The following is a 50,772-nucleotide window of genomic DNA, read 5'->3' on the forward strand; positions in this document are numbered from 1 at the left end:
AACGCCAGAGGCGTTTTGGTTGAGAGACCAGAGAAGATTTTCAGCTTGATTCATCCGGATAGATTCGTGCGGCCTGAGAGGGCGGTGCGGATAGACAGAATTTGCCTGGCGGCTGTAGCGCGGTGGTCCCACCTGACCCCATGCCGAACTCAGAAGTGAAACGCCGTAGCGCCGATGGTAGTGTGGGGTCTCCCCATGCGAGAGTAGGGAACTGCCAGGCATCAATCAAGTGAAGAAGCCCTGAACGAAAGTTCAGGGCTTTTTTACGTCTGAAAATCGCCCCACAAACCTCTTCCCGGTCACATTTTGTCATTCGGATATTTGCCCGCTTCACCTGACGGGCCAACAAATGCTTTACTCAATGCTTTGGCGTTTATTATCCGCAAGGAAAAGAGGAAAGCATGACAGACTCTCTACAACAAAAAGTGGTACCACACGACACGACGACCATTAGCAAACAACGCATCTGGGCGATTGTTGGTGCTTCATCAGGCAACCTGGTGGAGTGGTTCGATTTCTATGTTTATTCGTTCTTCTCACTCTATTTCGCCCATATCTTTTTCCCATCGGGCGATACCACCACGCAATTACTGCAAACCGCAGGTGTATTTGCCGCAGGATTTTTGATGCGTCCTATTGGTGGCTGGTTATTTGGTTATATTGCCGATCGCCACGGACGAAAAAACTCCATGCTGATCTCAGTTTGTATGATGTGTCTCGGTTCGCTGGTGATTGCCTGTCTGCCCGGATATGGGGCAATTGGCATTGCCGCGCCCACGATTCTGCTGCTGGCGCGCATGTTTCAGGGGCTGTCCGTGGGTGGAGAATATGGCACCAGCGCAACTTATATGAGTGAAGTGGCGCTGGAAGGACGCAAAGGGTTCTACGCTTCATTCCAGTACGTGACCTTAATCGGTGGGCAGTTACTGGCAGTGCTTACCGTGGTGGTGCTGCAACAAATTCTCAGTGATGAACAACTACATAGCTGGGGATGGCGTATCCCATTCTTCCTGGGCGCTATTCTGGCAGTTGTCGCACTCTGGCTGCGTCGCTCGCTCAATGAAACTTCAGAGAAAAAACACCGCGAACATCGTGATGCTGGCAGTATCCTTGGTCTGCTGCGCAATCACTCTCGTGCTTTTCTGATGGTGCTGGGTTTTACTGCCGGTGGTTCACTCAGTTTTTATACCTTTACTACCTATATGCAAAAATACCTGGTCAATACCGCCGGGATGGATGCACGCAGCGCGAGTGCATTAATGACCGGGGCGTTGCTGGTATTTATGTTGATTCAGCCGATTATCGGCGCGTTATCCGATAAAATCGGCCGCCGTGCATCCATGATAATTTTTGGTGCGGGTGCAGCGATTTGTACCGTACCGATTCTGACGCTGCTACAAAATGTGCAGAGTGGCTGGCTGGCATTTCTTCTGGTGATGGTAGCGTTGGTCATCACCAGCTTCTATACCGCTATCAGCGGCATACTTAAAGCAGAGATGTTCCCGCCGGAGGTGCGAGCACTGGGTGTCGGCTTATCTTATGCAGTGGCAAATGCTATTTTTGGCGGTTCTGCCGAGTACGTTGCGTTGCTGCTGAAAAAAGAAGGCGTGGAAACCAGTTTCTTCTGGTATGTGTCAGCAATGGGCGCATTAGCATTTCTGGTGTCACTGATGCTGCATCGCAAAGGGAAGGGGATTAAGTTATAAAATGGCTGGCCGCTCCTCACTGAGCGGCCAGGGTCTCACAGCAGACGGCTGATAAGACGATCGATCCGGATCCGCCGCAGACGACGAATCAACTTGCGCACTTTTGCCGGATAGTCGGCAATGCTCTCCAGCTCACGGAAATGCTGCACCACCGTGGTATGTGTACGGATCAATGCCAGTTCCCGCTCACGTTGTTCAGCCAGCTGATTCATCGGGTCATGGATCAACACCGCATTTTCCAGATCGAGCCGCCAGGCGCGTGGATTGAGGTTATTGCCGGTGATCATCATCCATTCATCGTCCACCCAGATGCCTTTCAGATGGTAGCTATTTTCACCATCTTTCCACAGGCGCACCGTCAGCTGACCATTGTTGACGTAATATTGCAGGCGGCTGAGGAAACGGCGCAGGTTAATCTCGTAGAGATAAGGCAACGCACCGATAATCTTAAAGGGCTGCTCAGGTGGAATATAAAAGTCGTTGGCCGTTTTGTCCCCGATGATGATCTCAACCTCTTTTCCCTGACGCAGTAAATGGATCAGGTTACGCACCAGGATAGCGGGCAGATTGAAATAAGGCGTACACAGGGTGAGTTTACGCTCGGCACAGGGCATTAAATGGAAGATGGTTTTATTCAGCAGGCTACGTTTGCCCAAGCCCACCAATGGTGTGACTGTCAGCGTTTCGTTGCCCGCATTACCGGTAAACTGATAGTTGAAGCCACGCAGATCCTGGCGGAACTGGCGGGTTTCATTTTTGATTTCCGGGCTTGAAGGGCGTTCGGACTGATCAAGACGGTGCACCGCATCTGATTGCTTCAGATTCTCACAGATCCACTGATACATGGTATCGGCCAGCTGCGGGTTGCGGATTAGCTGATAGCGGTCATAACGGTATTTATCATGCTGATGCAGATAGACATCGTTCAGGCTGGCACCGCTATACAACAGCGTGTCATCAATGATAAAGCCTTTCAAATGCAGTACGCCCAGCGCTTCACGGGTGTTCACCGGAATACCATACACCGGAATGGCGATATCCGGATGCTGCGTCGCCATCTCGCAATACCAGTCGGCATTGGTGAAGCCTCGTGCTGCGCCGATGCGGCCACGTTGCGCACGATGCCAGTCCACCAGAATACTGATATCCAGTTCAGGATGTGCCTGACGCGCAGCATACAGTGCCTGCATAATGCCACGTCCACCATCATCATTTTCCAGGTAAAGCGCAGCGATACAGATACGTTTTTCTGCAGCGGCAATTTTCGTCAGCAGGGTTTCGCGAAATTCAGCGGGCGAGTAAAGCGTGGTCACATCCGACACGGATTGTGACAGTTTAGGCAGCTGTGCGAGGTGTTGTTGGTGTTTATTGCGTTTGAATTTAGACAACATCACGGTGCACTTCTTCTCTGTTCATTGCATGGCCTTTTGCCATCAAATCATGATCCTAACGCGCGATAATAACATCAACCGGCGGGCCCGGGGGGATTTTTACCTTTCTCTACAAGGTTAGTCGATGCCATCATTTAAGGGTAAATTGAGGCTGACAATTCCGTCATCCAGTTGAATATTCACACGAAAGTTAAGTTTTCGTGCCAGCGTAATCATGCCGGTATTGTGTGGCATGGTGATACCGTTCAATTGTTGCAGACCGTGATCGCGGGTATAGCGAATCATCTTCTCCAGCAGGCGTCTGCCCATGCCCAGCCCTTTGAGATCTGAACGCACCAGGACAGAAAACTCAGCATCAATGTTATCGGCATCAGAAATGGCACGCGTCACCCCAATAATCTCTTGTTGATTTGCCTGCTGACGCACCGCCACAATCGCCATTTCTCGGTCATAATCGATCTGCGTCATATTGGCCAAATCCTCATGAGTGAATTCGTTGATCTCACTGAAATAGCGGTAGTAGAGATCTTCTTTGGTCACCTGCGCAATAAAGTCACGCAGCAGCGGTTCATCTTCAGGCAGGATGGGACGGAACAGGCAATGCTGACCATCCTTCAACGCGAACTGCTCCTCAAGGTGATGAGGATAGGGGCGAATCGCCAGCCGGGCTTCGTTATCGCCGTGGAAAGGGGCCAGCTGGAGCGTGACATCCAGCAACGTAAATTCCTCCCCGGCGGCCAGTAGTGGGTGAATATCCAGTCGCTGAATCTCCGGGCAATCCACCACCAGGTTAGAAACCTGCACCAGTAGCTGACTAAGCGCCGGAATATTTAACGGCCGCAGGGCGCTGCGGCTACGCACTTTGCCACTCTTCATCGCCTGGATCACCAGATAACGCGCCAGCGTCATATTGAGTGGCGGCAGGGCAACGGCGGCCTGTTTATCTGGCTGCCATTCAACGCCGCCTTCGCCCAGCAAAATAATCGGGCCAAACAGCGGATCCTGTTCGACCACCACGCGCAGCTCCTGTGCACCGGCGCGATTCGCCATGCTCTGTACCAGCAGGCCATCAATACGCGCGTGCGGATGGGTCTGGCGCACGCGGTCAAAAATGGCTTCAGCAGCCTGCTCCACTTCTGCGGCACTGCGCAGATAAAGCATCACCCCCTGCACCTCGGATTTATGCGGGATATCTGGCGAACGAAGTTTGAGTGCCACGGGATAGCCAATCTGCCCGGCAATACTGGCTGCCGCAGCGCTGTCAGCTGCAATCCAGGTCGGCAAAGTTGCCAAACCATAGGCTTCCAGCACGGGCTGCACCTCGTGGGTATCCAGCGTGGTGATGCCTTGATCGAGCGCCTGCTGAATCAGCTGGTGCGCCTGCGCGCTATTCTGCGTTAGCCCTGGTGGTAGCGCGGGCGTTTCACGCAGTTGCTTCTGATTGCGACGATACTCCACCTGATGCATAAACGCGGTGACAGTCCCCTCCGGGGTGCGCCACGTGGGGATGCCCGCCCTGGTGAAGGCACGCCGTGCGTCCTGCGAGGAGAACTCGCCGCACCAGTTAGTCAGCAATGTCACCTGTTTGCCACGCGGATGGCGGGTAATTGCCTCAATGATTTGCGCAGCAGTTTCGCTGGCAGGCGATACCGCGCTCGGCGCGTGGATGATCATCAACGCATCCAACTCGTGGCTATCAAGCAGCTTCTCAATGCAGGCGACATAGCGTTCCGGAGTGGCATCATCTTTCAAGTCAAGAGGATTGCCGCGTCCCACTCCCTCCGGCAGCAGCGCCGCCAGCGCCTGCAAGGTCTCTTCGCTCAGTGTCGCCAGTTTGCCATTGCGCGCGTAGAGCTCATCCAGCGCCAGGGCTGCCGGGGCGGCACCATTGCTGATGATCATCAGACGATCGCCGCGTAGCGGACGCATATGGCTGAGTGATTCGACGGCAGAAAACAGTTCATGGGTATCCTGCACGCGCAGCAGACCAGCACGCTGGATAGCCGCATCCCAGGCGGCATCCAGCCCGCTATGGGTGCCAATCATCGCCTGGGCCTGATGGCTGCGGCCACTTTTGATCACCAAAATGGGTTTATTACGCGAGGCGCTACGTGATGCAGAAACAAAGCGGCGCGCATCGCTGAGATGTTCCAGGTACAGCAGAATGGCGCTGGTTTTGCCGTCGCGCGCGAGAAAATCGAGCAGATCATCAACATCAATATCAAGACTGTCACCGAGGGCAATAAACCAGGAGAACCCAAGGTTACGCTGTTGTGCCCAGTCGAGGATGGTGTTCGACACCGCCGCCGATTGCGAAATAAAGGCGATGCGGCCTTTCGCGATCGGCACCGGGGAAAAGCTGGCATTCAGACCTTGCCAGGGCGCAAGCAATCCAAGGCTGTTGGGGCCGAGCAGGCGGATCTGCCACTGGCTGGCGCAGGCTTTCAGTTCTTCCAGCTGGCTGGCCGGTGCAGAGAGGATAATGCAGGCTTTACAGCCTTTTTCGCCCAGTTGTTGCAGCAGTTCGAGGTTGCGTCGGGCATGGGTGCAGATGACAGCAAGATCCGGGGCGAAGGGCAGGCTGGCAATGTCCGGCCAGGCCAATACACCGCTCACGGCTTTATATTTGGGCGTCACCGGTAATACCGGGCCGCTAAAGCCCCCCGCCAGCAGGTTGCGCATCATAAAGTAACCCGCACGACCGGGTTTCACCGAGGCACCAATTACCGCAATGGATTTAGGTCGTAACAGCGCTTCCAGCCCGCGTTGGCTCATCATGCACTCCTGACATGGGGATTTGCATGATTGTAAACGCTTTTGGTGCCGTTTGCCGATTCACCGATCGCAGTCTGCTACAGGGCTTCGTCCAGCGCGTGTACAGGATGATGCGGCTTTCCGGCCAGATACGCCTGACGGAACTGTTCGAAATGCTGTTGCAAAGCGTTGGCCGCTGCTGCATCACCCGCCTGCTCCAGCAGGGCGGCGGCGACTTCAGCAGTGCAGTGCTGGCCTTCACCATGTGCTTCACGCAGCGTGTAACGCGAAGGCGTGGTGACATTCAGTGACATCACCGGAAATGCATCCAGCCACGGGCTTTTGCGGAACATTTTGCGGGCTTCAGTCCAGGTACCGTCGAGCATAATAAACAGCGGTGGTTTGCCGGTGGTTGGCGGTTCGGTCAATACCGCACGGCCAGGATCGGCATAGGAAGCGGGGAACACCACCAGAGGCTGGTATTCACTCATCTGCACCGCCTGTAATAATGCTGCATCCGGCTCGGTACGCGACCAGCCGAATGCCAGCGTATCTGGCAAGATGTCGGCGATAAGGCGTCCGGTGTTGCTCGGCTTCATTGGTTCGGTATCAAACATCACCAGACAGAAACGGCTACGCGCGGTTTGCGGTTGTAAGCTGGCACAGACGCAATGTTTATGCGGCAAAAGACAGCCCTGACAGCGGATAACACGATTTCCTCGTGCCAGAAAGGGGCGCGTGGCGCGGGCAAGGCGTTGCGAACGCAAACGCAGGACAGCATTTTCAGACATAACACTCAGGCGGGCAGAAAAAACACAATTGTAATGGAATTGCCGCAGAAAGGTAATATGGCCAGCGCAAGGCTGGCCAGGGGCAGGATCACAGCGATTCGTCGAGCCATTCATTAAAGGGTGCTTTGGGCATGGCACCATTGAGCATATCGACCATTTCACCGTTCTTAAACAGCATGATGGTGGGAATGCTGCGAATGCGAAAACGCGAGCTGAGTGCGGGTTCTGCTTCGGTATTAACCTTCACAAAACGCACTTTACCACGACGCTCATCGGCGACATCTTTGAACACCGGTGCGAAGTTGACGCAAGGACCACACCACGGTGCCCAGAAATCGACCACTACCGGCAGATCATCCTGCAAATATTTATCCAGCGTCGCGGCCGTCGCGCTGACCACTTCACCGTTGAACAACTCACCGCCGCAGCGGCCACACTTGGCTCCATCGGCAATGCGTGCATCGGGCACGCGATTGGTTGCCTGACAGGAGGCGCATACCGTATTCATAGTTACCTCAACCGGACCTGTAAAACTTACGATTGCCGAGCATTATGAAAGGGTTGAGTGCTATGCTCAATCTGGATTGCCCAATAGGTTCAATAGTTGATAGCTAAGCGCCTACACATCAGGTAATCTTCGCGCTCTCAATGCTGGAGGAACAGATGAACGACGAATTTAAAGGCAAAAGCGGCAAGGTAAAAGTGATGTATGTACGTGGTGAGGATGAGGGCCAGAAAGGCTCGCGTGCGCCAAACCCCCGTACCGGCAAAGGCGGCCGTACTGCTGCGCGCCAGGAAGATAATCGTCGTTCCGGGCCTCGTAGCGGACGTAATAATGAAGAGGGTGGCCGTAACGCCGGTCCTCGTGGCGGACGTAATAGTGAAGAAGGTGGCCGCAGTGCCGGTCGTCGTAACGACCGCGAATCCTCGCGTGGCTATGAAGATTCACCGTGGCGCACTGTTTCGCGTCCACCGGTTAGTGAAGAAAGCCTGTCTGATGAGGCGGGTAGCAGCAAGCCTGCTATCGATCCGGAGCAGATTCGCCGTCAGCGTCAGGAAGAGACGCGCGTTTACGGTGAAAATGCCTGTCAGGCATTGTTCCAGAGTCGTCCTGAAAGCATCGTACGTGCCTGGTTTGTGCAGAGCGTGACGCCGCGCTTCCGCGAAACCTTGCGCTGGCTGGCGGCCAATCGTAAAGCCTATCACGTGGTTGAAGATGCCGAACTGGCGAAAGCCTCAGGCACTGAACATCATGGCGGCGTTTGCTTCATTATCAAAAAACGCATGGGCATGGCGGTTTCTGAATGGTTAAGCCAGGCCGAAGCCAAAGATTGCGTGCTGGCGCTGGAAGATGTCAGCAACCCGCATAACCTCGGCGGCATCATGCGTAGCTGCGCGCACTTTGGCGTGAAGGGCCTGCTGGTCAATGACGCATCGCTGCTGGAATCAGGTGCAGCGGTACGTACCGCAGAAGGCGGTGCCGAGCATGTCCAGGCGATCAGCGGTGAGAGCTTCTCCGAGGGTCTGGAAGCGTTCCGTAAAGCGGGCTACACCATTGTGACCACTTCAAGCCATGAAGGTACGCCGCTGGCGAAAGCTGAATTACCGGCCAAAATGGTGCTGGTGCTGGGTCAGGAGCGTGAAGGTCTGTCCGACAGCGCATTCCAGCAGGGCGACATGAGCCTGTCGATTGGCGGCACCGGCAACGTGGAAAGCCTTAACGTGTCGGTAGCTACCGGCATCCTGCTCGCCGAATGGTGGCGACAGAACGCATAAAAAAACGGGCCGAATGGCCCGTTTTGCTTTCTGGCTTAGTGTGCACCGCCGCCGCCACCGCCGCCCGCCCCAAAAGGCGGACGCGCGAACCAGATCAACACCAGCAGAATGATAAACACCCCGGCTGAGGCCCAGAAAATCTCGTTGGCTGAGATTATCAGGCCCTGGTTGGTGATCTGCTGCGCGATATACGCAGAGGCCTGCTGGTGGGTCATCCCGAGACTTTCCAGCTGATCGTACATCTGCTGCGAATTGGCGTTGTACGGATTGACCGACTCCGACAAATAGCTGTGATGCATCGATTCGCGATCGGTCCACATGGTGGTGGTGATCGAGGTACCGATGGAACCGGCCAGCGTACGCACGAAGTTGGACAAACTGGACGCTGCCGCCATACGTTCCGGCGGTAAGCCCGACAACGTGATGGTGGTCAGCGGCATAAAGAAACATGCCACTGCGAAGCCCTGAATAAACTGCGGCCACGCTGACGCACCAAAATCCATCCCCGGCTCAAAGGTATACGCGCGCCAGTAGAAACAGACGGCATACATAATAAAGCTGAAGGTCACCAGACGGCGCATATCCAGCTTATGCGCAAAGCGCCCAATAATCGGCGACAGGATCACCGGAATCACCCCGACCGGTGCTGAGGCCAGCCCAGCCCAGGTGGCGGTGTAGCCGTACACCTCCTGCAATAGCTGGGGCAACAACACGATCGAGCCGAAGTAGAGCATGTAAGCGAGGCTGATCGACAAACAACCGATGGTGAAATTACGCGATTTAAATAGCGAAAGATCGACTATCGGATGGTCATCGGTCAGTTCCCACACCAGTAGCACCAAAAGGGAGACCACGGCGACGACCGTCAGCACGATAATCTCCGTCGAGCTAAACCAGTCCAGCTCTTTGCCACGGTCCAGCATCACCTGTAGACAGCCAATACCTACCACCAGCAGCACCAGACCGACCATATCAATCGGCCGGACGGCGGTTGCGGTTTCGCGACCACGCAGGGTTTGCAGCGTCAGTATCACCACCACCACGCCAATCGGCACGTTGATGAAGAAGATCCAACCCCAGTGATAGTTATCGCTAATCCAGCCACCGAGTATCGGTCCACAGATCGGCGCGACGATCACCGTCATTGCCCATAACGACAGCGCCACGCTGCGTTTTGCGGGTGGGTAGTTGTTCAGCAGCAGGCTCTGGGACAGAGGAATTAACGGGCCTGCCACGACCCCCTGGATGATACGGAAGAAAATCAGCATCGACAGACTTTCTGACATACCACACGCCCAGGAGGCGAGGGCGAACAAAATGGTCGCCCAGGTAAACAGCTTCACTTCACCCACGCGTTTCGCCAGCCAGCCGGTGATCGGGATCGAGATGGCGTTTGCCACCCCGAAGGAGGTGATCACCCAGGTGCCCTGTGAGTTCGAGGCACCGAGATTACCGGCGATGGTCGGAATCGCCACGTTGGCGATAGTCGAGTCGAGTACCTGCATGAACGTCGCCAGCGACAGGGCGATGGTCATCAGGACTAACGGCGCGCCTTCAAGCGGTTTTTGTGCCATAACAGCCTCCCGCGTTATCAGCCGGCGTTGGCACGAACGATGTCAGTGATCATCTGGTTAACCGGTGTCAGGTCGATTGCCAGCGCATTACTTTCATAAGCGGCCTGAGCACGTACGCTGCTGGCCAGGGTTGCACCCTCTTTATTCGAAGTATCCACTTTCACCAGGGTGGACAGACCGATACGCAGTGGATGATCCGCCACTTCTTTGGCATCCAGTTCGATACGCACCGGCAGACGCTGAACCACTTTGATCCAGTTACCGGTGGCGTTCTGGGCTGGCAGCAACGAGAAGGCGCTACCGGTGCCCATATCGAGGCCCACCACTTTCCCCTGATACACCACATCATCACCGTAGATATCACTGACCACTGTCGCAGGCTGTCCAATACGAACGTCTGCCAGCTGGGTCTCTTTGAAGTTAGCATCCACCCACAAATTGGTGGCCGGAACCACCGCCAGCAACGGCGTGCTGGTGGAGATTTGCGAACCTACCTGAACGCTACGACGGGAGACATAACCATCCATCGGGCTACGAATATCGGTGCGTTGCAGTGCCAGCCAGGCATCGCGCAGTTCAGCAGATGCTTGTTTGACAGCGGGCTGGTTTTCCAGCGAGGTGTTGAGGATCATCGCCTGATTCGCGTTGAACTGCTGCACCGCCACATCGAGCTGTGCTTTGGCGGTTGCCACAGCATCGCGGGCGTGCTGTAACTCTTCACGGCCAATCAGGTTAGCCGCACCCAGCGGCTCACGGCGTTTCAGGTCCGCCTCCGCCTGTTCCAGCGCAGTTTTCTGCAATGCAATGGTGGCCTGATCCTGCTTGCCGGTGATCATCAACTGATGCGTCTGACGAACGCTGGTGGCCAGCGCCGTCTGGGCTTTCTCGAATGCCTGTTCGGCATCGGTTTTATCGAGCGATACCAGCACATCACCTTTTTTTACGAAGTCGGTATCATCGAACCAGACTTTATTCACGCTACCAGAAACCTGTGCCATCACCTGCACCTGGTTACCGGAGACATAAGCATCATCGGTTTCCTGAAAATGCCGCAGTACCACCCACCAGTAAGCCAGGTATGCCACACCAATTAATACAAACACGATTGCCAGCAGGATCAGCACACCTTTGCGCTTCTTCTTTTTATTTGCTGGCTGTTGCGGGCTTTGGGCTTCCGCTGTCGCACTCATTTGATTCTCCACGTTTTCCATTTTTTCGGGATGTGCTGATCCATCAACACGGGGTCCCGAGTCGAAAAAAGCCAGCGTTTAACACGCTGGCCGGATAAAAGGGGATTAAAATATCGGTTTCGACAGGTGATTGTGTCGCACTTCTTGCTATTAGCGCGACAGAGAGGCGATGAGTTGGTCTTCGTCCATTTTGTCGAGGCGGTTAAGCAGCTTACGGGTAATGGCTTCCAGCTGGCCCTGCTCGTCTGAGGAGAGGGAGGACCAGAGATATTGCAGGCTCTGGTGCTGCGGTGGCAGCAGCTGACGTAAGAATTCGTTACCTTTTTCTGTCAGGTGCAGATGCAGGCAACGGCGATCGTTATCGCTTTCACGACGTTCAATCCAGCCGCGTTTTTCCAGTTCGTCAGCAATACGCGTGGCGTTGGTACGGGAAGAACCCAGTGCGGAACTCAGTTCTGATGGCTGGATGCTCTGGTTTTCCTGCGCGTCCAGGGTGATCAGCGCCATGAATAAGGTTTCGTTAATTCCCTGCGCCTTCAACATTTTGTTGCGATTATCCAGCAGTTTGCCCTGCATATGCATGCACAGACGCGTCAGGATGATTTCCTGCAGTGGAAAATCTTTGTGGCGAGTAGCACGGATGTTTAGCATCTGCTCAATGGGAGTAAACGAACTTTCCATTCTAAAAAAACCTCACTAGTTGCAACTGGTATAGTAATGATGGTGACAGATTAAGCGTAGTCATAATTCCCGCATGTGATTGTTAGCAGGATCACACTGTCAACACCAGGCGATTCGAGGCCGCTCCCTGACCCCGGGCACATGGCCCGATCCGATGGCTACAGATTCGCAGACAAGGGATGCTATCAATTCGCCTCGCGAAATCTTTTTACTGTTGAATAATTTCGCGAGAAAAAATAACCCTGATGAATAACTCTCTGGCTAACCATAACAAACCCAATCATTGATGAACAGTATTGCTCATTGATTTGGTCCGGTCTTTACGTTTTCTAAACACTTTCGAAACGCGCATTACGCCACCAAATCAATAGGTTAATTACGGTGAACAGCACACCAGCCCCACAAACGCCATACCAGCCTGCATGATGAAATGCGTTCGCTGAGATGATGGAACCCAGTGCGCCGCCAATAAAATAACTGGTCATATAACCGGCATTGAGGCGATTACGTGCCTCGGGTTTGTGGCGATAAATGACGCTTTGGTTGGTGATATGCACTGCCTGAACAGCTAAATCGAGCAGCAGGATACCGACAATCAGCGCCAGCAAATGCTGTGCGCCCAGTGCGGTCACCAGCCAGGCCACCAGCATAATCAGCAATCCGGCGCTGGTGGTGAGTTTGGCTTTGCCCTTATCGGCGAGGCCACCCGCCTGACGTGCCGCCAGCGCGCCCGCCGCACCGACCAGCCCCAGCAGGCCAATTTCACCTTCATTAAAGCCATAGGGTTGGGCAGATAGCAGAAACGCCATTGAGGTCCAGAGCATGCTGAAGTTGGCAAAGCTGAGGCAGCCAGTTAATGCGCGGGTACGGATCACTCGATTACCGGCATACAGGCTAAAGATGGAGCGCAGCAGCTGCGGATAATTCAGCGGCACATGCTGTTTATAGCGTGGCAGAAAGCGCCACAGCGCCAGCGCCATTAGGATCATCAATACGCTGGCAGTCCAATAGACGCAGCGCCAGCCGCCCAGTTGTGCCAGTGCCCCTGCGGCGGTACGTGCCAGCAGGATACCCAGCAGCAAACCACTCATCACCGTCCCGACCACCTTGCCGCGTTTTTCGGGCGCAGCCAGGGTGGCGGCGAGGGGCACCAGCATCTGCGCCACCACGGAAAATAACCCGGTGACAACGGTGCCCAGCAGCATGAAGGGCAGAGAAGGTGAGAGCGCGGTGATCATCATGCCACCGGCGGCCAGCAGGCTCATCGACACGATCAGGCTACGGCGTTCCAGCATATCCCCCAATGGCACCAGCAGTAGCAGGCCGCAGGCATAACCCAGTTGGGCAGTGGTGACGATAAAACCGGCAAGGCTGACGGAGAGATTAAACTGGTGGGCGATGGTATCCAGCAGCGGCTGGACATAATAGTTACTGGCGACGGCAAGGCCAGTCGCGACCGACATCAGTGCGACCAGGGCAGAATTGAGGCCCTGATGGGAAGCATTCATAGCGGGATGAGCAGGCAAATAATCATAATAGGGTAATAGTAACCCAAAAAACTATTTCATTGTTGTGTTAATTAACAGGACGTACCAGTACGCTATAACGTCCGAATCGATTGGGATTATGAATCCTCCTTAGGTGACTCTTCTTTTTTGTCGTGGTGCGATTCACCGCACCATGACGAATTCAGTAACGGGTAAGGATCATTTGCCAGCACCACCTTTACCTCATGGTCACCGGGTTCCTTACTCAGGTGAATTTCATCGCCAGGGCACCGGTTGCCATCCAGCCAAAGTTGATAGTCGGACTCACCGCGGACCACATTGATATGATAAGTGGCATGGCCCTCTTTGTAGATGATCATGACTTCCGGCCAGGCCGCAGGCAGGCGTGGTCGCAGCGCCAAACATTCCCCGTGTCTGACAATCCCCAATAAACTCCCGGTAATTAACTGATAAGTCCATCCCGCAGAGCCGGTGTACCACGTCCACCCTCCTCGTCCAGCATGAGATGCTGCGGCGTAGATGTCGGCGGCCATGACATAGGGTTCAACTTTGTAAACGGCCATTTTGCTGGCATCCAGGCTGTGATTCACCGGATTAATTAATGCCAGCAGTGACCATGCCCGCTCAATGTCACCCAGTTGAGCAAATGCCATAATCGCCCATAATGCACCATGGGTGTATTGTCCGCCGTTTTCTCTGATACCAGGCAGGTAACCGCGGATATAGCCAGGATTAGGTCCCGCACCGTTAAACGGCGGAGTGAGCAATTTAATCAGACCCATTTTCTCATCCACCAAATGGGTATCCAGCGCCGCCATAGCTATCCGGCACTTTTCTGCATCGCCTGCACCTGACAACACCGCCCAACTTTGAGCGATTGCATCAATCTGGCACTCAACGCTACTGCCTGACCCCAGTTTTTCTCCGTTATCAAAGTAACCGCGCAGATACCAATTCCCATCCCAGGCTGAATCATTCAGAACGACCCGTAATTTTTCCGCATGCTGCCGACAGAATATGCCAGTGGCATGATCCCCGATCCGATCCGCCAGGGTGCTGAAATGTGTTAATACGCTGTAAAGAAAGAAGCCCAGCCAGACGCTTTCGCCTTTACCACCGATGCCAACTGTGTTCATCCCATCATTCCAGTCACCTGAACCCATCAGCGGCAGACCATGTTCACCAAAATTTAAGCCGTGCTTAATCGCGCAGATGCAGTGCTGCCACAGCGTTTCTGCGGTCTGGCTGATATCCGGTTTTTCATAGATAGACTCTTCGTCGGCATCCAGCAGCCGTCCTTCCAGATAGGGAATCACTTGCGACAGCACCGTCAAATCCTTTGTTGCCTCGATATAGCGGCAAAGCGCAAAAGGGAGCCAGAGATAATCATCGGAACAGCGCGTCCGTACCCCTTTTCCACCCGGCATATGCCACCAGTGCTGGACATCACCTTGCAGAAATTGCCGTGAAGCACAAAGTATCAGCTGATTACGTAATGTATCCGGTGAGCTGTGGGACAGCGCCAGCGTATCCTGGAGTTGATCGCGAAAACCGTAAGCACCACCCGATTGATAGTAGCCACTGCGAGCCAGCAAGCGACTGGCGATGGTTTGATATAGCAGCCAGCCATTAGCCAATATGTTTACGGCAGGATCTGGCGTCACTATCTGAATTTTATCGAGCAATGTCTGCCAGTGTGTTTTGACCTTCCCGAGTTCCAGTTCGACATTTTCGCTGACCAGATAGTGTTCCAGCAGTTGGCAGACATCAGGCAAATCTTTGCCAACGCCCAGCACGAAAACAAAACTACGGCTATCACCATGAATAAGTGTGGTGACACTTTGCAATGTTGCGCAGGGATCGTAACCCGCCCCGGTAGTACCTGATAAACCACGCTTCTGCATCATCGCCGGCTGCCTGACCGTGCCATTAGGGCCAAGACATTCAAAGCAGTTGGCACTTAACGCTATCCGGTTGCCAGTCACGGCGAAAAACGCACTACGTGCAGCATCTGTACCGCCGTAATAATTGTTTGCCAGAATGGCACTCCCTGCCGTCGGGGTAATCGAAGACGTCACAATATGGCTTGCGGATTTACTCGCTAACTCACCCAGTACCCACTGGACATAGCCGGTAACGGATAACTGACGGGACCGGCCAGAATGGTTCCTGATCGTCAGCAGAGTCAGTTTAACGGCGGCGGATTCCGCGACGAACACGGTCATCGCGCTGGTAATCCCTTGTTGCGTATGATCGAACGTGCTGTAACCAAAACCATGTTTGATCAGATAATCACCCGTACCACGTATCGGCAGTGGCATGGGTGACCAGACCTCGCCGCTTTCTTCATCACGAATATAGAAAGCTTCGCCAGAAAGATCGCTGACCGGATCGTTTTCCCAGGGCGTTAAACGATATTCATGCGCATTTTCATAAAAACTGTAAGCCTGTCCACTTTCGCTGATGACTGAGCCAAATAATGGATTTGCCAGTACGTTGCACCAGGGGGCAGGGGTCTGCTGTCCGGGCTTCAGACAGATTTGATATTCACTTCCTGTGGTAGTAAAACCCCCGATGCCATTGAAAAAACACGCAGGTTGAGTCGCTAAAGATGGGGCGGGCTGGTCAGGGAAGGGGGAGGACGTCGGAATTAATCGCGTTGATACCGGGTGCACTGGCCTGAGGATCATACTGAGCTGATCGGTCAGGCTGCCGTTGCTGCCTCGCAGTACCACAGCGGCAACGCTCATTAATAATCGCAGATCTTCCACTGTAAACGTTTCTTCTTTACGGAGAAAAATGCCTCCCGGTTTATCCACCAGCACTGATGCTTCATGTGAGGTAAGCAGCCCAAGTATCTGACTGTGCAATGTCTGTTGATAGCCGCCATGATCCATGTTCAGGATGACCAGATCGACGAGTAACCCTTTCTGCCGCCAATACTGATGCGCCTGGATTAAAGACAGCACCAAATCCATCTGTTCGCTCTGATCAACCACCAGTACCACGATGGGTAAATCACCCGACAGCGAATAGCGCCATAAAGCTGACTGCCCAAGACGGTTTTGCTGAATAGATTTTGTATCCCCCCATATTTCAGGGCACAGGAAGATCACGGCGCTGGCGAGCTGATTAAACAGGCTCGCATCTTCCGCCGTAACATTTAGCTGCCGTAAAACCACCTGACTGTGTGACCAGGCCAGCTCAAAGATGCGGTTGGCGTTAGTTTGATTGCGGTATTTTTCAATCAGCGACAGGCTGGTGTCACGTTGCAGAGTGACGCCATAAATCATATCAATGACCACCGATTCACCTGCTTTCAGACGAAATGCCTGCCTGATGGACAGCACAGGATCCAGCACCGAGCCATCACTATTAGAAAGCACTGCGGCCGGAGCAAGCGCCTGGGGGGTGGCGACGCTGTTTCCCCGACCAATAAAACGCGCCCGATCAGTCTCAAAAGAGGTGCTTCTTTCAAATGCGCCATGTATTACCATGGCATGAAACATCCACGGGGTGGCTTCATGGGCAGTGCGTGGACGACGATGCGCCAGAATGGCTTCAAGCCCGGCCACGATCTCGGTCTGCACAAAAAGGTTGCTGAAGGCCGGGTGCGCTAAATCCTGATCGGCTGGTGCCAGTACCACTTCGGCGTAAGTTGTAATATCAAATTCTCCGGGATGACGTGAGCGATTCGTTAAAGTTATCCGTCTGATTTCAATGTCATCCTCGGGTGAGACAACGATGTGAGTCTGCGCGCTGATTGCGCCGTCCGTACCGTGAAATTCCACGCCAGCATCACGGAAATGCGTGTGGTAATCAGCGCGATCGTTATTGACTGGCTGCAAGACATTGCTCATTACCGTCTCAGTTTTCAGGTCGCGGATATAACAAAATATGCCCTGATTATTGCGACTGGCATCGCAACGCCAGCGCGTCAGTGCTAACCCCTGCCAGGCACTATAACCGACCCCCGTTTGCGTGATCATTAAGTGGTAATCAGCATTAGAAAGTAACTGAAGCTGCGGTACTCGGGTGTCGCCTTTGCTAAATTCACGCTCACCGCTTACGGCCCTGGACGATTTGTTTTCCGAAGTGTCAACGAACTGACGGCGTGGGGTATATAGCTCGATGTCATCGGGAAGCCGTTCCTGCATCAGCAGACGAGATGACTGAAACAAGGCACTTGACATGAAACGCTCTACCATTGGGGCATTAAATAGCAGATGTGATACAGCCAGTAACCCCATGCCCTGGTGATGAGCCATATAGGTTTTTACCGGGGCGAATCGTTGCCCATTGGTTAAGCGCTGCGGGGTAAAATCCAGCGCTTCATAAAAGCCATACTCTCCAGTGGCCCCTAACGTTTTCAGGCGATAAAGGTTATCAATCGCTGCATGAGGGAAGACCATTAACGCCAGCAACGTTGCATAGGGGGCAACGACATGATCTTCATTCAATCCGTTTTTCAACCCCAGTTCGGGTGTGCCACAAGCCTTGTACTGATAGTTATGGTTGGCATCAAAACTGGCATAAGCGGATTCTGACACCCCCCATGGTGTTCCTGATGACTTGCCGGACGCGATCTGTTGCCTGACTGCGGACCTGGCCATCTTCTCAAGTAGTGTCTCGGGATAAAATGGCATCACCAGATGCGGCATCAAATACTCAAACATGGAACCGCTCCAGGACATCACTGCGGGTTGTCCGTTCAGCAGGGTGAACAGCCTGCCAAGAGTAAACCAGCTCTTCATTGGGAGTTGATTTGCTGAGATGGCGTAATAATGAGTCAGGCGGACTTCCGAGGGGAAAAGGTCGTATTTGCTGCTGTCCGGCAGACCGCTTTCGCAGTTGTGCCCGACGCTCAACAATGCGGTTGAAGAATGATACAGGAAGCGAAAATCCATTTTGGCATGATCGCGTAACCGGGTTTCCAGCTCGATTAACGTGGCCAGCCGCTGACGGGCAGCCCACATCACCGGCTGGGTTTGCTGTGAGGTTAACTCCGGTCGGTGTTTTGCCAGGTTGGCCAGCCAGAGCAGTGAACAAGGTTCAGCAGGCCAGTACTGGCTTTCCGATAGCCAGTCAAAGAACAGTGCCCATTCGTCACGAAAATCATTCAACTGGTGGAAAAAAGCTTTGAGCCATTTTGTGCCAGACCGGCTACGGCTGATAGCTTGCGCGTTCAGGGCGGCAAGTTTTGTCATTTCAGCGGCAACGAGGTTTGGGCTACAGGTTGCAATGATATCTAATTGTGCATGCAACCTGGCAAATACACTCAGTTCAGTGGGTGAGCATTGATATTCAGCCAGATAAAGCGTGTCCCTGAGCCCGGGCACCATACTGGAGGGTATGAATAGTGGCTGGTTTTTCCATTGCGATAATCCCGCCTGGAGGGTTATCAGATGCGCAGCTAAATTGCCGCTGTCCACGCTGGAAACATAACGTGGATGCAGCGGGAGCAACGTCAGAGTGTCATACCAGTTGTAAAGATGACCGCGAAAGTGCTCCATTTTATCCAAAGCATCCAGCGTGGCCGTCGTTCGGGCCAGCACTTTCCTCTGCGTCAGGTAGCCAAAATCCCAGGCCGTCAGGGTCGCCAGCAGTGACAGACCAATATTGGTCGGGGATGTGCGATGTGCCACAGTAGCTTCAGGTATCTCCTGAAAATTATCCGGGGGTAAGAAGTTCTCCTTTTCATTGACGAATTCGTCAAACCACGCCCAGGTTCGCCGGGCAGTAAGGCGTAAAAAATGCTGCTGCTCAGCAGAAACTTTCGGCTGTCGGGACGGTGCCGGATGGCTGATGCGCCTGACCCATTCCGGTGTGATGATCCAAACCAGCGCCAGAGTTAATGCAATCAGAATGAGTGTGGGCATCATCAGGCCAGTCAGAAGCAATAAGGTGATTCCGGCCAGTGGATTAATCCACATTGCATGAAAATAATGACGTGCCGAAAGTTTGGCACCGGCTTTTATCTGGGAGGCATTTGCCCATTCGCTCAGATTGCGATGGCTGATATTCAGTCGCCATAACGTCACGATGATGGCTTTCAGGGACCAATAACTTTCATAGGGGAGTGTTGCCAGAAATAGCCCGGATCGGCAGAGGCGGGACAATCCGTCATTAAGAACGATGCGATAATGCTGAGGCCAGCTGCGTTGTTTCCCTTTCCTGATCACATCCATTAGCAAGGCGCACAAGGCTGGCAGAACAAGGAACAGGACTATCCCCCCCAGCCATAAGCCCGGATTAGGCATGATGGTCAGGCTGAAAAAAATGACCAGCAGCAACAGGGGGGCCACCAGGCTGCGGCGCAAATTATCGAAGATTTTCCAGCGTGAAAGGGCGCTCAGCGGATTGTTCTGTCGGGTACCATCCTGCAAATTTACCCGCAGTCGTAACCAATTAAGGAGTTGCCAGTCTCCCCTGATCCAGCGAAAGCGGCGGGCTACATCACTGAGGTAATCTTCAGGATACTGCTCATAAAATACCACATTGCTGGCCACACCGGAGCGTGCATAGCATCCCTCAAGCAGATCATGACTCAACACTAAATTTTCCGGGCAGGCATTCAGGGTTGCCTGGGTGAAAGCGCTGACATCATAGATGCCTTTGCCAACAAATGACCCTTCACCAAATAAATCCTGATAAATATCTGAAGAAATGGATGAATAGGGATCATTACCAGGTACGCCGCTGCACAATTTTGCATAAATGCTCTGACCGTGGCGCGGAATTTCTTCAGCCAGTCGGGGCTGAAGAATCGCATACCCAGCCACAACCCGTTGTTTATGCTGGTCAAACACTGGCGTATTGAGCGGATGCGCCATCATCCCGATCAGGCGGTGGGCCGCTTCACGTGGTAACACGGTGTCACTGTCCAGGGTAATAACATATTTGACGTTGCTAAGCTGCGCCTGTGTTGCCCCGCTAATAATGCTGAAACTGTCTGATCCTCCGAGCAGCCAACGGTTCAGGGCATTCAGTTTCCCTCTTTTGCGTTCGTAACCCATCCAGATTCCCTGCGCTTCATTCAGCTCACGGTTGCGGTGCAACAGGGTGAAGCGGGGGCAGCTTTCGTCAGGGGTCATATACCGCCGGTTGAGTGCTGCGGTTTTCAGCACAGCGTAATCAACCAGCAGGCTATCGTTCTCCGCGTTCTCTGCAATATTGTCTGTGAGATCGGTGAGCAGTGCGAAAACGATATTCGGCAGGGCATTGCCTAAATAACAGACCTCCATCGAGCGGAGTAAAGCATCTATGCCACTGTGACTTTCCAGCATGCAGGGGATCACGACTAACGTCCTGGCTTCATCAGGGATGGAACTTTCGTAATTGAGGCGGGGAAGCGAGGCGGGAACACGACTGCGGGTGGTCACCTCACTCAGCAGCTGGACAACCAGCTGACTACTGATAATGACGACCGGAATAAATAATAGCCATATCCACATGTTCATGCCGGCCTGGCGGGTTGCCAGCAGCATCTCTGCGCTACAGGCAGTTGTCAGCAATAGCAGACTCCCCAGCCAGGAAAGGAGAGGGGTTTGATTCAGACGATGCCGCAGGTGATTCAGCAGTGAGTAGCGCGTTGCCAGATGTTGTTCTAACTGCGCTCGTCCCTTATCCAGCAGAAAAAAACCAATATGCTGCTGACGTCTGGGAAGTTCAGGCTGGCTGGACAGCGCCAGTACTTTCTGAGCGACTTCCTGCTCCGAAAAGTGACTATGGCGTGCTAATTGTTCAATGATATGGCGATAGCTATCACGGCTGTCAAAATGCATGCGGGGATAAATTTCCGCTGGATCCTGACATAAAACGGTTTCCACCAGACTGAGTGACTCGATAAATGCCTGCCAGTCTATTTCCCCTAACTGACGTAATCCGGTGATGCAGTTACTGACGGAAAGCTGACTCAGCGCCAGTTGCCGATTAAACTGCTCGATCACTTTCGCCACCGTTAATCCCATCGTCTGAAGATGTTGCTCGATCCAGGTTAACGTCAGCGTAGGGTTCTGGCCACTCAGCCGACGAGCCAATTCAGCCACAAAAGCACCCGACGGCATGGGGTTTAATCTTGCCATTTCGGCCACAACCATAATGGCTTTTGCTGCGTCGTTTTCCCTGGTGATGAGAATTTTGTCAATCCAGGTTTCGGCTCTCAGTCTTTCCTGATGTGTGGCCGCCACTTCTTCGACAATCCCGGCAAGATGGGTAATGAGCGCAAAACGTAGCATCGTCGGCAAAGCCCATAACTCACCCAGCATGAGCGGCGTAACGCGTTGATATGAAGAGACAAGCCGATGGAGAATATTGCTTTCGATGCGCCCATCACTATGCTTCACCATTTCGTCTGCAATTGCCTGAATTCTGAGGAAGTGGGCAGGGTCACTCAATACGGGTAAACCCTGACCAAACTTTGCCGGCAATAACTGGCGGATCAAACGGATCTGCTCCTCAATAATGTAGAAATTATCCAGCACCCACACTCCGGCGGGGGTAAGACTTCTTTTATCCCCCACACACAGAATTTCTGCATTTTTGATCAGTGATTTTTCGCATTGCGCAAGTCGTTGCACGAGACGATAAGCCCCTTTGTTACCCGAGAGGGAATGGGTATGCGCCAGTTTTTCACCGTAGCTTTCCATCTGTGCTTCAGTGAATATTTCGGGTTTTACTGCCTGATAAACAGCATCCTGTGGCAAAAATGCAGGCTGAATGACAGATGCAATGGCAATATCACCTTCCTTTTGAGGCCAAAAATTAATTCCGGTTTTCATTTTATTACCCCTGATGAAGAAGAAATAACGTAAGGCGGGAAGAAAAGGCGATGTTCATTCCGGGACGTCATTTTGACGGTGGGATTAATCTTAATGATCGTGATAGAAGTATAGTCATTCTCAAAATTTAAAACGTGCATGCGTGGCAGAAAAATTAAAAATATCAATTTATCTTTAAAATTAGCTCGTGGCTTAGTGATGAAATTTAAATTATATGCAACGTTATGAGCCTGTTAGTAATTCGCAAGCGCATATATGCTTATTTTTCGGCCCCTGTTAACAAGGTGTGTTATGATTGAATTCCATAAAGAGGTAAACATTATGAACTGGCTAAATCGAACTTTAGACGCCATGCGGCACAAAGATGTTAATTCTCAGTGTCCGGAATGCAAAATGATATCCAGACAATCCTTTATAAAACAATCACGTGGACAGGTAATGATTTGTCCGCAGTGCAAGGCATTGTTTATAGATAAGAAATAAATATTTTCAGTTCGGCTAAGATAAATCTCTCAGCACATAGTTCTGGGGTTTTTTGTCACTTCAATGTCCCTGCCTATTTAAAAGGTACGCGTTATGCGACATATACTTGAATGGATTGATATTAATGAGCAATCCCCGGGTTTTAAACAGGAATGTATTATCCAGTTAGAAAATGGCGAGGTTGAAGGCGGCTGGCTTTACAGTGGTAAAACACGTGTTGGTGAACATGTTTTTATCGAATCTCACGCAGATTACGAAATGACGATGGGTGTCATATTTTGGATGGCGTTGCCGCCGGCAATTAAGTTAGTTTCGTCGTTACGTGACTTTTGAGAAAAGAGCAGGGGAATGTAATGAGTGTGGAATTATTTCCAGATGTTGTTTCATGCCAGCATCTGCCGTAGCGACACGATAAATCGTGCCGCTACGCAGCGTGCTTTAAATGGCCTTCCTGTGCAATTACTTCGCGGCGGCCAGTGCGTCCTGCACCCACTTATCGAATTCAGCCTGATGACCTTTGATCCAGCCGTCGACGTGGCGGTTGATGTCATCTTCCGAAGCTTGTCCGCTATGCATGGCGGCGTTTTCCGCATTGATATCGGCGATCGGCAGCTTCATTTCTGCAAACAGTTTCGCCGCTGCCGGGTTTTTCTCAGCCCAGGCTTTGTTGGCGACGATATGCATGGTGTTCACCGGGAAACCGTAGTTGGCACCGTTTGCCAGCTTCGTATCGACATTCTTCTGCTCACCCGGCAGTGATGAGAATGGCACCTGTAGCCATACCACATCTTTACCCGGCTTTAGCACGTCACTCACCCAGTACGGCGTCCAGGTGTAGTACAGAATCGGTTTACCCTGCTTAAAGCGGGTGATGGTATCGGCGATCATTGCCGAGTAGTTACCCTGGTTATGTTCCACGGTATTGCTCAGGCCATAGGCGTTGATCTGATGATTAATCACTGCTTCGCAACCCCATCCCGGCGTACAACCGGTCAGGTCCGCTTTGCCGTCACCATTGGTATCGAACAACTTCGCAATCTTCGGATCTTTTAACTGGGCAAAATTGTTGATGTGATATTTTTCTGCAGTCTTTTTGTCGATCAGATAGCCCTGTGCCGCGCCAGTCACGTAGGTGCCTTCACGGTAGAACTTCTGGTCGCCACCGGCGGCTTTGTACATATCATCGTGCAGCGGCTGCCAGTTCACGGCGGTAAAGGTGGCATCACCTTCGGCAATTGAGGTGTAACCGACGTTGTAATCGACCTCACTTGGCTTATCTACGGTGTAGCCCAGTTTTTCCAGCGCGCGGCTCACCAGCAGCGTCTGAAAGGTTTCTTCTGAGATGGTGCTCTGCACCGGCTTAACGGTAATGCCTTTACCCGGCAGGTCGGCGGCGGACACGTGCGTCACGGCGAACGTCGTCAGGACGGCAGCGAATAGAGCTGTCTTGCGCATAGTCATTCCTTATTTTACGTGTTGCGTCGGAGACGGGCGGCCACAAGGTGCCGCCCAAATGGATTACTTGTTTTTACTGAAAGGGCGCATCAGCAGGCCGATCGGGCCGGTGCTGTACCAGTGGCGATTGCCACGGCTGCGGCTGTCACGTCCGACTGACTGGGTCAGACGGTCGAGAATAATGGCGAGAATCACGATACCGACACCGCCGACAGTGGCGAGGCCCATATCAAGACGACCAATCCCGCGCAGTACCATCTGACCAAGACCACCGACGGCAATCATTGAGGCGATCACCACCATCGACAACGCCAGCATCAGCGTCTGGTTAACCCCGGCCATAATGGTCGGCATTGCCAGCGGCAGCTGCACTTTGAACAACATCTGACGCGGGCTGGCGCCAAAGGATTCACTGGCTTCAATCAGATCAGCCGGGACTTGTTTGATCCCCAGAATGGTCAGACGCACAATCGGCGGCAGCGCAAAGATAATGGTCACTACCACACCCGGGACGTTACCGATACCGAACAACATCACAATCGGCACCAGATAGACGAAGGCCGGTGTGGTTTGCATCGCATCAAGCAGCGGCCGGATGATACGGGCAGCACGTTCGCTGCGTGCCAGCCAGATGCCGAGTGGCAAACCAATAATGATGCAGAACAGCAGGGCGGTGAGTACCAGTGCCAGCGTCACCATTGCCTGCGACCAGGCGCCAATCGCGCCAATTAACACCAACGAAATCAGGGTGGCGATACCCATTGCCGGGCTGGCGATCTGCCAGGCAATCAGCGCAAACACGATAATCGCTACCGGAGCAGGCATCCCCAGCAGCAGTTGCTGGAAGGCGCTGAGAATGTAATCCACCGGGACGCGGATGCCCTGGAACACCGGACGGAAGTGGTTAACCACCCAGTCGATGCCCTCGGTCACCCAGCTGTCGAGGGGGATCATGGTCTTATGGAACGGGTCCATGATATTAAAATGTTCGGGCTGCGGCGCAGGCGCACTGCTCAGCCAGTCGCTGCTTGCTGCACTGCTGGCCGCGTCATGACCGCCGCTACTGGCAGCGGCAGCACCGCTATCGGCGGGCGTGCTGCTGGCACCGGTTGACCAGGGATCGCTACTGCTGGCCGCCGCGCTGTTATCAGGGGTTGCCTGGCTGGCGCTATCCCACGGATTGCTGTTTTGTTCACTCATTCTCAGGCTCCTTCACGATCTAAAGCGCGCAGCAGCGTGCTTTTCGAAATAACACCAACATATTGATTTTCTTCACCCACTACCGGCACGGCACAAGGTGCCTGAGCCACATGGGAGAGCAAATCATTCAGTGAGGTGTCCGCAGGAACCGCAGCAATGTCCAGCAGCGCGCTGTCCAGCCCATCGCCAGCCGCTAACGCCGCTTTCAGCGAATCGGTCGAGACCACGCCAATAAATTTCTGTTTTTCCAGCACATAACCAAAATCGCGATCTTCATCCTGCAACAGCTTAATCGCTGAGCGCGGACCAAGACCGGCCGCTTTACGGATCAGTGCACCGGCAGTACGACGCGCAATATCTTTGGCACTAAATACATGGCTGATATCGACACCACGGAAGAAGGTACGGACATAATCGTTGGCCGGATTATTAAGAATTTCATCCGGCGTGCCGACCTGCACCACTTCGCCGCCCTGCATAATGGCAATGCGATCGCCAATACGCATCGCTTCATCGAGATCGTGGGAAATAAACACAATGGTACGCTGATGTTTTGCCTGCAATTTCACCAGCTCATCCTGCATTTCAGTACGAATAAGCGGATCGAGTGCGGAGAAGGCTTCATCCATCAACAATATATCGGGATTGATTGCCAGTGCGCGGGCTAATCCAACACGCTGACGCATACCACCGGAAAGCTCATCCGGGTACGCATGGGCATAATTTTCCAATCCAACCTGACGCAATGCTTCCAGCGCTTTTTCCTGACGCTCTTGCAATGCGACGCCCGCTAATTCCATGCCGAAGGCGGTATTATTTAATACCGTCATATGTGGCATCAGGGCAAATGACTGAAATACCATGCTGATTTTATTTCTGCGCACTTCGCGCAGTTCGGCTTCCGATATTTTCGCAATATCGACACCGTCAATAATCACCTGGCCGCGTGTCGGCTCGATCAGACGATTGAGAAGGCGAACCATGGTGGACTTACCTGAACCTGAAAGCCCCATGATGACGAAGATCTCGCCTTCTTCAATGGCCAGACTGGCATTCTTAACGCCGAGAGAGAGTCCGGTTTTCGCCAGGATTGCCTCTTTACCCTCACCGTTATCAATATGTTTAAATGCCCTTTCCGGGTGATCACCAAATATCTTATATAAATTCTTTACTTCGAGTTTAATTGCCATGCAGTAATTAAATTCCTGGTTAATTGATGTTTCGCTATTTCTTGTTGTGGCCCTGATTAAAATTAAGCGGCCTATACCGTAACATAATGAGAATATCTGACAACCCTTGCGGCCGATATTCGTTGCGCGCTGCTGGATGAAATGGCGTGCAATTCCAGTGCTCACAAGGGATGAGGGGGGTTCAATTTTTTCGTATTTTTTTACGAATTTATGCCGTCTGGACGGAAATAATTGTCTGAAAGGTGATAAATCACGCTTTAGCTGGCGATATATGGACCATTTGAATGACGATAAAATGACAATAGAATGAAGTTATAAAGGGTAAATAACGGGGAAATAACCAACAGCAGCAAGGGGAAATATCGGGCTGAGGCCAGCCCGATATGAAAGGATTAAAAGTTCCAGTCTTCGTCTTCGGTTTCTACCGCTTTACCCATCACGTAGGAGGAGCCAGAACCCGAGAAGAAATCGTGGTTTTCATCGGCATTCGGTGACAGCGCAGACAGAATCGCCGGGTTGACGGTGGTCAGCTCCGCCGGGAATAACGCTTCATAACCGAGGTTCATCAGCGCCTTATTGGCGTTGTAATGCAGGAAAGTTTTCACCTCTTCCGCCCAGCCAACATCGGCATACAGCGCTTCGGTATACACCACCTCGTTTTCGTACAGGGCCAGCAGCAGTTCGATGGCGAATTGCTGTAACTCTTCACGGCGTGCATCATCCACATTTTCCAGCGCTTTCTGATACTTATAACCGATGTAATAACCGTGCACCGCTTCGTCGCGGATGATCAGACGAATCAAATCGGCGGTGTTAGTCAGCTTACCGCGGCTTGACCAGTACATTGGCAACCAGAAGCCGGAGTAGAACAGGAACGATTCGAGAAACACGCTGGCAATTTTCTTTTTCAGCGGATCGTCAGCGCGATAATGCTCCAGCACAATTTTCGCTTTGTTTTGCAGCGCTTCGTTTTCTTCACTCCAGCGATAGGCGGCATCCACATCCGCCGTGTTGCACAGGGTGGAAAAAATCGAGCTGTAGGAGCGCGCATGCACCGCTTCCATAAAGCTGACGTTGGACAGCACCGCTTCTTCATGTGGCGTCAGCGCATCTTCCATCAGCCCTGGCGCGCCAATCACGTTTTGAATGGTATCGAGCAGTGTCAGGCCGGTAAACACGCGAATGGTCAGCTGCTGCTGCTGTTTATCCAGCGTCTGCCAGGCGGGCAGATCGTTAGATAACGGCACTTTTTCCGGTAGCCAGAAGTTGCTGGTCAGACGGTTCCACACCTCAAGGTCTTTCTCGTCCTGAATGCGGTTCCAGTTAATCGCTTGAATTTGATTTAATCGCATAGTTTTCATCACAGGGCGCAGGAAACGCAGCCCTGCACCTCTGTGCCTTGAAGCGCCATCTGGCGCAGTCGAATGTAATAAAGCGTTTTGATGCCTTTCTTCCACGCATAAATCTGCGCTTTATTGATATCGCGCGTGGTGACGTCATCACGGAAAAACAGCGTCAACGACAGCCCCTGATCCACATGCTGCGTGGCTTCAGCGTAGGTATCGATAATCGCTTCCGGACCGATCTGGTACGCGTCCTGATAGAAATCCAGATTGTCATTGGTCATAAACGGTGCCGGGTAATAAACGCGTCCGGTTTTGCCTTCTTTACGGATCTCAATACGCGACACAATCGGGTGAATGCTTGAGGTGGCGTGGTTGATATAAGAGATGGAACCGGTTGGCGGGATCGCCTGCAGGTTCTGGTTATACAAACCATGCGTCATCACGGCATCACGCAAAGCCTGCCAGTCGGCCTGGGTCGGCAACGCGATACCGGCATCGGCAAACAGCTGTGCCACGCGTGCGGTACGCGGCTGCCAGGCGCGTTCAGTGTACTTGTCGAAATAATGGCCGCTGGCATAGGTTGACTGCGCAAAACCATCGAAACTTTGTTTACGCTCCTGCGCCAGCAGGTTCGAAGTACGTACCGCGTGATAAGTGACGCAGTAAAAATAGAGATTGGTGAAGTCCAGCGCCTCTTCCGAACCATAGGCCATCCCTTCACGCGCCAGATAACCATGCAGGTTCATCTGACCGAGACCGACCGCATGTGAACGACGGTTACCTTCCGCCACTGACGGCACTGAATTTATTTCGCTCATATCGGATACGGCGGTCAGCGCGCGTACCGCCACCTCCACCGTTTGCGCCAGATTGCGGGAATCCATGGCATGGGCGATGTTGAGTGAGCCGAGGTTACAGGAAATATCCTTGCCAACGCGGCGATAGCTGAGGTCGTCGTGGTACTCACTGGCGCTATTGACCTGCAAAATCTCCGAACACAGGTTGCTCATATTGATGCGACCGGCGATTGGGTTACTGCGGTTTACGCTGTCCTCATACATGATGTAGGGATAGCCGGATTCGAACTGAATCTCCGCCAGCGTCTGGAAGAAATCACGCGGTTGAATAAAGGTTTTGCGGATACGGTCATCGGCCAGCATTTCATCGTAATGCTCGCTGATGCTGATATCGCCAAATGCCTTGCCGTAGATGCGTTCCACGTCATAGGGTGAAAACAGCGCCATCTCGCGGTTCTCTTTCGCCAGACGGAAAGTGACATCGGGGATTACCACGCCGAGCGACAGCGTTTTGATACGGATCTTCTCGTCGGCGTTTTCGCGTTTGGTATCGAGGAAACGCAGGATATCCGGGTGATGGGCGTTCAGCCATACCGCTCCCGCCCCCTGACGTGCACCCAGCTGATTGGCGTAAGAAAAGGCATCTTCCAGCATTTTCATCACCGGGATCACCCCGGAAGACTGGTTTTCGATGCGCTTAATCGGTGCACCGGATTCACGCAGGTTTGACAGCAGGAAGGCCACGCCGCCGCCGCGCTTGGAAAGCTGCAACGCCGAGTTCACCGCGCGACCAATCGATTCCATATTGTCTTCGATACGCAGCAGGAAGCAGGAGACCAGCTCACCGCGCTGCTGTTTACCGCAGTTAAGGAAGGTGGGCGTTGCGGGCTGGAAGCGGCCACTCAGCATCTCTGCCAGCAGTTCACGCGCCAGCTGCTCGTTGCCGCGTGCCAGCGTCAGCGCCACCATGCAGGCGCGCTGTTCAAAGGTTTCCAGATAACGTTTGCCGTCAAAGGTTTTCAGTGTGTAGCTGGTATAGAACTTCCACGCGCCGAGGAAGGTATGAAAACGGAAACCCCAGGCATCGGCTTCGTCGTGCAGCTGGCACAGGAAGGTGAAATCGTACTGATTCAGCACTGCCGCTTCGTAGTAGCCTTCGGCCACCAGATAGCGCAGACGCTCCGCCGCAGAGGCGAAGGGTACGGTATTTGGCTGAACGTGTTGCAGGAAAAATTGCTGTGTGGCTTCGTGATCTTTATCGAACTGGATGCGGCCATCAGCGTCATACAGGTTCAGCATCGCGTTCAGGGCGTGGTAATCAAGCCCGGTGCCGTTGAGGGTGTCTGTCGTTGCCAAAATTGGGTTACTCCCGCTTTTACATTAGCGATATCGTCGGGGGTTCCCATCAACTCAAAGCGGTAGAGATAGGGAACCTGACATTTCTGCGCAATGATGTCGCCTGCCAGGCAGAACCCTGCACCAAAGTTGCGGTTACCGGCAGCAATCACCCCGCGAATACCGCGTCGGTTAGCTTCATCATTGAGGAACTGGATCACTTGTCTGGGCACCGCACCTCGCGTGCTGCCGCCGCCGTAGCTGGGCACCACCAGGATATAGGGTTGGTCAATATGCAGTTGCTGCGTGCTATCAACGGGAATGCGTTGTGCAGGCAGGCCCAGACGGGTGATGAATCGGTGCGTGTTCTCCGACTGGCTGGAAAAATACACCAGTGGAAACATTGCCTTATCCCCCGACAGCAGCGAGCTGGCGCAGGCTGGCGATTTTATCGGGACGGAAACCACTCCAGTGGTCATCCTGGGTCATCACCACCGGGACCTGGCGATAGCCGAGGGATTTCAGGCTGTCGATGGCTTCAGGTTGTGCGTCGAGGTTAATCAGCTGGTAATCGATGCCATTACGGTCCATGGCATTTTTTGTTGCGTTGCACTGGACACAGTTGTTCTTGGTGTAAATAATAATGCGCATGATTCGTATTTCCCTCTGGTTATGGTCAGGATGCGAGATACGAAGCAAAAATCCTTCTGCTGCGAGCCTCATCCTTGCTGACATCTGGTAGCGAGTTGATGGAGTGAATACTAGATGTAGTGGTTGTGGCGGTCAAGCCCACCAGATATAGGGTTTTGTGATTTCGAACCTCAGATTTCGCCTAAGGCCAGGGATCATGCGCTTTCCCGGCTAAAAAATAATTTTGTAAAAGGGCAGGGCACGGCATTTAAGGCAAATTCAGGCTGGAAATTGAACAATCAATGGGGAGCCACGCGCGATCGCTAAACACAAAAAAGCCCCGCGAGGTGCGAGGCTCTCTGAAGGGATGTGATGGTTAGCGGCGGGATACCAGCAACGCCCCAATGACCAGGCCGACGGCGGCACCGATGCCGATACCGTGCCAGGGTTTATCATGAACATAAGCATCAACCTGATAGCTCGCATCACGCGCAGCCTGTGAAACCCGGTTGTTGCCATTCAGTTTGGCGCGGGTCTGTTTCAGCAGTGACTGGGCTTTGCTGCGCGCGCCTTCTACCTCATCTTTGGCTTCGCTGCCGTAAGATTTCAGTAACGCTTCCAGCGAATCTGCCAGCTCGTTCACATCCTGATTGATATCAATGTCATCGTTTTTACTGGTTCGATTAAACATTTTTCGCTCCCTTTGATTTAAAAAGTAATACTTAGTGTAGACGAGTCATCATCAAACGCTGGTTTTCGCCTGGCTTTATGGAAAATTCCGAAAGCCTTGTGCCACACGGCTGTTGTAAGGTTGCGAGGCTAGAGCAGAGAGGAGCAAGCATGTATTTACGACCGGATGAGGTTGCGCGCGTACTGGAGAAAGCAGGGTTCGAAATGGATACCCTGACGCCGAAAATCTATGGCTATCGTCGTGGCGACAACTATGTTTACGTCAACCGTGAAGCGCGTATGGGGCGCACGGCACTGATCATTCACCCCACGCTGAAAGAGAAAAGCCTGAACTTCGCTGAACCGGCATCAGAAATGAAAACCTGCGATCATTACACGCAATTTCCTCTCTATCTGGCGGGCGATACTCAGGAACATTACGGGATTCCCCACGGCTTTAGTTCACGCATCGCGCTGGAGCGCTATTTGCAGGGCGTATTCGGTGGCTGACGCAGTGCCCCGCCCGTGCGGGGCCGCACTCACCTGATAAAATCCTTACCTTTTGCCACGTTGCATTTCCCGGCGCTGGCGCGTATAACCCTGTATCCATGTAGATGTTTAGACGTCCATATGGATAAAAATAATGCAATCCGAGCAAAATCCTCCGCAGGAAAACTTTAAACGCACCATGAAAGTGCGGCATCTGGTGATGCTGTCGCTGGGGGGCGTTATCGGCACTGGTCTGTTCTTTAATACCGGCTACATCATCTCAACCACCGGTGCCGCTGGTACGCTGCTGGCCTATCTGATTGGTGCGCTGGTGGTGTGGCTGGTGATGGTGTGTCTCGGTGAGTTGGCGGTGGCGATGCCGGAAACCGGGGCTTTCCATGTCTATGCTGCGCGTTACCTCAGCCCGGCCACCGGCTATACCGTTGCCTGGCTCTACTGGCTGACGTGGACGGTAGCGCTGGGTTCCAGCCTCACCGCAGCCGGTTTTTGCATGCAGTACTGGTTCCCGACCATCCCGGTCTGGGTGTGGTGTCTGGTGTTCTGTATCGCCATCTATTTGTTGAATATCGTCTCGACCCGCTTCTTTGCCGAAGGGGAATTCTGGTTCTCGATTATCAAGGTGGTCACCATTGTCGCCTTTATTATTCTCGGCGCAGGGGCGATGTTTGGTTTTATCCCGATGAAGGACGGCAGCGCAGCGCCCGGCCTGCATAATCTCACCGCATCGGGCTGGCTGCCGCACGGCACTTTGCCGATTCTGATGACGATGGTGGCGGTCAACTTTGCCTTCTCGGGCACGGAATTGATCGGTATCGCTGCCGGGGAAACCGAGCAGCCGCAAAAAGCCCTGCCGCTGGCGATCCGTACCACGGTGGCGCGTCTGATCATCTTCTTTATCGGCACGGTGCTGGTGCTGGCGGCGCTGATCCCGATGGATCAAGCCGGGATCGTGAAAAGTCCGTTTGTGCTGGTGTTTGAGAAGATCGGTATTCCCTGGGCGGCTGATATCTTCAACTTCGTGATTCTCACGGCGATCCTGTCGGCGGCGAACTCCGGGTTGTATGCGTCGGGCCGCATGCTGTGGTCGCTGGCTAATGAGAACACCCTGCCGCGCTGTTTTGCCCGGGTGAATCGCCGCGGCATTCCTGTACTGGCGCTTACCATCAGTATGATCGGCGGCCTGCTGGCGCTGTTCTCCAGCGTGATTGCCCCGGATACGGTGTTTGTTGCGCTGTCTGCCATCTCCGGTTTTGCCGTGGTGGCCGTCTGGCTCAGTATCTGCGCCTCCCATTATGTTTTCCGCCGTCGCCATCTCCAGCAGGGGGGAACTTTAAAGGATCTGGTGTATCGTGCGCCGCTCTATCCGCTGACGCCAATCCTCGGTTTCCTGCTGTGCGGGCTGGCCTGTGTCGGGCTGGCTTTCGACCCGTCACAACGGATTGCGCTGTGGTGCGGGATTCCGTTTGTTCTCTTCTGTTATGCCGCATACCATGTCACGCAGCGACGTAAATCATCTTTGCAGGCTGAGGAGGCCAACGATGTGGCGTAACCCGATAGCGCAGGCGCTATCTCAAACCGACACCCTGATCCTTGATGGTGCACTGGCAACCGAACTGGAAGCACGCGGCTGTAATCTGGCCGATGCGTTATGGTCGGCGAAAGTGCTGATGGAAAATCCTGAACTGATCTATCAGGTCCATTACGATTATTTTGCTGCCGGTGCCCATTGCGCCATTACCGCCAGCTACCAGGCGACGCCACAGGGCTTTGCCCAGCGTGGCCTGGATGAGACTCAGGCGCTGGCGCTGATCCGCCAGAGTGCCACGCTGGCAAAACGTGCGCGGGATGATTATCGTGCGGCGTCTGGCAGCCGCGCGCCACTGCTGGTCGCCGGGTCGGTGGGGCCTTATGGCGCGTTTCTCGCCAATGGGGCGGAATACCGGGGCGATTATGCATTGCCTGAAGACGAGATGAAGGCGTTCCATCGTCCACGCATCGCGGCCTTGCTCGAGGCGGGCGTCGATCTGCTGGCCTGTGAGACGCTGCCGTCGTTTGCGGAAGCCGAGGCGCTGGTCAGCCTGCTGGCGGAGTTCCCGGACAGCAGTGCCTGGTTCTCCTTCACGCTGCGTGATGCGCACCATATTAGCGATGGCACACCGCTCAGCAAAGTCGCGACGCTGCTCAATGCGGCCCCGCAGGTGGTGGCGCTGGGAATCAACTGTGTCGCACTGGAGAGCGTCACCCCGGCGCTGAGTAGCTTGCAGGCGCTGTGTGATAAGCCGCTGCTGGTCTATCCGAACTCGGGCGAACAGTACGATGCCAGCAGTAAAACCTGGCACTCGGCACCCTCGGGCTGCACGTTGCATGACAAATTCCCGGAGTGGCAGCAGGTCGGTGCCCGTCTGATTGGCGGCTGCTGTCGCACCACGCCGCAGGATATCGCGGCGATTGCCGCCTGTTGTCAACCGCAATAAGACGCCGAAAAGCGCCACTGATAGCGCGATTGAGGCGAGTGAAAAGGGCGGAAGGGCAGTTTAGACTGTTCCTTCTGACCCTGAAGCGGACCTGCTATGAACCTGCGACATCTCCTTCCTGCCTGCGCGCTGCTGTTAAGCGGCTGTGCGACCATTGTTGGCACCCAAACGCAATCGGTAAGAATTGACTCCGTGCCACAGGGCGCGCGTTTCACCGTGCAGGATGAGACCGGGCATGCCGTGGCGCAGGGCTTTACGCCCCAGACCATTGAACTGGCGAAATCCACCGGCAGCTATTTCGGTAAGAAACACTATCTGGTGATGCTGGAGAATCCGGGTTATGTTCCGGTGACGATGCCGATCGAAGGCAGCGCCAACCTGTGGTATTTGCTGGGGAACATTCCGCTGCTCGGTTTTCCCGGCTGGTTGCTGGTCGATCCGTTCAACGGCGGCATGTATGACCTGAAGCCTGAGCACCCCAAAGCATTTCTTAACCGGGTGGGTGCACGCGGGTAAACCCCAGAGTCGGGCTTATTGCGCGGTTGGCTTCACCATCGCTCCTGGCGTTTTATGCTGCGCCAGATATTGATGCTGAAAGATACACATGCGGATGGTGTTACGGTACGCACCGTTGATGAAAAACTCGTGTTTCAACACGCCTTCCACTTCAAAGCCCAGTTTGGTGTAGATGTGGATGGCCTTCTCATTCTCCTGATCGACAATCAGATAGAGCTTGTAGAGATTCAGCACCGAAAAGCCATAGTCCATCGCTAACTTCGCCGCCTGGGTTGCCAGTCCTTTGCCCTGATGAGCCGGATCGATAATGATCTGAAACTCAGCGCGGCGATGTACGTGATTAATCTCGACCAGCTCCACCAGCCCGGCTTTCTGTCCATCATGCTCGACCACGAAACGACGTTCGGTCTGGTCGTGAATATGCTTGTTGTACAGGTCCGACAGCTCGACAAAGGCTTCATACGGCTCCTCGAACCAATAACGCATCACGCTGGCGTTGTTATCTAACTGATGCACAAAGTGCAGATCTTCCCGCTCCAGCGGACGTAATTTAACCGTCATACGGCATTCCTTCTTCAACTAAGATGCGGAGAGTATAACCGCACCAAAGTGGTTAATGCGCTCCCAGGCTTGCTCCGCGACGGTGCAACGCATTTTCCGATCATCGCGTGCGCTGCCGCACAGTCTCGATCTGCTTTCTGGCACAGCCATTGCTTTGCTTGTATAGATAAGCCTATACAACTGTAGTTTTTCATCACTTTTTGACAGGAGTGGAAGATGGGTAAGCCAGTGCAACATGCAGTTCGTGCGTTAACCGTAGCCGTTATGTTGGGGTCTGCGCTCGGCGCGCAGGCTGCGGATACTAAAGTGGCGATCGGTATTTCCGGCTGGACCGGATTTGCTCCGCTGACGCTGGCAGATAAAGCCGGTATCTTCAAAAAGCATGGCCTTGATGTCGATGTAAAAATGATCCCGCAAAGCAGCCGTCATCTTGCGGTGGCTTCCGGCACCATTCAATGTGCGGCCACCACGGTCGAAACCTATATTTCATGGAATGCGGCCGGTGTGCCGATCAAGCAAATCGTCCAGCTGGATAAATCCTACGGTGCTGATGGCCTGGCAACCCGCAGCGATATTACCAGCATCAAAGATCTGAAAGGCAAAACCATCGCCGTCGACGCGCCGGGCACGTCACCATACTTCCTGCTGGCGTGGATGCTGGATAAAAACGGCCTGACCATGAAAGACGTTAAGCTGGCGACGATGGCACCCCAGGCGGCGGCCCAGTCGTTCGCTGCCGGGCAAAACGATGCGGCGGTGACCTATGAACCTTATCTGTCCGTGATTCGTAACCAGCCGAAAGCGGGCAAAATCCTCGCCACCACGCTGGATTACCCGATGGTGATGGATACGCTCGGCTGTACCCCAACCTTCCTGAAAGAGCATCCACAGGCGGCAAAAGCGCTGGTGGCCAGCTACTACGATGCGCTGGAGATGATCAAACAACAACCGGATAAATCCAACGAAATCATGGGTGCAGCGGTGAAATCCACCGGCAAAGAGTTTGCCGAATCCGCCAGCTACCTGCGCTGGGCCGGTCCTGAAGAGAACAAAAAATTCTTTAGCGGTGAAATTGAAACCTTTAGTGATGAAGCGGGCAAACTGCTGCTGCGCGCGGGCGTGATTAAAAAAATGCCGGACGTGAAGAGCCTGTACGACGCCAGCTTCGTGCAGTAATCAGGGAGACAGGAGATGGAGATGAGTAAAAGCCAACCCGTAACGCCGCCCGAGGCGCTGCCAGATGCACCACGCCGCTGGCACAATCCGCTAATGGTGCCGTTAAAAGCGATCTCAACCCGGTTGCGTATCGGCCTTGGCGTGGCTTTCTTTGTGCTGTTCGTCGCGGTGTGGGCGCTGGTGACCTTCAGTGGCATGGTATCGCCAACCTTCCTTGCCGATCCCATCACCATGCTGCAACAGGGCGTGTCACTATTCACCGAATATAACTTTTCGCTGGATATCGGCATGACGGTGATGCGCGTGCTGGCTGGGTTCCTGCTGGCGGCCCTGATCGGGGTGCCGCTGGGCATCATGATGGGCGCGTACAAAATGTGGGAAGCCTTTCTCGAACCCTTCGTCTCCTTCTGCCGTTATCTGCCTGCATCGGCCTTTGTGCCGCTGCTGATCTTGTGGGCCGGTATTGGTGAAATGCAGAAAATCCTCGTCATCTTTATCGGCTCCTTTTTCCAGATTGTATTGATGGTGGCGGTGACCGTCAGCAGCGCGCGGCGTGATTTGGTTGAGGCGGCCTATACGCTGGGCTGTAGCAATCGTTCCATCGTGCGTCGGGTATTGATTCCCGGTGCCGCTCCCGGCATTGCCGAGCTGCTGCGCCTGGTGTTGGGCTGGGCATGGACCTATGTGATCGTTGCTGAGTTGATCGGCTCGGAAAGCGGTATCGGCCATATGATTGTCGACAGCCAGGCGCTGCTGAATACCGGGCAAATTATCTTTGGCATCATCGTGATTGGCTGTATCGGCCTGGTGTCCGATTATTTGTTCAAAGTCGCCAACCGGCGCTTGTTTGCATGGAGTAACCTGTGATGAAACACAGCAAGCTGAATGTGCGCGGGGTGGAACGCGTATTTACCGGGCCGAAAGGCGAACAAACGCTGGCGTTGCAGCCGATTCATTACCAGGTGGAGGAGAATGATTTCATCACCATTCTCGGCCCCTCCGGCTGTGGCAAATCAACGTTGTTGCGCATCATTGCCGGGCTGGATACCCCGACGCGTGGAGAGATCTGGCTTGATGGACAGCCGGTCGATGGCCCCGGTGCTGACCGCGGCATGGTGTTTCAGAGCTATACGCTGTTTCCGTGGCTGACGGTGGAAGAGAACATCCGCTTTGGTCTGCGCGAACGTGGCCTGAGTGCTGCACAGCAAAAGGAGCGTAGCGATTATTATATCCAGCAGGTGGGGCTGCGTGGCTTTGCCCAGCACTATCCACGCCAGCTTTCTGGCGGCATGCAGCAGCGTACCGCCATCGCGCGTGCGCTGGCGAATGACCCGAAAGTGCTGCTGATGGATGAACCCTTTGGTGCCCTGGATAATCAGACGCGGGTGATGATGCAGGAGTTGTTGCTGTCAGTGTGGGAGCAATCGCGCAAGACGGTGCTCTTCGTTACACACGACATCGATGAGGCGATCTTTATGGCAAATAAGGTGGCGATCTTCAGTGCCCGGCCGGGTCGCATCAAACAGGAAGTGGCGGTGAATTTTAACAGTGGCCGTGATTACACCATTAAAACTTCACCGGAGTTTATGACGCTGAAGGCGGAAATTACCGAGTCGATCCGCAGCGAAACATTGCAAACGATGGCGCATTAACGGATTGCGCGATGAATCGCGCCGCTACAAAAACTGGCCTGATCGTAGCGGCGCAATTTATTGCGCGGTTTTAAGCACTTAACTGTTCAACAATCCTGCCCTGTGCCATGCGAACGGCGCGATCGCACATATGATCGATCACGTCAGGATCGTGGCTTACCAGCACCATCGTCAATCCATCATCACGCTTCAGCTCGTTCAGCAGGTTAAGGATCTCCGCCTGCACTGACATATCCAGCGCCGAGGTTGGCTCATCCAGCAGCAGGATCTTCGGCTGGAGCAGCAGGGCGCGCACAATGGCGACGCGCTGACGCTGGCCGCCCGAGAGCTGATGCGGATAGCGATCTGCCAGCGCCGGATCAAGGCCCACATGGCGAAATCCATCGTTGATGCGATCGTCGATATGGTCTTGTTTCAGCATCTTTAACGGCTCGGCCAGGGTGCGACGCAGGCGATGGCGCGGATGCAGCGAAGCGTAGGGATCCTGAAATACCATCTGCACATCACGCCGCAACTGGCCGGTAAAGGGTTTACCCGGTTTCACGGTGGTGCCCGCCAGCGCCATGCTGCCGGACCAGTGCGGGTTGAGTCCGGCCATCACCCACAGCAGTGACGATTTACCGCAGCCAGAGGGACCAACCAGGCCAAAACACTCGCCTGCCTTCACGTTGAGGTTGACGTCATGTACCACGGTGCGCAGTTCGTAGCCCTGCTTATGGGATACGCTCAGGTCGGATAACTCAATCATGGTTCTGCTCCAGGGTGGCACGATCCAGCACCGGTAGTGCTGCGCCGTGGGTGGCCTTGCTCGGACGGCAGGCCCACAGCGTGCGGGTATACGGATGGCTGGCGTTGGACAACTCCGCCGCAGGCAAGGTATCCAGCAGACGGCCTTTATACATCACCATCACCCGCTCGCAATGCTCCGACACCTGTTGCAGATCGTGGCTGATCAGCAGCAGCCCCATGTTGCGTTGTTCCACCAGACGACGAATCAGCGCCAGCACCTGATCACGCATCGCATGATCGAGCGCTGAGGTCGGTTCATCGGCGATCAGCAGCTCGGGATCGGTGATTAAGGCAATCGCCAGCATTACACGCTGGCCCATTCCCCCGGAGAGCTGATGCGGATAACGTTTCATCAGCTGACGGGGATCCGGCAGGCCGACGGCATCGAGCATGTCGCACACTTTCTCTTTGCGCTCGGCGCGGCTCAGACGATGGTGCAGCACCAGCGGTTCCTCCACCTGCCAGCCAATGGTACGCGTTGGGTTGAGGGCGTATTTCGGGTCCTGCATCACCATCGCGACCTTGCTGCCGCGCAGGCGGCTCCAGTCGCGTTCGCGCATCTGCAACGCATCCTGACCCACCACCTGCAGACGATCCGCGTGCAAATGCAGTGACGGTGACAACAGCCCCATCAGGGTGCGGGCGGTGAGGGATTTGCCCGAACCTGACTCACCGACCAGTGCCACGCGTTCGCGCCCGAGCTGAAAGTGGATGTTATCAACCAGCAACGCGTCGTCGCTGCGAATCACCAGCCCCTGAGCATCAATTAACAGATCATTTGGCATGGCGGGTATCCAGTTGGTCACGCAGGCCGTCGCCTGCCAGGTTAAAGGCCAGGCTGGCGAACAAGATGGCAGCACCGGGGGCTGCAGCCACCCACCATTGGTCGAAAATGACTTTGCTGCCTTCGGCCACCATCGATCCCCATTCTGCGGTGGGCGGTTGCACTCCCATGCCGAGGAAGCCGAGACCGGCAGCGGAAAGAATAATGCCGCCGAGACTCAGCGCCGCACGCACCACCGCGGTAGGCAGGCAAAGCGGCAGAATATGGCCGAACATCAGACGCAGGCCGGTGATGCCCTGCATCCGTGCTGCGGCGAGGTAATCACTACGGCGCAGCGCCAGCGTCTCGGCACGCGCCTGACGGGCGAATGGTGGCCAGCTGGTGAGTGCCAGCGCCAGCGCGCCGTTCATCAGACCTGGGCCGAGCATGGCGACAAACGCCAGGGCGATAACCAGATTAGGCAGCGAGAGAAAAATGTCGGTAATGCGCATCAGCACGCGCTCGGTCCAGCCGCCAACATAACCGGCGGTGATGCCGACCAGCAGACCTACAGGGATGGTCAGTACCAGAATCAGCGCCACTAATAGCAGCGTCGGACGGGTGCCATAAATCACGCGAGACAGCAGATCACGACCAAAACCATCGGTGCCAAACCAGTGGGTTGCCGAAGGCGGCAGCAGGCGCATACTGATGGTTTGCACATTCGGATCAAAGGGGGACAGCAGCGGTGCAAACACCGCCATCACCAGCAGAATCACCACCAGCGTTAAACCGATGCTGAGCGAGGTGATGCGACGTCGGCTGCGACGTGGGCGCAGCGTTTCCAGTTCGGAGAGTTGTTGAGTCATCGGGTTCTCGGATCGGTTAACCAGGTCAGGGCGTCGGCCACCGCGTTAAGCAGAATAAAGCAGCTGCCAATCAGCAGGGTCGCGCCGAGAATCGCCGGAACATCGGCGGAGAACAGCGCGTTAGTCATGTAACGACCCACGCCGGGCCAGGCAAAAACGGTTTCCGTCAGCACCGAACCTTCCAGCAGGGTGGCCCAGGAGAGGGCGATAACGGTAATCAGCGTGCCGAGCACGTTGGGAAAGATATGACGCAGCAGAATGCGCGTGCGGCCAGCACCTTTGGCGCGCGCCAGAATCACATACTCCTTGCTGCTCTCCTCCAGCAACGCGGCACGCAGCAGGCGTGTAATCCCGGCCATCACCAGCATGCCAAGAATCACCACCGGCAGCCAGATATGGGCGATCGCATTGCGGAACATCTCAGGATCCCCGGACAGCCAGCTATCAATCAGCACAAAGCCGGTTTTCGGCTCCAGCGTATATATCCAGATATCATCCAGCTGACCCGGTCCGGCGGACCAGTGCAGCACGGCGTAAAACAACAGCAGACCGAGCAGACCGAGCCAGAACACCGGCACGGAATAACCGAGCAGCGAAATAAAACGCGCCACGTTATCGATGATGCTGCCTGGTTTCCAGGCCGCCAGCAGCGCCAGCGCCACACCGAATACCGCCGCAAAAATGATCGAACAGGTCGCCAGCTCAATGGTCGCCGGGAAGGTGCGCATCAGGTCGGCGCTAACCGGTTGATTGGTCAGATGGGACAGGCCGAGATCGCCGTGGGCCAGATGGCTGATATAACGCCAGAACTGCACCAGCACCGGTTGATCGAGACCGAGATCGTGACGCACCTGCGCATAAGTGGCCTCACTGGCGTGATCGCCTGCGATCTGCTGCACCGGATCGACCGGTGACAGGTGCGATAACATAAAGGTAAAGGCCAGCAGGCCGAGCAGCGTCACCAGCAGCGACAGCAGGCTGGTGATTAATCGGCTGGTGCGTTGCCAGAGTGGCCGGGCGAACCCGGCCTGTGGGGCTGATGCCGCCATTACTTGGTAACCTGTGAGTAATACACCATATCCGGGTTGATGCCCTGAACGTAGCCTTGCAGATTGTCGCGCAGCGCAATCAGGTTACGTGCCTGCAGGCCAATCACATAAGGTGAGTTCTTTAGCACTTCACGCTGCATCGCCTGGTACATTTCCACACGCTTGTTGCTGTCGCTCTCGGCGGTGGCTGCCAGCGTTTGCTTGCTCAGCTCTGGGATGTGCCAGTCAGAACGGTAAGCGATGGTTTTGCTGCCATCTTCCGGGTTGTAAGCAAAGGAGGCGGCGTTGGTGTTGGGATCGAAGTAGTCAGCACCCCAGGCATTCAGCGTCGCCTGATACTGGTGCGCTTTAACCTTGGTAGACACTTCAGAACTGAGTCCCGGCTGCACTTCAACCTTCACGCCACCTTTGGCAAAGCTGCCTTGCAACGCCTGTGCGATGTCGAGATACGGCGGCTGATTGCTGGTGGAGAGGGTAAAGCTGACGTTGGTCAGACCGGCCTTCTTCAGAATCGCTTTGGCTTTTTCCGGATCGTAGCTGTACGGGGTATCGTTCAGGGCACCGAGGAAACCTTTTGGCAGGAAGGTCTGATGCACTTCGAACTGGCCTTTCAGCAGGTCGTTGGCGATACCTTTATAGTCGAACAGGTAACGCGCGGCTTCCCACAATGCCGGGTTTTTCAGCACCGGATTGGCACCCACGTTGAACTGGATGTAGTAAAGCGAGGCCATCGGGATGGCTTCAGTTTTCACGCCCGCTTTGCCTTTCAGCGCTGCAATCTGGTCGGCACCGAGATTACGTGCGATATCCACATCACCCTGCTCCAGCAGCAAACGACGCGCAGCCGGTTCCGGTACGTTTTTGATCAGGATGTTCTTCAGCTTCGGCGCGCCAGCCGGAGAGGTGGGGTTAGCCGTCAGCAACACCACTTCGTGTAATACCACTTTGCGGATCTGATAAGGGCCGCTGCCCGCCGAATGGGTGGCAAGCCATGCGTGACCAAAATCGCCATTGGTCGCGTTTGCCTGCGCGGTTTTCTCATCAACGATTGAGGAGACGGGCGCAGATAGCAGGCTCAGCACATAGGCCGGACTCACGTTGGCGCTCCAGCTGATTTGGACATGGTTGTCGTCAACTTTTTTCAGGAAGCTATCAACGTTGTCCTTGTTCCAGCCGAGCTGAGTAAGGATAAAGGAAGGATCGAGGTTTAGCTTCACCACACGGCTCAGTGAGAAGATCACATCTTCCGGACGCAGTGGGTTGCCGCTGGCGAATTTGGCATCTTTACGCAGTTCAAATGTCAGGCTGCGGTTGTCACTGCCTGGCTGCCAGGAGGTTGCCAGGGTGGGTTTCAGGTCGGTCGGATTTTGCGGGTCGGACTGGACCAGGCGTTGGTAAATGTTGGTGAACGCCTGGACTGTCGTCAGCTCAAAGCCCTGAGCCGGGTCAAAGCTGTCGGCATCGTCGGTGGATTGGGCAATCACCAGCGTATCTTTCGGCGTTGCGGCATTAACTGAGAACGCGGCTACCATCGATAACGCCAGCAGGGAGGGGATTATTTTTTTCATGAGAATTCCTTGCCTTAAAAAAGTAACGCGAGTTTACGAAAGCGTTGTAATGAATAATAGTCAATTATCAGATATAGATATGCCTTAAAGTTCTAAGGCTAACCTTATGGTTATAAGCCGGTAAACATGGGGTGAACAGATTTGCGGAACCTTAACATTAGCTCAGGTATGGATCGGTTGAAGTCAGGGGATTTACAACAGAATTTAAACGGAAACCGATGGCAGAATAATTAACTTTACAATACATGTGCCGGGAATATAATGGCCGCAACTTCAAACAGGAGAATTCAGTTGGACAGTCACCCTTATTTAACACAACACAAGGCAAGCTGACGCACGAATTCTTTTGTTGCTGCTTGCCGGAACCGGCAGGTAGCAATCCTCTCTCTTTTCTGACGATTGTTCCCATGCTTTAACTTTTGTACGGGCTACTGCCCAGGGGATAACGTCATGCACATGATTTTACACGCACTTTTCCCTCCACCTCGGTGCGCACACTGATCTTCAGTGTGCTGGTTCTTCCTGCGCATCTGGCGACAGAACGCGGGCATCGACATCGTTGAATATTCATTACTTACTGTCGCAGTGAGCGGGATAACTTATTTTCTCTTCCCGTAAACAGGCATGAATATTTCGTGTGTGTCGTTTTTTTTAATAACGCTTTGCCGTTAATTTATTTCCCAATAATGCATGCCAGACATGCAGGGATATTTATCGCCGTAAAAAAAGAGGAGTGTCACGATGACTGACATGAAACTCAATAAAGAAAAAAGAGCACTGAACATCGCACGTCAGCCGCGTCAGAAAACCCCACGCTATCTGATTGAAGAAGAAGCTGCTTTCACCGCCAGTGAAACCCTGGCTCGGGTGCATAGCGATGCGCAGGGACTGAGTGCCAGTGAAGCTGAAGCGCGTCTGGCGGTATTTGGTCACAATCAGGTGGCACATGATAAAGCGCCACCAGCGCTGGTGCAGCTGTTGCAGGCGTTCAACAATCCATTTATTTATGTCCTGATGGTGCTGGCCGGCGTGAGCTTCTTCACCGATTACTGGATACCGGCACGCCATGGCGAGGAGACCGATCTGACCGGTGTCATCATCATTTTGACGATGGTAACGCTCAGCGGTTTGCTGCGTTTCTGGCAGGAGTTCCGTACTAATAAAGCGGCTCAGGCACTCAAATCTATGGTGCGTACCACCGCGACGGTACTGCGTCGCGAATCGGCACAGCAACCCGCGTGCAAACAGGAAGTGGACATTACCACCCTGGTGCCGGGCGACATCATTTATCTCTCTGCCGGGGATCTGGTGCCTGCCGATGTGCGCCTGCTTGATTCACGCGATCTGTTTATCAGCCAGGCGATTCTGACTGGCGAGTCGCTGCCGGTGGAAAAATATGATGTCACCGGCAACCTCGCCAGCAAAAGCATGGCTTCCAGTGAACAGGGGGCTTCTCTGCTGGAACTGGGTAGCGTGTGTCTGATGGGAACCAACGTCTCCAGCGGTACAGCGAAAGCCGTAGTGGTGGCGACAGGAGAGGAAACCTATTTTGGCAGCCTGGCGAAATCCATCGTTGGCAACCGTACGCAAACGTCGTTTGACCGTGGAGTTAACAGCGTTAGCTGGTTGTTAATCCGTTTTATGCTGGTGATGGTGCCGGTGGTTTTGCTGATTAACGGCCTGACCAAAGGTGACTGGCTGGATGCTGCATTGTTTGCCCTGGCGGTGGCGGTGGGCCTGACACCGGAAATGCTGCCGATGATTGTCAGCTCCAACCTGGCGAAAGGTGCGATCGCCATGTCACGCCGCAAAGTTATCGTGAAACGTCTGAATGCAATTCAGAACCTGGGTGCGATGGATATTCTGTGTACCGATAAAACCGGCACGCTGACCCAGGACAACATTATTCTGGAGCACCATCTTGATTGTGCAGGTGTGGAAAACTCACGCGTACTGATGCTGAGCTGGCTGAATAGCCACTATCAAAGCAGCACGCCCAATCTGATGGACCGCGCCATCCTGCGCTACGGTGAACACCGCGTCAGCAGTGCTGTGGCGGATTACTACAGCAAAGTGGATGAGCTGCCGTTTGATTTCATCCGCCGCCGGGTATCGGTGGTGGTGGCAGACCGTCGTCTTGGTCAGCAGTTGCTGATCTGCAAAGGCGCGGTGGAAGAGATGCTGAGCATTGCCACGGCAGAACGTGAAGGTAAGCTAATCCAGCCATTGGATGCGAATCGTCGTGCGGAACTGCTGGCACTGGCGCATCAGTATAACGAGCAGGGCTTTCGCGTGCTGCTGGTTGCCAGCCGTGTTCTGCCGGAACCCGGCTTACAGCATGCGCTGGGTGTGGCAGATGAGCAGGGGCTGACGATCGAAGGGTTGCTCACCTTCCTCGATCCGCCAAAAGAGAGTGCTGCGAAAGCCATTACTGCGTTGCAGGAAAACGGTGTCAGCGTCAAAGTGCTGACCGGTGATAACCCGGTCGTGACGGCGCGTATCTGCCAGCAGGTCGGTATTGACTGTGGCACCATCGTCACCGGCGATGATATTGCGGCGATGAGTGATGAACAGCTGGCGACAGTAGCCGCGCAGAGTGCGGTATTCGCCAAACTGACGCCATTGCAGAAATCACGCATCCTGCGAGCGCTGCAACAGCAGGATCATACCGTTGGCTTCCTGGGGGACGGTATCAACGATGCACCAGCCCTGCGCGATGCGGATGTGGGGATCTCTGTTGATAGCGCTGCGGATATCGCGAAAGAATCATCTGACATTATCCTGCTGGAAAAAGATCTGATGGTACTGGAAGCGGGTGTGATGAAGGGCCGGGAAACCTTCGGTAACATCATTAAGTATCTGAACATGACCGCCAGCTCTAACTTCGGCAACGTCTTTTCCGTGCTGGTAGCGAGCGCCTTTATACCGTTCCTGCCAATGCTGGCGATACATCTGCTGATTCAGAACCTGATGTATGACGTTTCCCAGCTGGCACTGCCGTGGGACAAAATGGACCGTGAATTCCTGCGTAAACCGCGTAAATGGGATGCGCGTAATATCAAACGTTTCATGTTGTGGATTGGGCCGACCTCTTCCATCTTTGATATCACAACCTTTGCCGTCATGTGGTATGTGTTCGCTGCCAATACTCCGGCAGTACAGTCGCTGTTCCAGTCTGGCTGGTTTGTAGAAGGGTTGCTGTCACAGACGTTGGTGGTGCATATGCTGCGGACACAAAAAATTCCGTTTATTCAGAGCCGTGCGGCATTGCCGGTGTTGCTTGCCACCGGCTGTGTGATGGTGGCGGGGATTTTGCTACCGTTCTCGCCACTCGGCGCGATGGTGGGGCTGGTACCGCTGCCGTGGGCCTACTTCCCGTGGCTGGTCGCGATTCTGCTGGGTTACTGCGTGCTGGCGCAGGGCATGAAAACGTTCTACATCAAACGTTTTGGTCAGTGGTTCTAAAACCAGGGAGGCGATATGCGCAAACTGGATAAGGTGGTGTGCCATCTACTAATCATGATGGCAGTGATCGTACTGTTGACGGTAGTGGTGCGTTAACGGATTTAACGATTTGGGCGGTTATAACAGCAGCGTTTTCCCAGGAAGCGCTGCTTTTTTTTGACCAGAAAACGCAAGGCTTGACACGGGTTTATCGTACGCCGGTACGATGAAAGTCTGTTTTTGGAGTGTTTAATTAGTTTTATGTTATTTTATAGATAATAATTTCTAATTTTGTACGTTGTACGGTATTTTAATGGGCTATACTTGTTCAATTTTAATGAATAAGTCTGTCAGGATGACAGGGTTATGTTTATCTGACCATCGCTCTACCATGCGCTCCAGCATTTCCCCCCAATTGGAGCAAATATGAAAACTATCCTTGTAAAACTGATGATGACCGGTGCGCTGGTCTCCCTGAGTGCTTCGGCGTTGGCTGCCACTGAAATTGCGTCTCCGGGAACGCAGCAGGTGATCGGGCATATCAGTGCCAGCGGTGCCAGCAATCTTGACGATCTGGTTGCAGCGCTCGCTCAAAAAGCTGACCGCGCAGGTGCTCCGGCGTTTCATATCACTTCTGCCAACGGCAAGAACACCTTTTCAGGCAGTGCACAGCTGTTGAAATAAGATGAGTCAGATGATGAGTGTCGGGAAGAGAGCGATGCGCGCTGGCGCTGAGCAGATGCGTGACAACATTTTGCACTGTGCAGCGGCGATTATTCGCCGCGACGGATTACATGCCTGTACCCATCGCGCGGTGGCAACAGATTGTGATATCTCGCCTGGAACCGTCACTTATCATTTTAAAAATCTCGATGAGCTGCATGCGGCGGTCATCGAACGGGCGGTGGAGAATTTTACCCGGCAAACACAAGAGTGGTTTCTCGTGGAAGCAGAAACGGACATCCCACGGCAGCTAACCCGGTTCTTGTTCTGGACGCTGGATGCGCGGGCCAGATTAATTTGTGAGTACGAATTGTTTGTTGCTGCGGTTTCACGCCCTCGTCTGCGGCAGGCAGCAGCGGCATGGATTACCAGTCATCAGCAAATACTGCAACAGCAACTGGCGTTGACTTCGCAGCAGGCAGAAGCTGCGGTAGCGTTCACTGATGCGTGGCTGCTGCGTTCCATTATTCAGGAAGGCAGGCAGCCGGATGCGACGATGGTTCAGCGGTTTTTCACCAGCATTCTGCAGAGCTAGTCTTCATCAGGCTGGTAATACTGCACGCCAATTTCGATGCGTTCCCGACCACTGGCGACGCGATGGCGGTTACTGTCGCGTAATGAATAGATGCAACCACAATATTCCTGCTGATAGAAACGCTCGCGCTTGCTGATTTCGATCATGCGTGCGGAACCCCCACCTTTACGCCAGTTAAATTCCCAATACAGCATATCCGGATAACGTGCGGCGGCACGTACTCCACAATCGTTGATTTGCTGCATATTCTTCCAGCGCGAAATACCCAGTGAGCTGGTGATGACCGGGAAACCATGTTCGTGGGCATATAATGCAGTGCGTTCGAAGCGCATATCAAAACACATGGTGCAGCGCACGCCGCGTTCCGGCTCCCACTCCATACCGCGGGCGCGTTCGAACCAGTTGTCTTTGTCGTAGTCGGCATCGACAAAAGGGACACCAAACTGCTCGGCAAAGCGGATATTTTCTTCCTTCCGCAGTTCGTATTCTTTCAGTGGATGAATGTTTGGGTTGTAAAAGAAAATGGTGTAATCGATACCGGAAGCCAGCATCGCTTCCATTACTTCACCGGAGCAGGGCGCGCAACAGGAATGCAGCAGCACTTTGTTGTGACCGTTTGGTAGGGGAAGTGGCTGGCGGATGAAGGTGTCAGACATAAGCGTGTTTAATGGTTTTTGAAGGAAAACAGCAGTGTAAGGGCTATGCAGCCAGGAAGCAAAGAATGGGGTTTGTTAAGATAAAGAAAAGGCCGCATTTGCGGCCTCTGAGTTAACTTATTCGGTGACTTTTTTCTTCACGTCGCTGGCACCTTCTTTGGTTTTGTTCCAGCCTTTCTGAGCACCTTCTTTGGTGGCATCCCAACCTTTTTCAGTCCCTTCTTTGGTTTTATTCCAGGCCTTTTGTGTGCCTTCGCTCGCCTTGCTACTCAGGCTATCGCTTTTACCTTCAGCAGCATGTTTAGACTTGAGCTTCAGTTCAGACCCTTCATCCTGAGCCTGATGCAGTTTCTCTTTTGCGGTATTCGCGCCTGCCTGTGCATTGGCTACGGTTTCATCGGTTGCATGTGTGGTAGCGGCAAAAGCCGACGAAGCCAGCAGAAATGCTGATAAAGCGATAATTGTCTTTTTCATGAATATTCCCTCATCAAAGTCATTAATGTTCTGACCGTAGTTAACAATGGCACGCTCAGTAACATCTGGCTTTAGGAATAAACTGTAAATGAATCATCGTGTTCTGACCGGCTTTATTTTTACTACTGGCGATTTCAGGGCATTTTGCCAGTAAATTTGCCATGCCGTACCAGCCACTGATACCAGCAAAAAGCAGACCCGCGCCGACAAAACCGGATAGTAAAAAGAATCCCTGATGCAGATTATACCCCGCAATAACCCCCACCAGAACCACCGTTCCGGCAGTGATCTGCACCTGTCGCATCAGGGGGAGAGGCTGTCTGGCGTTTTTTACTATCGGAAGACCCGCTTGTTTCCAGGCATTGATCCCACCCTCAAGCAGGACGAATTCGCCACCATCGACGGTTTTTGCCAGCGCTGCTCTGTTCTGTTGGGTACGCGAGCCTACCTGACAATGAAAAATCACGGGACTCTGTGCTGGGAAGGTGTACAGCGTGTTGCCAGACTGTATCTCACTCAGAGGCCATGGAATAGCTCCGGGGATGTGCTTGCGGCGAAACTCATCTTTTTCGCGAATATCAACAATCACGGCCCCTTTTCCCTGAGTTGGTTGATTTCATTGGGTGAAGCTGTGGCGTGGCTCATCATGTATTCTCCGGGCAGAAAATCGCTTTTAAGGTCGCTACCAGCTTTTGTACTGATTCATCTTTAATAGAATAATTAACGCGCTGCGCCTGTCTCTCGCTCTCAATGAGGTTTTCCGCCCTCATGCGGGCAAGGTGCTGGCCATGCAGCATAAAAAAGGGCTGATGACAGCCCTTAAATTAGGCTGCGATGTTAAGTTTGGTCGCGGACATCAGCTGAGCTACCATTCTGCTGAACGGATCTGATGCCATTTTGTGCGGCTTGCTTAGTGGAGTACATTTCGCTGGTGGCGATAGTTTCGCCATTGCTTGCCTTCAACACAAAATAATACTTCTGGTTCTGTACGGTTTTGGTACTTTTCTTGAGAATGTAATAGCCCATGAGATATCTCCTTATTGAATCCCGGAGCCTCTTGCCCCGGCGACTTAATATTCCTCATGGATAAATATTGATCAATTCATCTTTCTCATGATTTTAGGACGTCGTTCACTTCCTTCTCTGTAGCTAGCAGGAGTTACAGACACAAAAAAGCCCGCAAGGCTTACGCTGTGCGGGCTTTCAGGACTTCTGCGGATGGCTCTGGAACCATCTTTGAAGAATTTTGGTGGGCTGGCGGAGTCTGAATTTTTCTCGCAATTGATTGTTATTTATTGTTTTTATCGAATTCATCTTTCTTTTGTATACCTAAGCGTATACCAATTCAGTTAGGTAACTTTTTATTAGGCTGTATTTATTACAAGTTACTGCATCATTGAAATAGCCGCTTTAATGTACTCATACTGAGGTTTAAACCTCGACATATGTCGAATGCAAATGACAGGAACGGTTTGGGCTTTGAACTTCCCAATGAAGCCAAAGGTTGTGTAGTAACCATTGGGATGGGAATACTTCAGGGTATCTTTGTTTCCAAAATGCTTCAGTAACAGACTCGCAGCGGAGGGAGATGACAGTCCATTGCTATGTGCAATAATCAAATCCGGATTACATAAAGGCAGTGTTACTTCTTCAAAGAAAGACATTGAACTTTTTATCAGCCCTTCCATTGTCTGGTTATGCTCAATTGCTTCTTTTTGTAGTGATGCCGCGTTTACGGAGCACATCATTAAAGCATT

Annotated in this window: 40 protein-coding genes, 1 rRNA gene and 3 pseudogenes; 15 read left to right on the forward strand and 29 right to left on the reverse strand. The window is 53.6% G+C overall.

The genetic code is table 11. From position 1 onward, the window contains the following. The first annotated feature begins 104 nt into the window (after positions 1–104). Together rrf and PW844_RS06570 are read left to right on the forward strand one after the other, a co-directional pair. Positions 105–220: ribosomal RNA gene (gene rrf / locus PW844_RS06565) — 5S ribosomal RNA — on the forward strand. 181 nt (positions 221–401) lie between these two features. Next, positions 402–1,706 (forward strand): MFS family transporter, encoded by a 1,305-nt coding sequence (locus PW844_RS06570; RefSeq protein WP_299449628.1) that lies wholly within the window; start codon positions 402–404, stop codon positions 1,704–1,706. Positions 1,707–1,741: 35 nt separating this feature from the next. On the opposite strand, the gene pssA is transcribed toward PW844_RS06570, so the two are convergent. The 4 genes from pssA to trxC form a co-directional block, all read right to left on the reverse strand. Continuing rightward, a complete protein-coding gene (gene pssA / locus PW844_RS06575) occupies positions 1,742–3,097 on the reverse strand; it encodes a CDP-diacylglycerol--serine O-phosphatidyltransferase (protein ID WP_299449671.1) in 1,356 nt (451 codons plus the stop codon). Positions 3,098–3,214: 117 nt separating this feature from the next. Further along, positions 3,215–5,872 carry a bifunctional acetate--CoA ligase family protein/GNAT family N-acetyltransferase gene (locus tag PW844_RS06580; RefSeq protein ID WP_299449672.1) on the reverse strand — a complete coding sequence of 886 codons (2,658 nt, stop codon included), beginning with the start codon at positions 5,870–5,872 and terminating at the stop codon, positions 3,215–3,217. Positions 5,873–5,949: 77 nt separating this feature from the next. Further along, positions 5,950–6,642, reverse strand: coding sequence for a tRNA-uridine aminocarboxypropyltransferase (locus PW844_RS06585; RefSeq protein ID WP_299449630.1), 693 nt, complete (start codon positions 6,640–6,642; stop codon positions 5,950–5,952). An 88-nt stretch (positions 6,643–6,730) separates the two neighbouring features. Beyond that, positions 6,731–7,150: a thioredoxin TrxC gene (trxC, locus tag PW844_RS06590; RefSeq protein ID WP_084876407.1), complete on the reverse strand. Its 420-nt coding sequence runs from the start codon at positions 7,148–7,150 to the stop codon at positions 6,731–6,733. 155 nt (positions 7,151–7,305) lie between these two features. Here trxC and PW844_RS06595 point away from each other — a divergent pair, with 155 nt between their 5' ends. Continuing rightward, positions 7,306–8,418, forward strand: coding sequence for a tRNA/rRNA methyltransferase (locus PW844_RS06595; protein ID WP_299449633.1), 1,113 nt, complete (start codon positions 7,306–7,308; stop codon positions 8,416–8,418). Between the two features lie 35 nt (positions 8,419–8,453). Here PW844_RS06595 and emrB read toward each other — a convergent pair whose 3' ends face one another. The 5 genes from emrB to PW844_RS06620 all read right to left on the reverse strand — a co-directional run bounded on the left by emrB (position 8,454) and on the right by PW844_RS06620 (position 22,151). Further along, positions 8,454–9,992: a multidrug efflux MFS transporter permease subunit EmrB gene (emrB, locus tag PW844_RS06600; protein WP_299449635.1), complete on the reverse strand. Its 1,539-nt coding sequence runs from the start codon at positions 9,990–9,992 to the stop codon at positions 8,454–8,456. A 17-nt stretch (positions 9,993–10,009) separates the two neighbouring features. Then, complete coding sequence (gene emrA / locus PW844_RS06605; protein WP_299449637.1) at positions 10,010–11,182, reverse strand: multidrug efflux MFS transporter periplasmic adaptor subunit EmrA; 1,173 nt, start codon at positions 11,180–11,182, stop codon at positions 10,010–10,012. A gap of 150 nt (positions 11,183–11,332) precedes the next feature. Next, positions 11,333–11,863 carry a transcriptional repressor MprA gene (gene mprA / locus PW844_RS06610; protein WP_084876402.1) on the reverse strand — a complete coding sequence of 177 codons (531 nt, stop codon included), beginning with the start codon at positions 11,861–11,863 and terminating at the stop codon, positions 11,333–11,335. A 329-nt stretch (positions 11,864–12,192) separates the two neighbouring features. Beyond that, on the reverse strand, positions 12,193–13,371 hold the full coding sequence (locus PW844_RS06615; protein WP_299449639.1) for an MFS transporter: 1,179 nt from the start codon (positions 13,369–13,371) through the stop codon (positions 12,193–12,195). A gap of 116 nt (positions 13,372–13,487) precedes the next feature. Next, positions 13,488–22,151: a glucoamylase family protein gene (locus PW844_RS06620; RefSeq protein WP_299449641.1), complete on the reverse strand. Its 8,664-nt coding sequence runs from the start codon at positions 22,149–22,151 to the stop codon at positions 13,488–13,490. A 351-nt stretch (positions 22,152–22,502) separates the two neighbouring features. Here PW844_RS06620 and PW844_RS06625 point away from each other — a divergent pair, with 351 nt between their 5' ends. Together PW844_RS06625 and PW844_RS06630 are read left to right on the forward strand one after the other, a co-directional pair. After that, positions 22,503–22,634, forward strand: coding sequence for a YnfU family zinc-binding protein (locus PW844_RS06625; RefSeq protein WP_299449673.1), 132 nt, complete (start codon positions 22,503–22,505; stop codon positions 22,632–22,634). Positions 22,635–22,727: 93 nt separating this feature from the next. Continuing rightward, entirely contained in the window at positions 22,728–22,967 is a 240-nt protein-coding gene (locus PW844_RS06630) for a hypothetical protein (RefSeq protein ID WP_299449643.1), read from the forward strand. 126 nt (positions 22,968–23,093) lie between these two features. On the opposite strand, the gene proX is transcribed toward PW844_RS06630, so the two are convergent. The 8 genes from proX to PW844_RS06670 form a co-directional block, all read right to left on the reverse strand. Next, a complete protein-coding gene (proX, locus tag PW844_RS06635; RefSeq protein WP_299449645.1) occupies positions 23,094–24,089 on the reverse strand; it encodes a glycine betaine/L-proline ABC transporter substrate-binding protein ProX in 996 nt (331 codons plus the stop codon). 63 nt (positions 24,090–24,152) lie between these two features. Continuing rightward, positions 24,153–25,289, reverse strand: coding sequence for a glycine betaine/L-proline ABC transporter permease ProW (proW, locus tag PW844_RS06640; protein WP_299449647.1), 1,137 nt, complete (start codon positions 25,287–25,289; stop codon positions 24,153–24,155). A gap of 2 nt (positions 25,290–25,291) precedes the next feature. Then, positions 25,292–26,479: a glycine betaine/L-proline ABC transporter ATP-binding protein ProV gene (gene proV / locus PW844_RS06645; protein ID WP_299449648.1), complete on the reverse strand. Its 1,188-nt coding sequence runs from the start codon at positions 26,477–26,479 to the stop codon at positions 25,292–25,294. Between the two features lie 392 nt (positions 26,480–26,871). Then, positions 26,872–27,831 carry a class 1b ribonucleoside-diphosphate reductase subunit beta gene (gene nrdF / locus PW844_RS06650; RefSeq protein WP_084878550.1) on the reverse strand — a complete coding sequence of 320 codons (960 nt, stop codon included), beginning with the start codon at positions 27,829–27,831 and terminating at the stop codon, positions 26,872–26,874. 8 nt (positions 27,832–27,839) lie between these two features. After that, entirely contained in the window at positions 27,840–29,921 is a 2,082-nt protein-coding gene (gene nrdE, locus PW844_RS06655; protein ID WP_299449674.1) for a class 1b ribonucleoside-diphosphate reductase subunit alpha, read from the reverse strand. Positions 29,922–29,926: 5 nt separating this feature from the next. Continuing rightward, the gene (nrdI, locus tag PW844_RS06660; protein WP_299449651.1) at positions 29,927–30,361 is read right to left on the reverse strand and encodes a class Ib ribonucleoside-diphosphate reductase assembly flavoprotein NrdI; all 435 of its coding nucleotides are present in this window, start codon (positions 30,359–30,361) and stop codon (positions 29,927–29,929) included. Between the two features lie 4 nt (positions 30,362–30,365). Continuing rightward, positions 30,366–30,608 carry a redoxin NrdH gene (locus tag PW844_RS06665; protein ID WP_299449653.1) on the reverse strand — a complete coding sequence of 81 codons (243 nt, stop codon included), beginning with the start codon at positions 30,606–30,608 and terminating at the stop codon, positions 30,366–30,368. A 355-nt stretch (positions 30,609–30,963) separates the two neighbouring features. Further along, positions 30,964–31,278 (reverse strand): DUF883 family protein, encoded by a 315-nt coding sequence (locus PW844_RS06670; RefSeq protein WP_299449655.1) that lies wholly within the window; start codon positions 31,276–31,278, stop codon positions 30,964–30,966. A gap of 149 nt (positions 31,279–31,427) precedes the next feature. Between PW844_RS06670 and PW844_RS06675 the strand changes: the two genes are divergently transcribed. The 4 genes from PW844_RS06675 (at position 31,428) to PW844_RS06690 (ending at position 34,756) form a co-directional block, all read left to right on the forward strand. Continuing rightward, a complete protein-coding gene (locus tag PW844_RS06675) occupies positions 31,428–31,766 on the forward strand; it encodes a DUF2002 family protein (protein WP_084876393.1) in 339 nt (112 codons plus the stop codon). A 133-nt stretch (positions 31,767–31,899) separates the two neighbouring features. Next, positions 31,900–33,315: an S-methylmethionine permease gene (gene mmuP / locus PW844_RS06680; RefSeq protein ID WP_299449657.1), complete on the forward strand. Its 1,416-nt coding sequence runs from the start codon at positions 31,900–31,902 to the stop codon at positions 33,313–33,315. Continuing rightward, positions 33,305–34,240: a homocysteine S-methyltransferase gene (mmuM, locus tag PW844_RS06685; protein ID WP_299449658.1), complete on the forward strand. Its 936-nt coding sequence runs from the start codon at positions 33,305–33,307 to the stop codon at positions 34,238–34,240. The genes mmuP and mmuM overlap by 11 nt, the downstream gene beginning before the upstream one ends. Positions 34,241–34,336: 96 nt before the next feature. Beyond that, positions 34,337–34,756, forward strand: a complete 420-nt coding sequence (locus PW844_RS06690; RefSeq protein ID WP_299449659.1) for a hypothetical protein — start codon at positions 34,337–34,339, stop codon at positions 34,754–34,756. Between the two features lie 15 nt (positions 34,757–34,771). On the opposite strand, the gene speG is transcribed toward PW844_RS06690, so the two are convergent. Further along, positions 34,772–35,317 carry a spermidine N1-acetyltransferase gene (speG, locus tag PW844_RS06695; protein WP_299449660.1) on the reverse strand — a complete coding sequence of 182 codons (546 nt, stop codon included), beginning with the start codon at positions 35,315–35,317 and terminating at the stop codon, positions 34,772–34,774. Positions 35,318–35,581: 264 nt separating this feature from the next. Here speG and PW844_RS06700 point away from each other — a divergent pair, with 264 nt between their 5' ends. The 3 genes from PW844_RS06700 to PW844_RS06710 are packed head-to-tail and all read left to right on the forward strand — an operon-like array spanning position 35,582 to position 38,145. Next, positions 35,582–36,493, forward strand: coding sequence for an ABC transporter substrate-binding protein (locus PW844_RS06700; RefSeq protein WP_299449675.1), 912 nt, complete (start codon positions 35,582–35,584; stop codon positions 36,491–36,493). Positions 36,494–36,514: 21 nt separating this feature from the next. Beyond that, a complete protein-coding gene (locus PW844_RS06705) occupies positions 36,515–37,360 on the forward strand; it encodes an ABC transporter permease (RefSeq protein WP_299449661.1) in 846 nt (281 codons plus the stop codon). Then, complete coding sequence (locus tag PW844_RS06710; RefSeq protein ID WP_084876386.1) at positions 37,360–38,145, forward strand: ABC transporter ATP-binding protein; 786 nt, start codon at positions 37,360–37,362, stop codon at positions 38,143–38,145. The genes PW844_RS06705 and PW844_RS06710 overlap by 1 nt, the downstream gene beginning before the upstream one ends. A gap of 70 nt (positions 38,146–38,215) precedes the next feature. Here PW844_RS06710 and PW844_RS06715 read toward each other — a convergent pair whose 3' ends face one another. Genes PW844_RS06715 through PW844_RS06735 form a run of 5 tightly spaced genes read right to left on the reverse strand, consistent with a single transcriptional unit; the run spans position 38,216 to position 43,183 of the window. Further along, positions 38,216–38,893, reverse strand: coding sequence for an ABC transporter ATP-binding protein (locus PW844_RS06715; RefSeq protein WP_299449662.1), 678 nt, complete (start codon positions 38,891–38,893; stop codon positions 38,216–38,218). Then, positions 38,886–39,719: an ABC transporter ATP-binding protein gene (locus PW844_RS06720; protein ID WP_299449663.1), complete on the reverse strand. Its 834-nt coding sequence runs from the start codon at positions 39,717–39,719 to the stop codon at positions 38,886–38,888. Before PW844_RS06720 ends, PW844_RS06715 begins: the two co-directional genes overlap by 8 nt. Then, positions 39,709–40,566, reverse strand: coding sequence for an ABC transporter permease (locus PW844_RS06725; RefSeq protein WP_084876383.1), 858 nt, complete (start codon positions 40,564–40,566; stop codon positions 39,709–39,711). The genes PW844_RS06720 and PW844_RS06725 overlap by 11 nt, the downstream gene beginning before the upstream one ends. After that, positions 40,563–41,615 (reverse strand): ABC transporter permease, encoded by a 1,053-nt coding sequence (locus tag PW844_RS06730; protein ID WP_299449664.1) that lies wholly within the window; start codon positions 41,613–41,615, stop codon positions 40,563–40,565. The genes PW844_RS06725 and PW844_RS06730 overlap by 4 nt, the downstream gene beginning before the upstream one ends. Further along, the gene (locus PW844_RS06735; RefSeq protein WP_299449665.1) at positions 41,615–43,183 is read right to left on the reverse strand and encodes an ABC transporter substrate-binding protein; all 1,569 of its coding nucleotides are present in this window, start codon (positions 43,181–43,183) and stop codon (positions 41,615–41,617) included. Before PW844_RS06735 ends, PW844_RS06730 begins: the two co-directional genes overlap by 1 nt. Before the next feature lie 741 nt (positions 43,184–43,924). Here PW844_RS06735 and mgtA point away from each other — a divergent pair. From mgtA to PW844_RS06750, 3 genes are all read left to right on the forward strand, one after another. Continuing rightward, on the forward strand, positions 43,925–46,648 hold the full coding sequence (gene mgtA, locus PW844_RS06740; RefSeq protein ID WP_299449666.1) for a magnesium-translocating P-type ATPase: 2,724 nt from the start codon (positions 43,925–43,927) through the stop codon (positions 46,646–46,648). Positions 46,649–47,053: 405 nt separating this feature from the next. After that, positions 47,054–47,311 (forward strand): DUF1471 domain-containing protein, encoded by a 258-nt coding sequence (locus PW844_RS06745; protein ID WP_299449667.1) that lies wholly within the window; start codon positions 47,054–47,056, stop codon positions 47,309–47,311. A gap of 1 nt (position 47,312) precedes the next feature. Then, positions 47,313–47,885: a TetR/AcrR family transcriptional regulator gene (locus PW844_RS06750; RefSeq protein WP_299449668.1), complete on the forward strand. Its 573-nt coding sequence runs from the start codon at positions 47,313–47,315 to the stop codon at positions 47,883–47,885. Here PW844_RS06750 and PW844_RS06755 read toward each other — a convergent pair. The 6 genes and pseudogenes from PW844_RS06755 to PW844_RS06780 form a co-directional block, all read right to left on the reverse strand. Beyond that, positions 47,882–48,541, reverse strand: coding sequence for an epoxyqueuosine reductase QueH (locus PW844_RS06755; protein WP_084876377.1), 660 nt, complete (start codon positions 48,539–48,541; stop codon positions 47,882–47,884). The genes PW844_RS06750 and PW844_RS06755 overlap by 4 nt on opposite strands. Before the next feature lie 117 nt (positions 48,542–48,658). Beyond that, entirely contained in the window at positions 48,659–49,015 is a 357-nt protein-coding gene (locus PW844_RS06760) for a hypothetical protein (protein ID WP_299449669.1), read from the reverse strand. A 145-nt stretch (positions 49,016–49,160) separates the two neighbouring features. Continuing rightward, positions 49,161–49,660 (reverse strand): annotated as a pseudogene (locus PW844_RS06765) (rhodanese-like domain-containing protein); the annotation flags it as partial. Beyond that, positions 49,660–49,800 (reverse strand): annotated as a pseudogene (locus PW844_RS06770) (ArsR/SmtB family transcription factor); the annotation flags it as partial. The pseudogenes PW844_RS06770 and PW844_RS06765, both read right to left, overlap by 1 nt. 52 nt (positions 49,801–49,852) lie before the next feature. Further along, positions 49,853–50,041, reverse strand: a complete 189-nt coding sequence (locus PW844_RS06775) for a YegP family protein (protein WP_299449670.1) — start codon at positions 50,039–50,041, stop codon at positions 49,853–49,855. A gap of 359 nt (positions 50,042–50,400) precedes the next feature. Beyond that, positions 50,401–50,772, reverse strand: a pseudogene (locus tag PW844_RS06780) (hypothetical protein); the annotation flags it as partial.

The organism is Pantoea sp., assembly GCF_028283705.1.
Lineage (GTDB): Bacteria > Pseudomonadota > Gammaproteobacteria > Enterobacterales > Enterobacteriaceae > Pantoea.

Coding starts and splice junctions, on each gene's coding strand:
- PW844_RS06760 (WP_299449669.1), bottom strand. CDS start 49,015: ATGAAAAAGACAATTATCGCTTTATCAGCATTTCTGCTGGCTTCGTCG.
- PW844_RS06725 (WP_084876383.1), bottom strand. CDS start 40,566: ATGACTCAACAACTCTCCGAACTGGAAACGCTGCGCCCACGTCGCAGC.
- PW844_RS06705 (WP_299449661.1), top strand. CDS start 36,515: ATGAGTAAAAGCCAACCCGTAACGCCGCCCGAGGCGCTGCCAGATGCA.
- PW844_RS06675 (WP_084876393.1), top strand. CDS start 31,428: ATGTATTTACGACCGGATGAGGTTGCGCGCGTACTGGAGAAAGCAGGG.
- PW844_RS06775 (WP_299449670.1), bottom strand. CDS start 50,041: ATGGGCTATTACATTCTCAAGAAAAGTACCAAAACCGTACAGAACCAG.
- PW844_RS06620 (WP_299449641.1), bottom strand. CDS start 22,151: ATGAAAACCGGAATTAATTTTTGGCCTCAAAAGGAAGGTGATATTGCC.
- mprA (WP_084876402.1), bottom strand. CDS start 11,863: ATGGAAAGTTCGTTTACTCCCATTGAGCAGATGCTAAACATCCGTGCT.
- PW844_RS06755 (WP_084876377.1), bottom strand. CDS start 48,541: ATGTCTGACACCTTCATCCGCCAGCCACTTCCCCTACCAAACGGTCAC.
- trxC (WP_084876407.1), bottom strand. CDS start 7,150: ATGAATACGGTATGCGCCTCCTGTCAGGCAACCAATCGCGTGCCCGAT.
- PW844_RS06715 (WP_299449662.1), bottom strand. CDS start 38,893: ATGATTGAGTTATCCGACCTGAGCGTATCCCATAAGCAGGGCTACGAA.
- PW844_RS06595 (WP_299449633.1), top strand. CDS start 7,306: ATGAACGACGAATTTAAAGGCAAAAGCGGCAAGGTAAAAGTGATGTAT.
- mgtA (WP_299449666.1), top strand. CDS start 43,925: ATGACTGACATGAAACTCAATAAAGAAAAAAGAGCACTGAACATCGCA.
- PW844_RS06735 (WP_299449665.1), bottom strand. CDS start 43,183: ATGAAAAAAATAATCCCCTCCCTGCTGGCGTTATCGATGGTAGCCGCG.
- PW844_RS06745 (WP_299449667.1), top strand. CDS start 47,054: ATGAAAACTATCCTTGTAAAACTGATGATGACCGGTGCGCTGGTCTCC.
- PW844_RS06670 (WP_299449655.1), bottom strand. CDS start 31,278: ATGTTTAATCGAACCAGTAAAAACGATGACATTGATATCAATCAGGAT.
- proV (WP_299449648.1), bottom strand. CDS start 26,479: ATGGCAATTAAACTCGAAGTAAAGAATTTATATAAGATATTTGGTGAT.
- nrdF (WP_084878550.1), bottom strand. CDS start 27,831: ATGCGATTAAATCAAATTCAAGCGATTAACTGGAACCGCATTCAGGAC.
- PW844_RS06580 (WP_299449672.1), bottom strand. CDS start 5,872: ATGAGCCAACGCGGGCTGGAAGCGCTGTTACGACCTAAATCCATTGCG.
- PW844_RS06720 (WP_299449663.1), bottom strand. CDS start 39,719: ATGCCAAATGATCTGTTAATTGATGCTCAGGGGCTGGTGATTCGCAGC.
- PW844_RS06700 (WP_299449675.1), top strand. CDS start 35,582: ATGTTGGGGTCTGCGCTCGGCGCGCAGGCTGCGGATACTAAAGTGGCG.
- PW844_RS06690 (WP_299449659.1), top strand. CDS start 34,337: ATGAACCTGCGACATCTCCTTCCTGCCTGCGCGCTGCTGTTAAGCGGC.
- emrA (WP_299449637.1), bottom strand. CDS start 11,182: ATGAGTGCGACAGCGGAAGCCCAAAGCCCGCAACAGCCAGCAAATAAA.
- emrB (WP_299449635.1), bottom strand. CDS start 9,992: ATGGCACAAAAACCGCTTGAAGGCGCGCCGTTAGTCCTGATGACCATC.
- proW (WP_299449647.1), bottom strand. CDS start 25,289: ATGAGTGAACAAAACAGCAATCCGTGGGATAGCGCCAGCCAGGCAACC.
- PW844_RS06710 (WP_084876386.1), top strand. CDS start 37,360: ATGAAACACAGCAAGCTGAATGTGCGCGGGGTGGAACGCGTATTTACC.
- PW844_RS06730 (WP_299449664.1), bottom strand. CDS start 41,615: ATGGCGGCATCAGCCCCACAGGCCGGGTTCGCCCGGCCACTCTGGCAA.
- PW844_RS06625 (WP_299449673.1), top strand. CDS start 22,503: ATGCGGCACAAAGATGTTAATTCTCAGTGTCCGGAATGCAAAATGATA.
- mmuP (WP_299449657.1), top strand. CDS start 31,900: ATGCAATCCGAGCAAAATCCTCCGCAGGAAAACTTTAAACGCACCATG.
- speG (WP_299449660.1), bottom strand. CDS start 35,317: ATGACGGTTAAATTACGTCCGCTGGAGCGGGAAGATCTGCACTTTGTG.
- PW844_RS06615 (WP_299449639.1), bottom strand. CDS start 13,371: ATGAATGCTTCCCATCAGGGCCTCAATTCTGCCCTGGTCGCACTGATG.
- nrdI (WP_299449651.1), bottom strand. CDS start 30,361: ATGTTTCCACTGGTGTATTTTTCCAGCCAGTCGGAGAACACGCACCGA.
- PW844_RS06585 (WP_299449630.1), bottom strand. CDS start 6,642: ATGTCTGAAAATGCTGTCCTGCGTTTGCGTTCGCAACGCCTTGCCCGC.
- proX (WP_299449645.1), bottom strand. CDS start 24,089: ATGCGCAAGACAGCTCTATTCGCTGCCGTCCTGACGACGTTCGCCGTG.
- PW844_RS06665 (WP_299449653.1), bottom strand. CDS start 30,608: ATGCGCATTATTATTTACACCAAGAACAACTGTGTCCAGTGCAACGCA.
- PW844_RS06570 (WP_299449628.1), top strand. CDS start 402: ATGACAGACTCTCTACAACAAAAAGTGGTACCACACGACACGACGACC.
- PW844_RS06630 (WP_299449643.1), top strand. CDS start 22,728: ATGCGACATATACTTGAATGGATTGATATTAATGAGCAATCCCCGGGT.
- PW844_RS06750 (WP_299449668.1), top strand. CDS start 47,313: ATGAGTCAGATGATGAGTGTCGGGAAGAGAGCGATGCGCGCTGGCGCT.
- mmuM (WP_299449658.1), top strand. CDS start 33,305: ATGTGGCGTAACCCGATAGCGCAGGCGCTATCTCAAACCGACACCCTG.
- pssA (WP_299449671.1), bottom strand. CDS start 3,097: ATGTTGTCTAAATTCAAACGCAATAAACACCAACAACACCTCGCACAG.
- nrdE (WP_299449674.1), bottom strand. CDS start 29,921: ATGCTGAACCTGTATGACGCTGATGGCCGCATCCAGTTCGATAAAGAT.